Source organism: Pedobacter xixiisoli, from assembly GCF_900215335.1.
Taxonomy (GTDB): Bacteria; Bacteroidota; Bacteroidia; order Sphingobacteriales; family Sphingobacteriaceae; genus Pedobacter; species Pedobacter xixiisoli.
The window spans coordinates 922,743-980,413 of the sequence record NZ_OCMT01000001.1; the positions used below are offsets into that span (position 1 = coordinate 922,743).

The 57,671-nt window shown below is 38.9% G+C and carries 39 protein-coding genes (2 of these 39 cut by a window edge); 15 read left to right on the top strand and 24 right to left on the bottom strand.

Features of this window, described 5'->3' with window-relative positions:
* On the top strand, positions 1–222 hold the final stretch of the coding sequence (locus CRO54_RS03595) for an FAD/NAD(P)-binding protein (RefSeq protein WP_097128799.1). It extends 1,506 nt beyond the left edge of the window; 222 of the gene's 1,728 nt are visible here — the last part of the coding sequence; its start codon lies beyond the left edge, outside the window; it ends in the stop codon at positions 220–222.
* A gap of 20 nt (positions 223–242) precedes the next feature.
* Positions 243–833, top strand: a complete 591-nt coding sequence (locus CRO54_RS03600; RefSeq protein ID WP_097128801.1) for a DUF1543 domain-containing protein — start codon at positions 243–245, stop codon at positions 831–833.
* Between the two features lie 10 nt (positions 834–843).
* On the opposite strand, the gene CRO54_RS03605 is transcribed toward CRO54_RS03600, so the two are convergent.
* The 4 genes from CRO54_RS03605 to cphA all read right to left on the bottom strand — a co-directional run bounded on the left by CRO54_RS03605 (position 844) and on the right by cphA (position 10,663).
* Entirely contained in the window at positions 844–1,002 is a 159-nt protein-coding gene (locus tag CRO54_RS03605) for a hypothetical protein (RefSeq protein WP_240775009.1), read from the bottom strand.
* A 329-nt stretch (positions 1,003–1,331) separates the two neighbouring features.
* A complete protein-coding gene (locus tag CRO54_RS03610) occupies positions 1,332–6,161 on the bottom strand; it encodes a chemotaxis protein CheB (RefSeq protein WP_097128802.1) in 4,830 nt (1,609 codons plus the stop codon).
* An 11-nt stretch (positions 6,162–6,172) separates the two neighbouring features.
* The gene (locus CRO54_RS03615; protein WP_097128805.1) at positions 6,173–7,702 is read right to left on the bottom strand and encodes a GAF domain-containing protein; all 1,530 of its coding nucleotides are present in this window, start codon (positions 7,700–7,702) and stop codon (positions 6,173–6,175) included.
* Between the two features lie 339 nt (positions 7,703–8,041).
* Positions 8,042–10,663 (bottom strand): cyanophycin synthetase, encoded by a 2,622-nt coding sequence (gene cphA, locus CRO54_RS03620; RefSeq protein ID WP_097128807.1) that lies wholly within the window; start codon positions 10,661–10,663, stop codon positions 8,042–8,044.
* Between the two features lie 271 nt (positions 10,664–10,934).
* On the opposite strand from cphA, the gene CRO54_RS03625 reads away from it, so the two are divergent.
* Positions 10,935–11,807 (top strand): cyanophycinase, encoded by an 873-nt coding sequence (locus CRO54_RS03625; protein ID WP_097128809.1) that lies wholly within the window; start codon positions 10,935–10,937, stop codon positions 11,805–11,807.
* A 125-nt stretch (positions 11,808–11,932) separates the two neighbouring features.
* Positions 11,933–12,775, top strand: coding sequence for an isoaspartyl peptidase/L-asparaginase (locus CRO54_RS03630; RefSeq protein ID WP_097128811.1), 843 nt, complete (start codon positions 11,933–11,935; stop codon positions 12,773–12,775).
* A 47-nt stretch (positions 12,776–12,822) separates the two neighbouring features.
* On the opposite strand, the gene CRO54_RS21430 is transcribed toward CRO54_RS03630, so the two are convergent.
* Positions 12,823–13,458 carry an MgtC/SapB family protein gene (locus tag CRO54_RS21430; RefSeq protein ID WP_097128813.1) on the bottom strand — a complete coding sequence of 212 codons (636 nt, stop codon included), beginning with the start codon at positions 13,456–13,458 and terminating at the stop codon, positions 12,823–12,825.
* A 192-nt stretch (positions 13,459–13,650) separates the two neighbouring features.
* Complete coding sequence (locus tag CRO54_RS03640) at positions 13,651–14,478, bottom strand: hypothetical protein (RefSeq protein ID WP_138765740.1); 828 nt, start codon at positions 14,476–14,478, stop codon at positions 13,651–13,653.
* A gap of 681 nt (positions 14,479–15,159) precedes the next feature.
* On the opposite strand from CRO54_RS03640, the gene CRO54_RS03645 reads away from it, so the two are divergent.
* Positions 15,160–16,497 (top strand): OmpA family protein, encoded by a 1,338-nt coding sequence (locus CRO54_RS03645; RefSeq protein WP_097128818.1) that lies wholly within the window; start codon positions 15,160–15,162, stop codon positions 16,495–16,497.
* Between the two features lie 515 nt (positions 16,498–17,012).
* On the opposite strand, the gene CRO54_RS03650 is transcribed toward CRO54_RS03645, so the two are convergent.
* The 5 genes from CRO54_RS03650 to CRO54_RS03670 all read right to left on the bottom strand — a co-directional run bounded on the left by CRO54_RS03650 (position 17,013) and on the right by CRO54_RS03670 (position 20,536).
* Positions 17,013–17,297, bottom strand: a complete 285-nt coding sequence (locus CRO54_RS03650) for a hypothetical protein (RefSeq protein ID WP_138765741.1) — start codon at positions 17,295–17,297, stop codon at positions 17,013–17,015.
* Positions 17,298–17,452: 155 nt separating this feature from the next.
* Positions 17,453–17,671, bottom strand: coding sequence for a hypothetical protein (locus CRO54_RS21100; RefSeq protein WP_097128823.1), 219 nt, complete (start codon positions 17,669–17,671; stop codon positions 17,453–17,455).
* A 28-nt stretch (positions 17,672–17,699) separates the two neighbouring features.
* Positions 17,700–18,197: a DUF892 family protein gene (locus CRO54_RS03660; protein ID WP_097128825.1), complete on the bottom strand. Its 498-nt coding sequence runs from the start codon at positions 18,195–18,197 to the stop codon at positions 17,700–17,702.
* 109 nt (positions 18,198–18,306) lie between these two features.
* Positions 18,307–18,966 (bottom strand): competence protein CoiA family protein, encoded by a 660-nt coding sequence (locus tag CRO54_RS03665; RefSeq protein ID WP_240775011.1) that lies wholly within the window; start codon positions 18,964–18,966, stop codon positions 18,307–18,309.
* Between the two features lie 85 nt (positions 18,967–19,051).
* The gene (locus CRO54_RS03670; RefSeq protein WP_097128827.1) at positions 19,052–20,536 is read right to left on the bottom strand and encodes an alpha-amylase; all 1,485 of its coding nucleotides are present in this window, start codon (positions 20,534–20,536) and stop codon (positions 19,052–19,054) included.
* A 268-nt stretch (positions 20,537–20,804) separates the two neighbouring features.
* Between CRO54_RS03670 and CRO54_RS03675 the strand changes: the two genes are divergently transcribed.
* Positions 20,805–20,990 carry a hypothetical protein gene (locus tag CRO54_RS03675; protein WP_097128829.1) on the top strand — a complete coding sequence of 62 codons (186 nt, stop codon included), beginning with the start codon at positions 20,805–20,807 and terminating at the stop codon, positions 20,988–20,990.
* A gap of 62 nt (positions 20,991–21,052) precedes the next feature.
* On the opposite strand, the gene CRO54_RS03680 is transcribed toward CRO54_RS03675, so the two are convergent.
* Positions 21,053–21,277 (bottom strand): SemiSWEET family sugar transporter, encoded by a 225-nt coding sequence (locus CRO54_RS03680; RefSeq protein WP_218840070.1) that lies wholly within the window; start codon positions 21,275–21,277, stop codon positions 21,053–21,055.
* Between the two features lie 154 nt (positions 21,278–21,431).
* On the opposite strand from CRO54_RS03680, the gene CRO54_RS03685 reads away from it, so the two are divergent.
* A complete protein-coding gene (locus tag CRO54_RS03685) occupies positions 21,432–21,683 on the top strand; it encodes a hypothetical protein (protein ID WP_097128831.1) in 252 nt (83 codons plus the stop codon).
* A gap of 60 nt (positions 21,684–21,743) precedes the next feature.
* On the opposite strand, the gene CRO54_RS03690 is transcribed toward CRO54_RS03685, so the two are convergent.
* Positions 21,744–25,454 (bottom strand): ATP-binding protein, encoded by a 3,711-nt coding sequence (locus tag CRO54_RS03690; protein ID WP_097128833.1) that lies wholly within the window; start codon positions 25,452–25,454, stop codon positions 21,744–21,746.
* A gap of 389 nt (positions 25,455–25,843) precedes the next feature.
* Here CRO54_RS03690 and CRO54_RS03695 point away from each other — a divergent pair, with 389 nt between their 5' ends.
* Positions 25,844–28,519 (top strand): response regulator, encoded by a 2,676-nt coding sequence (locus CRO54_RS03695; RefSeq protein WP_138765742.1) that lies wholly within the window; start codon positions 25,844–25,846, stop codon positions 28,517–28,519.
* A gap of 86 nt (positions 28,520–28,605) precedes the next feature.
* On the opposite strand, the gene CRO54_RS03700 is transcribed toward CRO54_RS03695, so the two are convergent.
* The 11 genes from CRO54_RS03700 to CRO54_RS03750 form a co-directional block, all read right to left on the bottom strand.
* Entirely contained in the window at positions 28,606–28,836 is a 231-nt protein-coding gene (locus CRO54_RS03700; protein WP_097128837.1) for a hypothetical protein, read from the bottom strand.
* Positions 28,837–29,077: 241 nt separating this feature from the next.
* A complete protein-coding gene (ccsB, locus tag CRO54_RS03705; protein WP_244904280.1) occupies positions 29,078–32,338 on the bottom strand; it encodes a c-type cytochrome biogenesis protein CcsB in 3,261 nt (1,086 codons plus the stop codon).
* Positions 32,339–32,536: 198 nt separating this feature from the next.
* Positions 32,537–34,276: a sensor histidine kinase gene (locus tag CRO54_RS03710; protein ID WP_097128839.1), complete on the bottom strand. Its 1,740-nt coding sequence runs from the start codon at positions 34,274–34,276 to the stop codon at positions 32,537–32,539.
* Positions 34,277–34,286: 10 nt separating this feature from the next.
* Positions 34,287–35,405, bottom strand: coding sequence for a histidine kinase (locus CRO54_RS03715; RefSeq protein ID WP_097128841.1), 1,119 nt, complete (start codon positions 35,403–35,405; stop codon positions 34,287–34,289).
* A 1-nt stretch (position 35,406) separates the two neighbouring features.
* Entirely contained in the window at positions 35,407–36,471 is a 1,065-nt protein-coding gene (locus CRO54_RS03720; protein ID WP_097128843.1) for a porin, read from the bottom strand.
* A 383-nt stretch (positions 36,472–36,854) separates the two neighbouring features.
* Positions 36,855–37,421, bottom strand: a complete 567-nt coding sequence (locus CRO54_RS03725; RefSeq protein WP_097128845.1) for a K(+)-transporting ATPase subunit C — start codon at positions 37,419–37,421, stop codon at positions 36,855–36,857.
* A 216-nt stretch (positions 37,422–37,637) separates the two neighbouring features.
* Positions 37,638–39,671 (bottom strand): potassium-transporting ATPase subunit KdpB, encoded by a 2,034-nt coding sequence (gene kdpB / locus CRO54_RS03730; protein WP_097128847.1) that lies wholly within the window; start codon positions 39,669–39,671, stop codon positions 37,638–37,640.
* 1 nt (position 39,672) lies between these two features.
* Positions 39,673–41,391, bottom strand: coding sequence for a potassium-transporting ATPase subunit KdpA (gene kdpA, locus CRO54_RS03735; protein ID WP_097128849.1), 1,719 nt, complete (start codon positions 41,389–41,391; stop codon positions 39,673–39,675).
* Positions 41,392–41,394: 3 nt separating this feature from the next.
* The gene (locus tag CRO54_RS21685; protein ID WP_097129896.1) at positions 41,395–41,472 is read right to left on the bottom strand and encodes a potassium-transporting ATPase subunit F; all 78 of its coding nucleotides are present in this window, start codon (positions 41,470–41,472) and stop codon (positions 41,395–41,397) included.
* Between the two features lie 414 nt (positions 41,473–41,886).
* The gene (locus CRO54_RS03745; RefSeq protein WP_097128851.1) at positions 41,887–43,212 is read right to left on the bottom strand and encodes a sigma-54-dependent transcriptional regulator; all 1,326 of its coding nucleotides are present in this window, start codon (positions 43,210–43,212) and stop codon (positions 41,887–41,889) included.
* Positions 43,213–43,342: 130 nt separating this feature from the next.
* Positions 43,343–46,363, bottom strand: a complete 3,021-nt coding sequence (locus CRO54_RS03750) for an autotransporter-associated beta strand repeat-containing protein (RefSeq protein WP_097128853.1) — start codon at positions 46,361–46,363, stop codon at positions 43,343–43,345.
* A gap of 590 nt (positions 46,364–46,953) precedes the next feature.
* Between CRO54_RS03750 and CRO54_RS03755 the strand changes: the two genes are divergently transcribed.
* The 7 genes in view from CRO54_RS03755 to CRO54_RS03785 are tightly spaced (at most 41 nt apart) and all read left to right on the top strand, a layout consistent with a single transcriptional unit that may run on beyond the window.
* Positions 46,954–50,040 carry a SusC/RagA family TonB-linked outer membrane protein gene (locus CRO54_RS03755; RefSeq protein WP_097128855.1) on the top strand — a complete coding sequence of 1,029 codons (3,087 nt, stop codon included), beginning with the start codon at positions 46,954–46,956 and terminating at the stop codon, positions 50,038–50,040.
* Between the two features lie 41 nt (positions 50,041–50,081).
* On the top strand, positions 50,082–51,455 hold the full coding sequence (locus CRO54_RS03760) for a RagB/SusD family nutrient uptake outer membrane protein (RefSeq protein WP_097128857.1): 1,374 nt from the start codon (positions 50,082–50,084) through the stop codon (positions 51,453–51,455).
* Positions 51,456–51,470: 15 nt separating this feature from the next.
* Positions 51,471–52,793, top strand: a complete 1,323-nt coding sequence (locus CRO54_RS03765; RefSeq protein ID WP_097128859.1) for a DoxX family protein — start codon at positions 51,471–51,473, stop codon at positions 52,791–52,793.
* 3 nt (positions 52,794–52,796) lie between these two features.
* The gene (locus tag CRO54_RS03770; protein ID WP_097128861.1) at positions 52,797–54,227 is read left to right on the top strand and encodes a hypothetical protein; all 1,431 of its coding nucleotides are present in this window, start codon (positions 52,797–52,799) and stop codon (positions 54,225–54,227) included.
* A 12-nt stretch (positions 54,228–54,239) separates the two neighbouring features.
* Positions 54,240–55,733, top strand: coding sequence for a hypothetical protein (locus CRO54_RS03775; RefSeq protein ID WP_097128863.1), 1,494 nt, complete (start codon positions 54,240–54,242; stop codon positions 55,731–55,733).
* Entirely contained in the window at positions 55,733–57,202 is a 1,470-nt protein-coding gene (locus CRO54_RS03780; protein ID WP_097128865.1) for a phytoene desaturase family protein, read from the top strand. Before CRO54_RS03775 ends, CRO54_RS03780 begins: the two co-directional genes overlap by 1 nt.
* A protein-coding gene (locus CRO54_RS03785) for a YeiH family protein (protein WP_097128867.1) crosses the window boundary here: on the top strand, positions 57,189–57,671 show its start. The gene runs 780 nt beyond the window's last position; the window shows 483 of its 1,263 coding nt (coding positions 1–483); it begins with the start codon at positions 57,189–57,191; its stop codon lies off the right edge, out of view. The genes CRO54_RS03780 and CRO54_RS03785 overlap by 14 nt, the downstream gene beginning before the upstream one ends.

Consider the following 57,671-nt stretch of genomic DNA (forward strand, 5'->3'; position numbering starts at 1 on the left):
CAGGATATCGAGATTGGTCAAGATAGTAACTATTATCTAAAGGTGCCAGGGCTTGCCATTAACGACTATTTTCAAGTGGTAGACCGTTATCTCGCATTGAATCCACGAATCTACGTAATGGCTGTACCTTTTATAGGTGGCTATAATCCAGATTACTCGGGGTTAGATTTTTGCGAAACGGCTGCGACGAAGATTGCACAAAGCCTGATGGGAGAAAATTGAGCTTAGTTTAAAATAGGGATATGAATATGAACGAAAATACAAATGCCGTGCCTAAACTGTTTATGGTATTATTGGGTTCTAAGGCCGAAAATCGTAATGTAGAACAGCATGATTTTTTTTTCGGCGTGAGCCATTCTCTTGCAGAATTGGTTCCCGCTCTGCAAGCCTTTTGGCCAGAGGCAGGCAAAAGCCTACATATTGATGGCTGGAGGGAAGTGACTGCCGTAGATGGTTTCAGAGTAGAAGTGTATGTGAAACAGACAGATGACGTTTTAGCAGAAAACAGACTGTTTTTTATAAACTTGGGCGGCTATACGGCTGGTAGATTGGAAGAGCAGCATTATACGTTGCTGTCTGTTTGTCGTGATAAAGCCGAGGCGACTCAACTAGCCAAGAAGGTAGCTTTTTTTAAATCGGCAACCATTGCTGGGATGAAGGGTGCCAATGCACACATTGATGAGAAATATGGTATCGACGTAGACGATATTCATCGCATAGAGGATATCTGGCGTCCCTTAGCACATGAAAACTATGGTATCAGATTAGTTCCTTCAGATAATCTGGTGGCAGATGAAGTGCACTTGGGCTACTTCCGTTTGGATAGGTTGTAGATAATTTTAATTAAACCTTCGGCATGTGGCCTGCCTTCAGGTCGGGCACAATTGTTTTGGCTTTTTCAATCCATTCTGGAGCTTTATCCTTGATACCGTCCATTTTTGTTCTGCCAAAGGCATCTTTTCTAGTTAAATATCTAATTGCCCCCGTAAACCATGGCGCCAATCAATGCTGTTTTCACAATTCCCATAACTTAATTTTTGTTAGTTTAATAATTATTAAACTACAATGGTTTTGTGTAAGAAATACTCAATGAAAAGTTTTTGGAGATAGCCGGAAAGCAAGAAGACGAAATTTCAATTTTGGATGGATTTAACTGGTTTTAATACCTGCTTGTCCCATGACTTTTTGATACTTAAAACCAGTTAAATCGATCCAATGGCCATTTTTACGGCATTCCCAATCTGTTGATCAGTTTGTTTTCCTTGTTTTTGAAAATTGCCTAGCACACAGGTCTCCAACTTGATCGCCTAATCAGTCGTTGATAACAACCGCTATATATCCGAATTTAAGGGAATCTCGAACCAGAACTCAGAACCTTCTTGCTGCTTACTTTCTACCCCGATCTCGCCATGATGCCTTCTAATCACCTCTGCTGAGATATAGAGGCCCAATCCTAGTCCCGAAAAGTGGTTTGCAGCTTCTTCTACTCGATAAAATCTATCAAACAGAAATTCAATCTTGTTTTGAGGGATGCCTATGCCATAATCCTTTACAGACACTCTCAGTCGCTCTCCCTTTTTCTTGGCGCTTACAAAAATCTCCTTCCCATTGGGTGAATATTTGATTCCGTTAGATAGAAAGTTGGAAATGACCTGCTCAATCCTATTCCGGTCAGCATTTACTTCCACATCTTCGATATCGGTCAGTACAACATGTTTTGAAAGGTTATCCTGAATGCCTTCCAAAGTCTCCGCTATTAATTCGGCAATGTTAAAAGGAGAGAAGTTGAACGTCATTTTCCCAGATTGGATTTTTGTGACATCCAGCAAGTCTTCTACAAGTTCTTTTAATTTTCCAACCTGTCTGTCGGCTTTGCTGATAAGAGCCGACATGCTATCGAATTTCTCAGATGATGCCATTTTTATAGCAAACTGTAAAAATCCCCTTATACTGGTTATAGGTGTTTTAAGCTCATGGCTAGCGATACTCATGAACTCATCTTTCTTATTCATGAGATCTTTCGTAGTTTGCTGCGCAATTACAAGATCGGTTACCTCGAAACCAAAAAAAGAAATGCCGTCGATGACACCCTCTGATGAAAAAACAGGATTCATGATTAAATCAAACCAGCTATCCACAAATTCTCCAGTTTCTTCATTACTTTTCCTCAGTTTATACGCATTTGCTATGTAAGCCTCACCATTTTCGATAACTTTTTGTTCAATCTGCCTCAGGGTGTCGGTAGCAAATTGCGAATTTTTAGACACGGGTTTGCCGATATAGCTTTCTAGGCCATCAAATAATTGGAAAGCTTCGTTTACGAATTCATAGACCAGTTGCGGGCCCCTTCTAATGGTGATGAGTGCTGGAGCCTTTTGAAATATGCTGTAGAATTCATCCTGTTGCTTTTTAACGAGCTTTTGGAGGTCGTTACGTCTCAGTTCATTCTTCTTCTGCTTGCTGATATCGATAATGTAGGTTACCGCCTCTCTTCCATTTTCTTCATCGAGAATGGCAGATCCTACCAAAACATCAATAGTTCCGCCGTTTTTAGTAAGATACTGTTTTTCAAATGGGGGGCAAAAGCCCTTATCTTTCAGTAATTGTGATGAAATATTGCTGATTGGCATAAATTCTTGAGGGGTAAGCTCTTGCCAATTGATTGAATTTTTCTCAAAATCTTCCCAGCTGTATCCCAACATATCAAGAAATATCTGGTTGGCATTTTCGATTTTGCCAGATTCAAGATTGGTGAAAATCATCCCAATAACATTGGAATCAAAAATTTTCCTAAACTTACGTTCCGTAGAATTGAGCTTGGTCTCTGTATCCGCAAGTACGGAAATGTCCAATATAGAGCCAACCATTCTATACGGGATTTTGTTTTCGTCCAAAATGATGCTTCCTCGATCTAAGATAGTTGCATATGTTCCGTCGGCTCTTTTTAGACGATATTGCGCCGTCCATTGAGGTTTGCTATTGTTGATTGATTCGTAAACACTTTTTCTTACACGGTCTCGGTCATCATCGTGTATAATGCCGAAATAGAAACTGATGTTTTCGTTTTTAAGTTCGTCTTCGTAACCAAACATTCGGGTAAAGTTATCATTGCGCCACATGGTGTTCGATGCGAGATTCCAGTCCCAAACGGTATCATTTGTTGCTTTAGAAACGAGGCTAAACCTTTCTTCGCTCTGCGAAAGCATTTTGGTTCTTTCTGTTACTTTAAGCTCCAGTTCGGCATTTAGCTTTTTCAGGTTTTCTCTGGTGCCTAAAAGTTCATTGTAGTTTCTCTTGATTTTTTCCTCCGCCTGTTTTTTGCTCGTGATATCTGTTAATGTAGCGGCAAAACCATCCGACATTTTTACTGCTACCAACTGCAACCAAATGCTGTCGCTAAACTTGAATTCATATTGGAGCGGCGTACCTTTTTCGACTACGTTAATGTATCTTTCTGCCAAGTTGCCGTTAGTAAGTTCTGGAAGCTGTTCCAACAATCTTCCGCCCATCAACTCTTTTCGGTCACGCTTAAGGATTTTGGTGGTAGGGTCGTTTAGTGCAATACATTCGAAATCAATAATCGAATGTTGTTTGTTTCTGATAGACTTAAAAGCCAATACACCATTACGACTGGCATTAAATACTCCCGAAATGATATTATTGAGTTCGGTCAGTTTAGATATATCCACAAAAGTGATTACCACACCATCCGTTTTTTTATCCTTTCTAACATATGGCATGATTCGCATTAAACAGCTGTCTCCGTTTTTTAGTTGGATTTCTTTTTCTATCAGCCTGTTGGTAGACAGTACCTGTTGGATATCTCCATTCAGGTTTTCGGTCTTCACATTATTTGAAATATGTTCGATAGAACGACCAACATCGGCTTCAATTAAATTAACCATTCCTATGGCAGCTGCATTAAACTTGCGGATATACATCCCCGCGTCAACGAAAATCTGACCAATATCCGCACTTCTGAAATAGTTATCTAAGTCATCGTTCAGGTCTATTAATTCCTTGATCTTTAACTGATGTTCTGTATTGAGTGTATGCAATTCTTCATTTAAAGACTGCAGTTCTTCATTACTGGATTGGAGTTCTTCATTTGCAGAAAGCAGCTCTTCATTGGTCGATTGGAGCTCTTCATTCGTGGTTTCCATTTCCTCCACAGCCATCTGAAGGTTGCCACGTGTCTCATTCAGTTCTGCCTCAAGTTCAAAGATGTATTCATTTTGATTACCATCGTGAAAATCGAACATTCCAGGGTAGACCTTTTCTGTGGCGGCTTCTACCGTATGCTCTGAGAAGATGATCATAGTAGCCGAACCGATTTGCGAAGGGTCTGGTGGCTGAACAGATATATTCAGGTACCGTTCGCTATTACCTTCATCAAACCTTACACCACGAAGATGTATCGTGTCATTTTCCTTCCAAGCTTTTCTAAGTCCTGTATTCAATATAATGGCAGCCTGTTTTGGTACCATTTTAAGGATATTTAGCTCGATCTTTCCTTCTGGCAGGGACAGGTATTTACGGTAATCTCCTATGGCATCCTGCATGATATAGGAACTATCAATGTAGATGGCTACATAACCTAGTTTACCTGTGATGAAATTGTTGAAGTTTTGCTCGATAGGGCTGAGGCCAATAGTCCCTTTTTGAACCTTTTTTCCATCAGATAAGGTAGGTTTGATGTTGGTTCCATAAGTGTTGTAGTTGGCATAGTTAACAGCTCCAGTCTTTTGGTAGATCTTGTGTTTGGAAGAAATTTCACCTAAACCATTTTTAAGCGAGGAGGCAGTTTCACTTGATCCTAAGAAAAGATATCCACCCTGTACCAGAGAAAAATGGAAAACGGATAGGATTTTTTCCTGAAGCAAGCTGTTCATATAGATCAGCATATTCCTGCAGGTGACAATGTCATTCTTTATAAATGGTGGAGATTTCGATACGTCGTGTTTGGCGAATACAATCTGTTTCCTTACTTCGGGAATCACGCCATAAAACTTGCCGTCCTGTTGAAAATATTTTTTGAATAAGCGGGCAGGAATTTCCTTTTTAACGATATGGGGATATTGATTTTTAGCAGCAATTTCGATGCTCTTTTCATCAATGTCAGAAGCAAATATCTTTATTTCAATCTTTTTCCCTGATTTTTCTACGCATTCGTTAGCCAACAGCGCAATGGTATAGGCTTCCTGTCCAGTGCTACAAGCACATACCCATATCTTTAGTGTTTCACCATCGTTTTTTCGTTCAACTACTTTGATGATTTGGTCGTTGAAAGCCTTGAAAGCCTCAGTATCACGAAAGAACTTCGTTACGCCAATCAGAAAATCCTGACCTAAAATAGCGACTTCGTTTGGACTTTTTCTTAACAGCTTGAGATAGTCATCCAGGTTACGTATTTCATGTTCGTTCATCCTCCTGCCAATTCTACGGATGATGGTAGGGGTTTTATAAAGGTTGAAGTCATTTCCACTTTGCTGGTAAACTAGGGCAAAAATCTCATCTAGTAGCTTTTCATTAATCTTACCTTTCTCTAATACTTTAATGGGTTCTTCGTTGATGTGGTTGAACAGCTCCTTATTGATTTCGCTAGGCAAAAGTACAAAGTCGGCATTTCCGGAAGCTATCGCACTATTAGGCATACCATCAAATTTGGCAGAAGAAGGCTCTTGCACAATTACCATCCCACCATGCTCTTTGATAGCTTGGATACCCTTTGTGCCATCTGTTCCCGTGCCAGAAAGAATCACAGCTATGGCCTTTTCGCCTTTATCCTTAGCCAAGGTAAAAAGAAAGTGGTCTATGGCGGTATTTGGCGCTTTAACCGCAGACTTATTGGCAAGCTTTAACCTACCTTTATCTACCGTCATCAGCTTATCATTTGGGATGATATAGACGCAGTCCTGTTGTACAGCCATATCATTGGCCGCCTCAAATACTTTCATGTGGGTATGCTTGCCCACCAGTTCTACCAGTAGACTTTTGTAATCAGAAGAAAGATGTTGGATGACTACAAAGGAAAAACTGTTGTTGGAGGCCATATTGTCAAAGAATTCATGGATGGCCTCCAAACCACCGGCAGAAGCGCCAATAGCAACAATATAATTATCGTATCGTTTTGTTGTCCTGATAGTTGTATTTTTTGTCATTAATTCTTTTTCTAGTTGGAAGGTTGGCTGGAGCTAAATTCTACCATAAACCTTCTTAGCGATTCGGCAGCTTCAATTTCCGAGTTCAACCAAGGCAGGGATTGTCCATGTACGGTTTCCAGCCAAAGCTTGAATGAATTTCGAGGATGATAGCTCAATCCATCTTTTTCCATACTGAAAGCTTCATTTGGATTTCCTCCCCATTTAATACTTTTAATTACCTCGGGCCTAAAGCAGATAATGAAATCTTCACTCTCGGCACTGATGGGTATAATCATGATTCCGCTACCCACTTCTTTAAATGACTTTGCTTCTTCAAAAGAATCACTAAGTTCATTCGTATGGAAGACATTTCCAAATGCCTTACCTGCAGTCCAGAGAAATAAATCTTCCAATTCCCTCATTGGTGGTACTTCCCCCGAAGTCGAAATTTTTCCATTCAAAATGATGGCAAACCCAGTTGCATTTAACAGACGAAGTAGGCTTTTGTTTGTATCATTTATTAGTCCATCTTTAATATTTCCTTTAGCAAATATCTGTTCTGTAATAGTGCCTTTGATTTCCAACATTGCGCCAGACTTATGTAGCTCTTCATTTTTAATTACTGCAGAAATTCTGTAGGATATTTCCATGCTCAGCCATTCGAATATCGATCTAAGTTCAACATTGAGATATTTTTCTGTAATGTGGTGGCAGGATATGAGTCCCCAAAGTACACCATCCACCATTACCCTGATAGACATTGATGCCGTAACGTTCATATTGGACATATATTCCAGATGAACTGCTGCGATGCTGCGTAGATTGCAATCCGAGAGGTCCAAAAAACCATTAGTAATAGGATTGATTACTGGAAACAGTTTTGATGGGACGTAGTTTCTGTTAGGTATCAGTCGATAGGGATTCTTAATGTAGAGCGCCCTTGCTTGCTTGGGAACGTCTGAAGCAGGGAAAGTCTGCCCTAGATAAGATTCCAACGCACCTTCAATTTCTTCGGCTATCACCGTACCGTTCCAGTTTTCGTCGAAGCGGTACATTCTAATTCCGTCGAAACCCGACAATCTTCTGATTTCCAGAATGCTGAGCTGGCATATTTCTTCGAGGTTGTTGCTGTGTTCAAGTATCGAGATGAAAGATCTCACTTCTTGAAACACTTCAGAAAAACTGCGCTCAGGCATTTGTTGAGTTTCCTCTATTTCCAAGATCGTCTGATCTGCCTGGATGTGCATCAGTATCTCTAACATAGTTTCCTTGCCTTGGCTAACCAAAGTGCATCTGAACGGGATTCTTGTTCTATAATCTGTATTCAGTTCCTTCTTCAGTCTCTCCGCATCATCTTCGCTAAGAAATTCGGAAAAATTAAGGCCAATAATGTCCCGAATGCTTTTTCCTGTAATATCTATAATGTTCTCACTACCTTGGATGATCTCCATGGAGTTGGTACTGATTACTAATAGGTAACCATAGTCCTGTATAGAGTTTGTCTGGTGTATAGCCAGGTTACCACAGAACTGCGAATCATAGTTTTTATTTTCAGCCATTTTAAATCTTTAGCAAGTTTACCGTCTAATGTTACTTAGCCAAAAACATGATAGCTCTGGATAGGTAGTTTGTGGAAACTTGCGTTAACACCATAGCTGTAAAAATATATAAATAATGTATTACTTTAAGGCAAACTAAGGTTAAAAACAAGCAACCTGTTAGTATATATGGAATTAGGATGAAGATATATGCGCTATAGAAAGGCTTTTCTCTTAGCTTTAAAAGTGTATCTGATGATTATGGAAGTGTACAATGAAATACAAAAGCTATTTGAAATGCCGACAGAGATACTGTCGGCATTAATTGATATTGGTATAGCCTATACGTTTTACCAAAGACTAAGATTTTGACTCTAATTCTTTATCTAGATAGTGTGTAACTTTATGTATCGCATTATCAATAGTGTCACTAAGGATGGTGATAAATGAACCTTTTTGGGCACTCGATATTAAATCTCTCAAGCAATCTTCTCCATTGTTATTAATGGTAACAGCGATATTTGGCTTTACAGCTTTTAATCCTACCATCAATAAATCGATGATTTCTTCTTTAGTTCTGCCACGTAGGTATTTTTCTTGGCAAATGACTACTCTGTCGAACATTTGTGCAGCAATACGGGCTGTTTCGATAATGTCTTCGTCTCTTCTATCGCCAGTACCAGATATTACACCCACATGCTCGCTTGCTTCTATGGTACTCAAATAATCTTTCACACCATTAAATCCGTCAGGGTTGTGGGCAAAATCAACCAACACCTTAAATTCTTTAAATTTAAAAATATTCATTCTTCCTGGCGTATGCGCTGCCGATGGAATAAAAGTTTCCAATGAAGTTCTGATATCTTCGGTTTTATACCCCCAAATAAAGGTAGTTAATGTGGCGGCCAGCACATTCTGTATCATAAACGAAACTGTGCCATTGAAGGTTAACGGAATGTGGGTTGCTTTCTCTACCCGAATTTTCCAATCTCCTTTTTTGATAGTGATATAACCATTTTCATAAATTGCGGCAATACCTCCAGTTTTACAATGGGCTTGGATAATTGGATTTTTTTCATCCATACTAAAGTAAGCGACATTGCAATTCGCTTTCTCACCAATTTTAAGGCAATGAGAATTATCTGCATTTAAAACTGCCCAGCCCGATGGTTTTACAGCTCCGATCACTACCGATTTTACCCGAGCCAAATCATCAAGGCTATTGATGTCCGAAATACCTAAATGATCTTCCTGAATATTGGTTACTACACCAATATCGCATTTATTGAAACCTAGACCAGCACGTAAAATACCGCCCCTGGCAGTTTCTAAAACGGCAATTTCTACCGTAGGGTCTTTCAATATAAACTCTGCACTAAAAGGACCAGTGGTGTCGCCCTTCATCAGCAAAGTGTTCTGAACATAGATTCCATCTGAGGTAGTGAAACCAACCCTGCTGCCATTATTTTTGATAATATGGGCGATAAGACGGGTGGTGGTGGTTTTTCCGTTAGTTCCTGTTACGGCTATAATGGGAACTCTGCCATCTTTTCCAGGAGGATACAACATGTCGATCACTGGGGCAGCTACGTTGCGTGGTAAGCCTTCGCTTGGAGCCAAATGCATTCTAAAGCCTGGCGCAGCATTCACTTCCAGTATCACACCACCATTTTCGGTCAAGGGCTCGGTTAAATTTTGAGCCATAATATCAATACCACAAATATCTAAGCCAATGATACGGGAAATGCGTTCGCAATTGAAGATATTTTGAGGATGTACCTGGTCTGTAACGTCAATGGAGGTGCCGCCTGTGCTTAGATTTGCAGTAGACTTAACATAAACAATCTCATCTTTTGGAACGATAGTCTGAAGCGTGTAGTTCTTTTTTTCCAGAAGATCTAAGGTATCACGGTCTATTGTAATTTCTGTCAGCACGTTTTCATGTCCGTAACCTCTACGGGGATCAGTATTTTCCTGGTCAATTAGCTCTTGTATGGTGCTTGTTCCATTGCCTACTATATGAGCTGGAACCCTTAGCGCAGCGGCTACCATCTTATGGTCGATAACTAACACCCGAAAATCGTAGCCAGTAATAAAGCGCTCTACAATAATCCTTCGGGAATATTCTTTGGCATAGTGGAAAGCATCGATAGCTTCCTGTTCATTTTTTACGTTAATGGTAGCTCCCTTTCCATGGTTTCCATCTAAAGGTTTGAAAACCAAAGGAAACCCAACGGTTTTAATGGCGTTGTGAACGTCTTCTAGCGTAGTGGCGGTTACGCCCTTGGCCACTGGAATAGCGGCATCGTTCAACAGACGTTTAGTTTCATCCTTGTTGCCAGCAATATCTACCGCAATACTGCTGGTTTTTTCGGTCATGGTAGCTCTAAAGCGCACTTGGTTTTTGCCATAGCCCAATTGTACCAGCGAACTTTTGTTCAGCCTTATCCAAGGGATGTCCCTAGCAATGGCTTCGTCAACAATAGAACCTGTGCTTGGTCCCAAACGCTCCGATTCTCTAAGTTCACGCATTTGCTGGATGTCATGCTCTAAATCGTACTCTTTATTATCAATCAACGCTTCCGCTATGCGAACAGCTGCTTCTGCAGCGTACACACCGGCTTTTTCTTCTAAGTAGCTAAACACAACATTGTAAATGCCGTCTGTTTTGGTTTGTCTTGTTCTGCCAAAACCTGTATCCATTCCCGCTAAGGTCTGTATCTCTAGCGCAATGTGCTCAATTACGTGCCCCATCCAAGTGCCTTCTTCCACACGTAATAAAAAGCCTCCAGCAGTAGCTTTACTGCAACGGTGAGTTTGTAAAGTTGGGATCAATTGCTCGATGCGTTCTCTAAAACCGTCAATCAGATTTGTTGGACGCTGCTCCATATCTTCCAGATCCAACCGCATTTGGATTAATTTTTTCCTGTTTATCGACCAAATATTCGGTCCCCTTAGTACCTGTATGCCTAGTATTCTCATTTATTGTTTTGTTGTAGTTGATCGTAAATGCTTGTGTAGCTCATTTCAGAAAATGTGCTGAAAGAAGGACTTAAATTATCATTTTTTTTCGGGATTTTATATGCTTGTAGTATTAAAAATAAAATAGTTGGTTTTATTTCAAATTTATCCATCGAAATAAGTAGATATCTCTTTGAATGTTAATTAAAAGTCTGATATTGATAAAAATAATGTTAATTATTAGGCAAAGGACTATATATTTGGCATTTTAGCAATTATCAACACTATTGAAATGACTCCAAAAGGGAAATTAATCATTATTGGCGGCGCAATAAATACAGGAAGTTTTGCAGAAACACAATTTGGTCTGCCACAAAATATGAACTTTTTTGAGCGTGGAATTTTAAAAAGAATTACTACGGAATCTATTAAAGGAAACGAATCTAGGTTCGAAATTATGACCACAGCTTCCCTAATTCCCGAAAAAGTTGGAGAAGAATATATCAAGGCTTTTGTCCAATTAGATGTGCACAATGTTGGCGTTTTAAATATTGGAAGTAGGGAAGAAGCAAATAATCCAGCCTATGTAGAAAGAATTAGGTTGGCCGATGTGATTATTTTTACTGGTGGGGATCAGTTAAGGCTATCTTCCATTTTTGGTGGTACAGAAATTCATCGTATTTTATTGGATAAGTACATGAACAGCGAGTTTGTCATCGCCGGAACATCTGCTGGTGCGGCAGCAAGCTCTAAGAATATGATTTATCAAGGCAGCAGTAGGGAAGCTTTGTTAAAAGGAGAGGTGAAAATTACCGGAGGCTTGGGATTTATTGATGACGTAATTATAGACACCCATTTTGTGGAACGGGGCAGAATTGGCAGGTTATTGTATGCTGCAGCGAGTAACCCAGGTATTTTGGGTATCGGCTTGGGCGAGGATACTGGACTATACATCAGTAACAATAAAATGGAAACCATCGGCTCTGGTATGGTGATTTTGGTAGACGGAAGGCGAATGGCTGATACTAATCTTACAGACGTAGAAATGGGACAGCCTGTATCTATTAAAAATATGGTGGTACATGTAATGTGCGATGGCGATATCTATAATCTAACCAATCATGAATTAGTGATCCAACATCCACATGCGGTGGTAGTACATTAACCAGTTAAACTTGCTTGCTTAAGATTTAAGCTCAAGAGTTATTTGAAGCAAGTTCAGCTACTTATTTCATCAAATTGTGTAAGCTACGATGGGTAGCAGCATAATTGTTATCGAACCTAATTAAAATGAAAATCATTATACATGGTGGATTTTTTAGTGAATCTGCCACCAATTTAGCAACCAAGAAAGCAAAGCAAGATGCCTTGGCGCAAATCGTGCAACAAGCTTATCAATTTTTGCAACATAATACCGCATTGGCAACGGTGGTATATGCTGTAGGCTTGCTAGAAAATAACGAACTTTTTAATGCAGGTTATGGTTCGCAGATACAGAGTGATGGGAAGGTAAGATTGAGTGCTTCAGTAATGGATGGTAAAAGCCAAAAATTTAGTGGAGTAATTAATTTAGAGGATGTCAAAAATCCAATTGAAGTGGCAAAGATATTATTGGATGAAGAAGACAGGGTACTGAGTGGAGAAGGGGGATTGGCTTTTGCCCGTAAAAATGGGTTTGATTATTTTAATCCAATCACAGTACAAAGGCAAGCTGAATACAACGAAAAATTAAATCAGCAAAATAATATTGGAACTGTTGGCTGTGTAGCCTTAGATGCGGAAGGTAACATCGCAGCAGCGACTTCAACGGGAGGTAAAGGGTTTGAAATTCCATGTAGAGTGAGCGATTCTGCTACTGTTGCTGGTAATTTCGCCAATGAGTTTGCGGGTATTTCATGTACGGGAGTTGGTGAGGATATTGTGAGCGGTGCGCTGGCTGCCAAAATTGTGACCCGTGTTACCGATGGATTTTCCATAAAAGAAGCATGCGATAAATCTTTTACCGAGTTAAAATTTTTTGATGGTTTTGCCGGTGTTATCGGCATAGCTGCCAACGGTGAAATTTATCATTGCGATTCGCATCCATATATGGTTTGGGCAGCTTATAATGATGGTTTGCAGGTTTTTGGATAGGGAAGTAGCTATCCGAACTAGAATTGTAAATAGGAGAGATTTTTAATCTAAGTAAACGATACAATCTCAGGCATTGCAGCCAGTGTTTCGTTCATTGCGATGAGCTTATCTTTTTTTCCAGAAACACGGAATACGGCGGTGAGTTGGTCTTGCTCTTTACCCACATCTAATCTTTCTATAAGCAGGCCGATTTGCTGAAGCGTGGATTGTAGTAGCTTGATCTGATCAAATTCCCCACTCCTGAATTTGATGCTCAAAAGCTTTTCTTTCTGGAGACCCGCAATAAGTTTTTCAATTCGGGTGACCAATAATAGCATGGCTAGTGTAATCAGAGTCAATGCTAGCGCCAATGCGTGATAACCGATCCCTGTAGTCATCCCAATCGCTGCAGAGGTCCAGATGACGGCCGCGGTGGTCAGGCCCCTTACAGAGATTTTATCCTTAAAGATAACGCCAGCCCCGATAAAACCAATTCCGGTGATAATATTGGCAGAAATCCTGTCGTCGGCTCCTACACCATGGCGTGAAACGATGGTAAAAATGGTAGAACCAAGGGAAATGAGTATAATCGTCCTAAAGCCCGCAGATTTGCTTCTGTACTCTCTTTCAAATCCGATAATGCCGCCGCAGATCATCGATACGAGCATGGCTACCATGTCCTGCAGTTCTATTGTAAAATCCATCAAATTTTTCTTTCCTGTTCAACGGTGGATCAGGTAGTTTTGTTTGGCTTCCTTTCTTATTTATTTATCGGCGCCTTGGGTAGGCAACCTCATGTAGGCAGAATAGCGTGACCTGATGGAAAAACTGGAGTCAGTTTCAACCTGCTCAATTAATAAAGCGTATGCAGTGTAATAGGCTGTGGGTAGCGTGATTTAGGGCCGAACGAGTACTAGTTTTTTACCAAAGCTGCCTATGGTCTCCTCTAATGAACCGTTAAGTTGGGCAAGTCGCTGTGCTAGCGCTAAATTAGTGTGCAACAGGTTCTGGTACTCTTCGGTAGTTTGCTGGCAAATATCGCACATTTTCATTATTTCCTTTAGGTATGCCGAATCTGGTCTAAGTAGCCCGCTGAGCATGAGGTGGATAGAGCCCACAAATTCGTCGTCCAATTTGATGATGTCTCCCTCGGCGATGGCTTGGAACATCTTATCGGTGTCGATGTTATATAGTGTCCTGGTCAATTCCTCCTTGTCTTGATTTTCTGCTATATCTTCCTCCAGTTGGATTAGTAGTTCGGTCAGCTCGGTCAATAATGTTCTTGCCTTTTGGAGATAGCTTTCCCTATAATTATCTAGAATTTCAGCACTGCTTTTGGGATAGCTATGGAGCTCGGCCAGTCTAGTCTGTAAACGGTCAAGATCCATAGAGAAGTCGTTGTAAATTTTCATACGTTGCTGCTGATTGATATGCGCATAGCTGTAGTTATAGGCCGTGAAATAACTGTCGTTAGCTAGAGCGGAAGAAAGCCTTGTTAAGTAGCCGGTGGGCAGGAAATCTAAAGGGGCTGCTTCTGTAGGCTTTTTACGAATCTGTGCAATAGTCTTGGAATTGATCGCATACTGCTGCTCTACATTCAGGTAGGCATCTTCCAGTAAATTCAGAAGATGGATGTTTCTTTGGCTATTTTCTTTCTGTTCTTTTCTTTTTTCTCTATCGTAGTCTTTCCAAATGGAAAACAAAAAAAATATAATGGCGACCATACCTGTAATGAGGACTGGCCAGAGTGTGCTATGTGGCTCCATGAGGGATCAAATGACTATTTATAAGGCTAATTTAGTTATTACAGTTTACCGCACAAAGCATAAAAATTTAAATGGAAGATGTTGAGCGGCTTAAGATTTTACAGCTCATGTTTGGAAAAGCTTCTAAAGCTAGTAATAAGTATTTGGTTGGAAGACGGTGATTAATCCAGAAACGAATAGGTTAGTATAAGTTTGTAATTATTGTATAGATGATGATTTGCAAGTGGAGCTTAGTGACGAAAAATCTTACAGAACTTAATTGCGATCATAGAACTGTATTTACAACTGCTTTTTATTTCAATAGAGTGTTTAATAATAAATTTAGGGTGAATCCCAAGAATTAATTAAAGAACTAATATCAAATGTGCAATATGTTGTATTCATTCAGAAATCTTACTAACCAAATCCATAATAACAACTCTTTTTTAATAAAATTTTTACTCCTTTTTTGACTACCAAAAACACTAAGTGTATATTTTCAAGGACGGTTTTAGGACTGGCACAAGTCACTGAAATTTTAGTTAAAGTGTGTTAAATACTTGATATTCTGAATATTTATTTTATCTAAAGTGGATTTGGCATTGTTTTTCTTCAATGTCTGTCGATTGGGAATTTCCAATTCTATGAAAATATAAAGATATGAATATTAAATTTACAAAATCTGCACTTCTAATAGCCTTGGTAGGCGTTTCAGGTTCAGTGATGGCGCAAGAAACGCCTTCTACAGATGGATCACGTTTTTCTACTCAACAATTTCGTACTTGGTCAATAGGTGTACATGCTGGTGTAACTAGTCCAAGAACAATGTTTGATGGAAAGTTTAGAGATTTCGAAACTGCAAAAGAAAATCTTGGTTACGGTGGTTATGTGAAAAAACAAATCTTACCATCTTTAGGTATCCAGGCTGAATTTTTAGCTGGTAAGGTTGAAGGTTTGAGAGCACGTAACGGCCTAGATGCTTCTGGTAATGCAACTTATTTAAACGGTTCTGGCTTTGCAACCAGAATGGAATGGGCAGGTGCTGTAACTGCGGTTTACAACATCGCCAATATCAACATCAACAGCGAGAATGGTATTTTAACACCTTACGTAAAAGCTGGTGCTGGTTACATGTCTTCTAACGCAACTACCTACGCAGGTTCGGCGAGCGCTTATCAAAGCTATGATGAAAGATGGTACATTCCAACAGGTATAGGATTTAAACTTGGTTTAACCAAAGGAATTAACTTAGACTTAGGTTATGATGTTAATTTCGTGAAATCATCTACATTTGATGGTGTAAATGGAGCTACCAATGACAAGTTTACCTATGCACACGCTGGTTTAGAATTTGCTTTGGGAAGTAAGGCAAAACCTCAACTGCAAAACTACAGTTCATTAGCTGCATTACGTATCCAATCTAAAGAAGAAAGTGAAGCTTTGAGAAGAGCGTTATCTACTGCTGAACAAAATGCACAAAGAGACAGAGATCAATATGCTAAAGACATGGGCGATGATGACAATGATGGTGTAGCTAACAAGTTTGATAAATGTCCGGGAACTGCTGCCAATACAGTTGTAGATGGTTCTGGATGTCCAATCAAAGTACAAAGAGAAATTGTAAAAGAAACAAAAGTTGTGGTAACTGAGGCTGACCGTAAAGTAGTGGATGAAGCTATCAAAAACTTGGAATTCGACTTGGGTAAAGCAACCATCAGATCTAAATCTTATGCTACCTTAAATACTGTTGCAGCTTTATTAGTTGAAAAGAACTTCAGTTTAAAATTAGCAGGACACACAGATATTACTGGTTCAAGAGAATTAAACTTACGTTTATCTAAAGAGAGAGCAGAATCTGTAAAAGCTTATTTGGTATCTCAAGGTGCAAATGCATCTAGAATCGAAGCAACAGGTTACGGTCCAGATCAACCAATTGCAACTAACAAAACTGCTGCAGGTCGTCAACAAAATCGTCGTGTAGAGTTTTCTTTATTCTAATTTAAGCTTCTGTTAAGCAAAATTAGTGAGAAGGCCATCGAGAAATCGGTGGCCTTTGTGCGTTAAAAAAACGTTTATCTATTCGTTAATAAGATTAGCTTATTGAAATCAAGAGGTTTTTCCTTCCTTTTATTTCATATTTATCGCTGTGTCTATTTTTTAGATTGTATTGTTCTGTGGTATATCCCTATATCTTTATCGTATAATCTATTGAAAACTAACTTGAAAAGAGTCTAATTCATAGACGTCTTTTAAACTCAATTTTAAAGCTGTTAATGTTAGGAAGATAAGTGCCTGTAATTTTTATATAGGAAAAAATTGAATCAATTTTGGTAGAGGAAATGGCAAAGCAAGTTCAGAAAGCTTATTTTATGCTGAGCACAATTATGGAAGTAAGATTCAGTTATTATCCTTACTTAATTGAAACTTTAGTATTAAATGATTTTGCAAATAGCTTATGAGTAGCTATTAATTTCTGATTGGATAGTAGCTTGTAAAAAGATTTACAACGTGCTTTACCAAGCGTGTGCTACTTTGAGATAACATTCTAAATCTTCAACAAAATCTCTAATCTTTTTGCATTCAGTTTGTACAATGCCAGTTTTAAAAGTTGAATTGAGCTGCAGCTCTTTTCTGAAATCGATAGCTATCGAAAATTTAGTATTTAAATGTGATACTTCTAATATCAGCTGATGCTCTTGTTGTAGCAATTGCCCAGGTGTGTAACCTAAGGCGTCATCTAAAATTTCAATAAGGTAACCAGCAGCTTCCATCGCTTTCTGATGATCGAAGGTTTTCATTTTCGTAGATATATTTGAATTTTTAGAAAAAATATTAGAAATTGAGTACATGTTTTAGGATAATTTCCATTGCTTAACAAGTCCCTAGGTAAATAGTTTTAAAGTATAACACATTTTTATTGTGTGCAAGAGATACCTCTTGGTAATCTCCAAAATTACTCGTCTTCATCTTGATTGTCTTGTTTACTTTCATTGCTATTTTCGATTTTAAAAGCCTCAGCTAAGTTGCTGCCCTTACCATCGGCGAATTCGTTTTCCTGTTGGGTATACTTACTGTCATCTTCTTCATTTTCAGATTTGTTTGATCTTCTAGCTTGAAATTGTTCAGGATTATTAATGTCTTCTTCTTCTATATATTTCTTTTTGTTTTCCATTTTTTCTACTATTTGATTTTTATACTATTTATATTTTTGATTCAGGTATGATAATTTCGCCACTAAGAATTCGTTGAATGATCCTATCTAACCAAGTAGAGGTTGCTTCATTTTCTCTAGTAGTTTGTTCTAATAGAATAGGAGCGTGAACTAACACTTGGTTTAAAGAAATGCAATGAGCTATTTTGTAAAGGGCAATTTTTCGATGAATGAGCTGTTGTACTTTAGAAATCATCCATAAATCTCTTTCGGCACCTTTTTTCTTATTGCTTCCCATCGAAATATTTTCAGCAGATGATGCCGTAGATTTTTCACTTTTTATTTTCAATTCTATGCCGATTAGTTTTAATCGATTGATATGGTCTAAGACACCAGTTTGGTCGCTATGCATCGCTTTCGCCAATTCAGGTGCATGCGCTAGCTCACGAATTCGCAGATAATTCTTTTTGCTTAATTTTTCCAGCATTTCTAATTCATGAAGAATTTGCTGCAGTACATTATCAAAAGATGGTTCTAATGTTTTCATATTTGCTTTCCATCTATCACAACCAAAATACTCATATGATGGTTGTGGGTAAAATACCTAATGTAAAGGGGATAAATACCTGATTGTAGACGGCGAAAAATAAAGTGCGTTATAGGTTTCCTATTGTACGAAAACTGTTAATGAAATCTTTTCTTGAAATCATCTCTAAATAAGCATATGCTCCTGAGGCTTGCTCTCTTTGCTTGAGTTGATAGAGGAAATAACCTCCAAAATCGAAGATCATCGGACACTTAGCTTCGTACCATACCCGATGCGGATGCTTCCATACAAAAGAAAAATAGTTTGTGGTAAGTTTTAAGCCAAATAACTCTGGATGCGAAAGTGTTAATAGCTTAGGCTTGGGCATATCCAATTCGCAACTTCGATAGAGGGTAAGATTTTGAGTATGTGAAAATTCGTAAGCATTCAATCTAGGGTCGTCTACATCCGGTAAATGCTTAAGAATTTTAAAACCTTTGAACTTTTTTCCATCTACTACCCATACCAAGTTAGGGTAAAATGCTTCTCTACTTTGTAATTCTGCCAATGAGATTGGAGAATGTTGAAATTCTATTGTAGTACCGCAGAAGGTGTGTACATCTGCCCGATGAAAGCAGTTTTCATTTTCACTATAAAAGCTTCTTTCCCGACATTGTATAGGAAATACCAATTTCCAATTGCGATGCCAAGGGCTTTCCGAAAGGTATGCAGCAAGATTTTTTGAAGGTACTTCCTCCATTTTTTTCTCAGCTGCTCCTTTCTTACTCATACCGCAAAGTTAGTGATATATTCTTTTAAGGAGTAGAATATTTCTATGTCCTAATAGGATAATCTGATGATTTAGGCTTTGCTAATTATCCAAAAATCCATACAGAAACCGATCCAGCTTCGCATACAAATTCTGCCCATCCATCTTCTTCTATAAAGATTTCATGTTGAACATGGCCTAAAGCATCAATCATTTTTCTGCCAACAAATTCAGTTCCCATTTCCATTCTCTTATATCCTTGTTCTCCGTTAGAAAGAATAACCGCTAATCCAGAATTTTCTCTATCAGTGCTTCCAGACCTTGTCCAGCCTATGCAATTTGGATGATCTAGATAATCTATTTGAAAACCATAAGCTTGGTGTTTGCGGAGTTGGAGCATGATTTCTAATTGCGGCAAATTACCAATAGTAACTTGATGGTCTTGCCCATCTTGACCCTTGTCTGTATATTCCGAGCCGTAAACATCTGCATAAAATACACAAGGGTAACCAGCTTCTCTCAAAAGAATCATTGCGTAAGCATGTGCCCTAAACCAAGGTTCTACAACTTGTTCCAAAGATTGTAAAGGCTGGGTATCATGATTTTCAACAAAGGTAACTGCCAATTCTGGCCTAGTGCTTACCAGAGTATCGTCAAATATGCCTGCCAAGTTGTAGTTGTTACCAGATTGAGAAGCTTGAGAAAAATTTGCCTGCAGGCAAGCATCAAATAACGACATTCTGTCGCCAGTAACTTCTGCATAAGCCAAAAGTGAATTTAAATCGTTAGGTGCCCAATATTCGCCCACGGTAAAAAGCTCCTTTTTTAAATTGTTTCGAAGGAAATCTAACCACTCATTGTAAAAGTTTGCAGGCATATGTTTAATGGCATCCAAACGAAATCCATCAAAACCCAAGGTTTCATGAAACCACTTCCCCCAATTTTTTAGCTCTTCTCTCACGGCTGGGTTACGGAAATCAATATCTGATAGCATTAAATAATCGTAGTTGCCATTTTCCTTGTCCAGTACATCTTCCCAACCATCTCCATATTGATTTTGTATACTGTAGAGTGCTGTTTCGCCAGTACGATGGTCATAATCTACACCACTAAAACACTGGAAGTCCCACTTAAATTGCGAATATTTTCCGGCTCTCGCTGGATAGGTGAATTTGGTAAAGGCATCAATTTCGAACGGTTCGGAAATAAATTCATTTCTGTTTTGTGGGTCTACCTTACGTACCGTTACGGTCTCGGCCTCGTCACCGCCACCTAAATGGTTCAATACAATATCCATATAAACTTTCAACCCCGCTTTTTGCGCACTTTTAACTGCTTCAATTAGCTCTACTTTTGTTCCGTATTTAGTGCGTATGCTACCTTTTTGGTCAAATTCTCCCAAGTCATAAAGGTCGTAAGAGTCATATCCGATAGATTCACTTCCCGCCATACCTTTGTGAGCTGGTGGCAGCCAAAGTGTATCGAAACCTTTGTCTTTTAAAGTTTGTGCATCAGCTGTTAGTTTTTTCCATAAACTTCCATCTGCTGGATAATACCATTCAAAGTATTGCAGCATCGTAAAATTTTCCATAGGTATATTTTTTAGCGTTTCCGATTTTTAGCTCATGCTATAAAAGCTAGAAGTATTTTAAATGTAATTGTAAGCGCATTTCGACGGAACTAACAAAAAGTAAACAAGAAAGTTTTAGTGAAAAATTGAAAGAGAATTACGTCTGTAAAATAAATTATTGTTTTGTGCAAACAAAGTTTACTTGGGAATGTTCTATGGGCGGAAGACTAATAGTTTGATGTCATTAAACCGTTTATCGTCTCCGAAAATCCAATTTAATTTTTAGCAGATGTCAACAAATTCAGCGGACAGAGAAATGTCCAGATTACAACAAGATGCTCCAGTAGCTACTTTACCAAAACTTTCTAATTCTGAAATTTCAGAGCATATCATCTCTGAGAAAGTGAAATTAATTAACGACACTACCCAACCATTTTTCTTATATCCAAAAGATGGTCTTTATGGATTGCTTTAGGCTATTAAAATCCAATATTTTTTCGCCTAATTGTTTACGACCATTGTAGGTTATTTTCAATACTAGCATAGCGATGTCCATGATGAAAAAAATGCATTTGAGATAATGATAGACAAGTCTTGAAGTATGGTGCCGTACCATATCCAAGTAGCATTGCCAAACGCTAGTATGACGAACATAAACGGAGATACATGGTCTACCTTTTTAGTTTTAAGTACTTTGAAGATTTGAGGTACAGCAGATATTGCTGTGAGTGTTCCGGCAGCAATACCAATAATGATTTTCATTTCCATAATTAGTTTTCTTTAATGTAGCCTGGGTTAACTCTAACGGATTAACCGATTACTTATAGGAAATGTTTGAAACGAAATTTATGTAATCAATATAATTATTCGAAACTTTTTGAGCTGTTTAGTTATTAGTAAAATAAAATTAAGTTTTATGGATAATCAAGAAAACAAACCATTAGATAGGGAAGGGTTCAATAAGGATTTGCCAAATACTAAGCAAATTGATTACACTCGTGACGAAGGAGTTAAAGAAAAACCTCAAGAAGAGGATACCAGTAAAGAAATTATCTCTACTCATGCTCACACTAGCCAAAGTGAAGGTGTAGATGAACAGTATGGAGGCGATGCCGCTGATAATCGTGATGATGAGCAAGTAGGAGAGAATCCTATTGATAGAAAATAAACCTGAAATTATAAGAACCCCCTTAGTTTTAATTTTATAAGGGGGGCAATTAATTCTTATTTATATTACCATTACTTCTTGCGGTAAGCTAATATAAAAGGTAGAACCAACACCTATTTCGCTTTCTGCCCATATTTTTCCACCGTGACGTTTGATGATTTCTGCGGAAAGATAAAGACCAATTCCGAAACCAGAAATATGCTTGTTTTCAACGTTATCAATCCTAAAATATCTTTCGAATAATCTTTCCAAGTCATCTGATTTGATACCTTCTCCTTGGTCTTTTACACTCAGAAATATTCCTTCTTCACGTTGCTCGCAATTTACCTTAATTGCAGTGCCAGCTGGCGAGTACTTAATTGCATTGCTCAATAAGTTGGTAATAACGGTGCCGATTTTATCTCTATCACCAGTGATGATGATTTCGCCCTGTGCTTCGAAATAAAGCTCGTGGCTTTGTTGTCCATAAGGTCTAATATCGGCAATCATCTCTTTAATTAACTCATTAGCTTCAAAACTACTTTGTTGCAAATGTATTTTTCCTGAATCTAATCTGGAAACATTAAGGAAGCCGTTAATTAATGCGGTCATTTTGTTCACTTGGTTCAAAATTTTACCTGAGGTATCTTCAATAAACGCATCCGAATTTCTTTTGGCTTTTATTTTCATCAGCTGGGCATAGCCATTCATGGATGTTAACGGAGTTTTAAGCTCGTGGCTTACCATACCAATAAAATCGTTCTTGCGTTGCTCGTCTTCTTTCTGTTCCGAGATGTCTAGCACAGTACCTATGGTTCCAATTACCTCGCCATTTGCATCTAGTTCTACCTTTCCGCTGGTATTGAGCCATTTAAGCTGATGACTGCCCCAAAGTTGTATCTGATAGTCCTCATTAAAGGAGCCTTTGGTATTAATTGCAAGTGTTATAGCATCCAATACTCGAGTACGATGCTGCTTAACAATCATCTCTGCAGCTTGGTCGAAAGTCATTTCTTGGTCTTTTGGAATACCGTGTATCCTCTTGGCATTCTCCGAAATTTGCATATCTCCATTTGGTACGGTAGAACGCCAAATGCCCATTCCTGCAGCGTCAACAGCCAACCGTAAGGTTCCAGTTGCTTTTTCTAGTTCTTTATGTGCATTAACTTGCGGTGTAACATCTGCTGCTACAGCCATTAAGCCAGTCACTCTTTCTTCTTCCCTAAGTGGTTCTAAGGTTAAGTTAATATAAATTGTTTCCAAGCCACCGCGACGTAAAAATTGTACAGGAAGTTCTCCAGATACGAAACGTTCTCCAGTTTGATAAACTCGGTCCATCAATTCTCTAAAACCTTGTTGTTCTAGCTCTGGCAATGCCTTGAATATACCTTTGTTGGCAATTTGGTCTTCATTTCGTCCCCAATATTCTAGCATTTTTTGGTTTGCTAGTTCAATAATATGTTCAGGACCACGATAAATAGCAATAGCTACAGGGGCTTCAATAAATAAATTTCTTAGGTGATTTTCTGTTTTACTTCTAGCGTTGGCTATTTTAATTTGTGCTCTAATTTTAGTTAAAAGCTCTGCCGCTGAAAAAGGTTTAACCAAGTAATCGTCGGCTCCAGCTTCCAGACCATCAATTTTAGATTCTTCTCCAGCACGTGCTGATAACAAAATAACTGGAGTGCGAAAAATATCATCTTTGGAGCGAAGTTCTTGCAAAAACTGCTTTCCGTCCATCACTGGCATCATCACATCGCTGATTACCAAGTTGGGTCTTAGCTCATTTACTTTTTCAAGTGCTTCTTTACCATTTATGGCTGTAAATACCGAGAAATGCGGTGCTAATAATCTTACCAGATATTCTCTCATGTCACTGTTGTCATCAACAACTAAGAGTTTAATATCTTGGTTTGCTAATTGTTCTTCTTCTGTTAGAGCATGCTCTTTTTCGTTGATGTTCTGAGGTGCAGAACTGTTTAGTAAACTTTCTGCTTCATTAAGAAAAGCGCCTCTAAGATCAGCAGAACTGGCAATATCTGTAGTTTCTAGCACCTGTTCTTTAGGTAAGTGTATTTTTCCTACTGGAATCTCTACAGTGAAAGTACTACCGACATCTTTCACACTATCTACCCTAATTTCTCCACCATGAAGCTGCACTAGTTCATGAACAAGAGAAAGACCTATACCAGTTCCTTCGTGAGTACGACCAGCGGAATGTTGTACACGGTGAAAACGTTCGAACATATGTGGAAGCTCCTTTTCAGGAATACCAACGCCTGTATCTGCTACTTGTAGCACAATGTGATTTTCCTGCTGAAGAAGTTTCACACTTATTTTACCCTTGAGCGTATATTTAAAGGCATTAGATAGAAGGTTAAGTACAATCTTTTCCCACATCTGGCGGTCTACGTATACTTTTGCTGATATGGGATCGCAGCTTACAATCAATTCCATCTCCGCTTTTTCTATAATCGAACGGAAACTACTAGCCAAATCAGCAGTTAATTCTGTAAGGTCTAATGGTTGGTAGCTGGCTTGGATACGACCTGCTTCTACGCGGCTATAATCTAATAAATTGTTTACCAATTTAAGTAAACGTATGGCATTACGGTGTGCCGAATCTACCGACCCCATCATTTCTTCAGTAAGACCATTTTGATTTTGCAAATCTTCTAACGGCCCTAACATGAGCGTTAAAGGGGTACGAAACTCATGGCTAACGTTACTAAAAAATGCGGTTTTGGAACGGTCAATTGCTGCTAAAGCTTCTGAACGTTTCTGTTCCTGTTCATAAGCGTAAATGTTAGAAACTGCGGTATTGTAGGTATTGCCCAGCAAATCGTAAAAACCCAAATAGGCTTGGTCTAGTGCTCTTCTGGAGCTAACACCTGCCACTAAGAAACCAAATGGTGTTTCTTGTCCTGAGATATGTAAGGGCAATAACACTGCTGTATGAGGTGTTTCTGGATAAGGTTCGCAAGTAAAATCTCCAAAACGTTCGGTAAGTTGCGTAACCACTATTGGGTTTTTGCTATCTAATAATTGATGGAAAGGCCAATAATTATCGTTAGGTTGATTGATATCGATTTCCGCTACGTTTAGCTGTGGTGCTTGCGCTGTTCCTGCACTACTAATAAGTTTGGCTTGACCACTGGTAGCGTCATATTGATAGATTAATACAAATGGAAGGTCATAGAGAAACTCTGGATGTTTGCTTTCCGTTTCTGTTGCTACTTCTTCTAAGCTTTTAGCTTTTCCTATGGCTGCACCTAAATCACGAAGCACTTGAGTTCTTCTGGCACTCAACATTTTATCTGTAGTTTCTGTAATAGGATGGAAAATACCACCCACACCACCACTTTCATCTCTGATTGGAGCGAAGGAGAATGTCATAAATGCTTCTTCAAGATATCCGTAACGTTGTAAAAACATTTGTTGATCGTGGATATAGGTGCCTTCACCTTGCTGCCCGCGGGTAAATTTGTCACCAACTACTTCTAAAGCAGATTCCCAACAAACACGAAAGTTCATACCCATAGATTGTGGGTGCATTGCTCCACAAATAGGACGGTAGCTATCGTTATAAATCTGAATAGTCTCTGGACCCCAGGCGATTAGAATAGGGAAGGTAGAGGATAGACACAAACTTACCGAAGTTCTTAAGCTTTGTGGCCATGATTCTACAGGTCCCAAAGGCGTGGTAGACCAGTCCATAGAACGAATAAGTTTTCCCATTTCTCCGCCACCTGAAAGGAATTGCTCGGTAGATTCTGTAGCTAATATTTCCATTTTTTCTTCTAAGAAGGTAAATATAAATCTAATTTTTGGATGAGCCTAAACTCGTTGAAGTCCCAATTCTTTTAAAGAAAATCCCTATATCAAGATGTTTCGGTTTTTTTGTTTTCATTAAGATTAACTTATTCTCAGCATCAGAATGTTATGCCTTAAATTAGCGTGTAGTCAAACAGCGCTTTTATTCAGCTTTGATTTTTTTTGCTGAAAATCCAGTATTCCGTTAGTTCAACTGCAAGTTTTTGGTAATTCAGTTTACCTAGATTTAACACTGTCTTAGTATTGGCTAGTTACTTTTGGCAGTGCATTTTACTCATCTACTAAAGTCCTTTCGGGCTAGACTTTTGTTAAGCTTTTTCTCCTTCATTTTGGTTATTTTGGGCTGGGTGGCTATCTATTTTATTATGGATGCTGAGCAACGCCGAATCAAGACATTTTCTCAAAAACTATCCCAAATACAGGTGAGCTATTTGGAAAGTGCTAGCTATCTACAGCAATTTATGATAAAGGGTTTTCATGAACCCAGTTTTTATGATACTGGTAGCCAAAAAGATATAGATAGCTTTCTAAATATTCAGTTGAGGATAAGTGTAGGCATCAAGAGAATTGAGAATGAAGCTGATGGCATAGGACTTGGAATGTCAAAACTATTAGACAGCTTGTATTTGGCCAATCGGGAGACTGTTTACTTAGGAAAAGAGTTGAAGTCACTTTATCTAAAAAGAGGCTTCCAAGATAAGGGATTGGAAGGCAGGATGCGAGATTTTGCGCACAAGGTAGAAAGTTCAAACGCAGTTCCAAAGATTGATTTGCTACAACTTCGGAGGCATGAAAAGGACTACATGCTACGCGGACACCCGGAATTGGTACAATCATTTTCGGTTCAATTGCAGCGCACCTTGGCCAATTTACCCAAAAATACCGATGTGTTCTATATCCTAACCGAGTATGGTAAATGTTTTATTCAGTTGGTGGGCTATTCAGAAGAACTAGGTGTGCAAAGAGAGAAAGGTTTGATGCCCGAAACTTTGGCAAAAATGAAAGATTTTGGTGTTTTATACACGCATACCGATAATTTGGCCAAAGGGGAAATCGAAAGGCTTAAAGCACGTTTCAATACACTTATTATTTTGCTATCGGTAGTTTCAATTATTGTAGTTGTATTTTTAAGTTGGATGCTTTCAAAATATCTTACCAGAGATATCAAGGTACTAAACAAACGCTTATCTGATTTTATTTATTCCGATTTTAAGGAGGTACGAGAACCTGATACCGAACGTAATTTTATTCCAAGAAGTATAGAGCTTGAATATCTTTTCAGGGATTTTTCACTATTAAAGGAAACCATCAGAAATTATATTTATCGCTTACAGCAACGTGGCGAAGAGCTGGAAATTCAGTCGATTAAACTTCAGGAACTTAACGAAGAACTGCAGGTACAGTCGGAAGAGCTGATTGCCCAATCTGAAGAATTGAGATTAAAACAGGCAGAAGAACTAACTTTAAGGGAGGAAGCAGAACGAGCCAATCAGGCGAAGAGTGTTTTTTTAGCTACCATGAGCCATGAAATAAGAACTCCCTTGAATGGTGTGTTGGGTATGGCGGCACTTTTGCACGAAACCGTTCTGAACACTGAACAGGCCGAGTATGTAGAGACGATTCGTAGTAGTGGAGAAACTTTGCTTAACGTGATCAATGATATCCTTGATTTTTCTAAAATTGAATCGGGAAAAATGGAACTAGACCCTCACGAATTTGATTTGAGGCACAACGTGGAAGAGGTGATGGATTTGTTTGCTGGTAAGGCTGCCCTTAATGGTATCGATTTGGTGTATCAATTGGCAAGTGAAATTCCACCGCAATTGTTGGCAGACAGCCTTCGGTTAAAGCAAATATTAATCAACCTTTTAGGTAATGCACTTAAATTTACGCATAGGGGCGAGGTTTTCTTGGATGTGAAACTCCATAATTTTGAGCTTGGTAAACCTATGGAGCTACTATTTGAAGTGCGAGATACAGGCATAGGCATTGCTGCGCATCAATTAAAAGGCTTGTTCGGCGCATTTAGCCAAGTAGATTCTTCTACTACACGTAAATATGGTGGCACCGGACTTGGACTTGCTATAAGTGCTAGGTTGGTAGCCTTAATGGGAGGGAACATTTGGGTAGAAAGTAAGCTCGGTGAGGGAACATCTTTCTTTTTTACGATAAATGCAATGTCTGGACATCAGCAGCTTCGACACCATGCCCGATGTATGATGACTGGGCAGGAAGGCAAGCATGTTTTGGTAGTTGATGATCATCAAACTAACCGCAGGATATTGCAGTTGCAATTGGAAAACTGGCAACTGGTGCCAATAATGGCTTCTTCTGGAATGGAAGCTTTAACACTTTTAGATGAAAAAGGCTTTGACTTGATAATAACCGATATGCAAATGCCTGAAATGGATGGAGTGGGCTTTTCTACCTTGGCAAAACAGAAAAACGCCATACTTCCTATTGTTTTGTTAAGCTCCGTTGGCGACGAATCTAGAAGCAAATTTCCGCATCTTTTTTCTGCTGTGCTTACCAAACCCGTTAAACAAGAGCAGCTTTGTAGGGCAATACAGATGAGTTTACAGCAAGTTGAAGAAGTATTACAGATTGAACCCGCTAAAAATGCGCTCATGGATGAGAATTTCTCTATATCTTATCCAATGGAGATACTTATTGCAGAAGATAATCTCATTAACCAAAAACTGATTGTGAAGATTTTGGTGAAATTGGGTTACAGACCACAAATCGCACAAAATGGCGTTGAAGTGATTTCTCTGATGGAAACCACTAGGTTCGACCTCATTCTTATGGATGTACAAATGCCAGAAATGGATGGTTTGGAAGCAACAACAGTCATCAGAACATCTGCTGCTTACCAGCCTGCTATTGTAGCTATGACTGCCAATGCGATGGCCGAGGATAGGGAAAAATGTATTTCTGCAGGAATGGACGATTATCTTTCTAAGCCTTTACAAATACCTCTTTTAATAGATGTTTTGAAGAACATTACAATGAAAACTGTCTAATTCTTTTTACAGGATTTAGCGAAAAGTTGTTTAAAAGGCAAGTTGTTTCCTTTGATTATCAGTCTAAGCCTATTAGGTGTCAACCTCTAGGACATTCTGAAATTTTTGGCCAAAATGGCGATTTCTACTTCATTAATGAGATTGGGGTCTTGAAATTGCATCTCCAAAAAATGCTCCGGAATAATTACGCTACCTTTTTCGGTTAATAAAATAAAAGCTTCGTTTTGGGATGTGTGTGAACGGTAGCGGCCAATTTGTGGATTAGCTTGGTCAAGTCTAATGATTAATTCGTGGAAGATGAAGATAGGAAATTTCATGCCGCAAAAATAAGTTATCATAAATATAAGGTTAAATTATTGTTATGTTAACACTTTTTGTGCTGTTGATGTAAACTTAACATAGCCAGAAACCCCTGTAAAACTAACTTAGTGTATTTTTTGATAGAATAGAAACTGCTCAGTTTGATGAGTTTGACCTCAGATTTAGATACAAAAAAGCCATACTTTGTTCAACGTAATTGTTGCGCAAAAGCATGGCTTAAATTTTTTGTTAATAGTTTTATTTTACGGCCTTTTTATATTTTCCGTAAGATACTACAGCTAGAAGTAATACCATAGAAATGGTTAAATAAACCCAATCAGGTATAGGTACGGGATCGCCTTGAGCGTAAGAATGTAGCCCTGTAAGATAGTAGTTTACACCAAAATAGGTCATAATTACAGATGCAAAACTAATCAACGATAGTAAGTTGAATAAATATTGTCCTCTCATTTTTGGAATGAGCCTTACGTGCAGTACAAAGGCGTATACAATAACCGAAATAAATGCCCAGGTTTCTTTAGGATCCCAGCTCCAATATCTTCCCCAGCTTTCGTTGGCCCAAATACCGCCTAAGAAAGTACCAACTGTAAGTAAGAATAAGCCAATGGTAAGCGACATTTCGTTCACAGTTGTTAATTCAAATACAGACGATTTTACTTTTTCAGAAATTCGTTTATTGTTGATGGTGTATAAAAGCAATACCACGGTGCCTAGCAGCGCACTTAATCCGAAAAAGCCATAACTAGCGGTAATGATAGCCACATGAATCATCAGCCAATAAGATTTTAATACCGGTACCAAAGGAGTGATTTGAGGATTCATTTGTGAGCCACCGTGTGCAAATCCCATCAATATTACAGCCACTAAACAGCCCGCCGCTGGAATGAAAGCATTGCTATTTCTGTACATCAATAATCCAGAAAGTACACCAATCCAACTGATGAATAGTACAGCTTCGTAACCGTTACTCCAAGGTTCGTGACCAGAAATATACCATCTGATACCAAGTCCGAAGCATTGCAATGCCGCTGTAATGCCTATAAGTACCAAAACAAATGTTATTGCTCGGCTAAGTAATTTGCTTTGTTTAAAGAGTTTTAAAAAAGCTAAAGCTAGAATTAATGTACCTAACAACGCATAAACAATCATTAGTTTAAGGAAGATGTTCCAAGAGTTGTACCTAATTTCCCAATCAATTTTAGCAGCAGAAGGAACAATGTTTTGACCGTGCTTCAACTGCAATTTACTGATGTGATTTAGTTTGCTATCTACACCAGACCAATCGTTAGATTGTAGTGCCGCCAACACGCTAGAAAAGTACATCGCTACAGGATTGGTAAGTGCCGCTTGATTCTCCATTGGATTAAAGGGCATAGCTACCCAACGACTATTGTCATCTCCAGCTAACGGCAATACACGAAGATATTGACCATCCAACAGTTGTTGCATGGCATAAAGCTTATCGTTTAGTTCTAATACAAACTTGTCATAAGTGCCTTGGTCTGCTGGTTTTTTTGAAAATGCTCTTTGATAATCTTCGGCAAGTACAAATTCTGCTGAACCATCAGCTCCTAACGCCAAAAGGTTAACCATAGAAGTATAGCCATTTTCATCAGCACCCAGTTTTTGAGCAACTGCCTTTCCGCCCTTGCTGCCTATATTCACGATAGGTACATTAACCCATTGAAACGGATTGGTTGAAACCGAAAGTAAGAACTGATTGGCATCCAGATTATAAAAACGCTCTTTCCCGTGTACCTTTCTTAATATTTCTAAAGCCAAAGTATTGATGGGTTCTATTCTGCCATCTATGTTTTGCACCAATAACCTACCAAATAATTCAGCATGCTTTTTATCAATATTGATAGCAGCAGCAAAGTCTTTCGCATTTACAGATGCTGTGCTGAGCATTTTTCTGGTCTGTTCGGTATGATTATGGTCTGTCTGCGGAAGCACTGGACTAGGACCATGGTCATGTCCGTCATGATTGTGTCCGTCTTCATGATTATGACCATCACCTTGTGAATGCTCATGGTTATGCTGACCATCATTGCCATGCATATCTATTTTTTGAGCGTAACTAGCACTGCTGATAGATAATAATGCCAGACCGATAATTAGCACTTTTCCATGCTTCGAAATTTCTTTCAACTGTTTGTTCAATTTGTCGAAACGTGTGCCTTTCCAGAAAAGGGTAACAAACATCCCCAGAAAAAGTAAAGTATAACCCAAATAAGTAACATTGGTACCCCAATAATCGTGATTAACTGAAAGCACAGTGCCTTTTTCATCAGGATGGAAGCTTGCTTGGAAAAAACGATAACCAGAATGGTCTAGTACATGATTCATATAGATTTTGAATGGCGTTTCTTTCCCATTATCTTGGATTAGAACTTCAGAAGAGTAAGAAGATGGGCTACTGCTTCCTGGATACTTCTCCATTTTAAAGTCGGTTAGTTTAAGAGTAAACGGCGATTTATAAATTTTAGAGCCATAAGCCAAAGAAATCCTTAACCCTCCTAATTCTACTTGATGTTGAAAATTCGTCATGCCTCTGCCACCATAAAAACTAACCGTGTCTGTAACGTTATTAGTTGTGATAGCCATTTGAATTAAATCTGGATCGTTTTCATGCTTTTTCTTGTCTCCTTCAAAATGAAGAATTTTGCCATTTACTGGTGCTTCTGGAACAACAAAAGCCAAACCACCGTAGGTATACAAGCTCCTCAACTTAAAATCTTGCACTTCGTTATGGCCTTTTACTTCTTTACGCTCTTGCGTAGCCATAATCATGTAATTGCCTTCAAAAGGAGATGAGATTTTCAGATTGCCATCTACCTGTGAAATATTTAATGCTCCAGAAGTTTCTTTGTTGAAACTAATGAGCATGTTTTGTATCAATTGTAATTTACCAGATTGGATGTACTTGTTTACTCTTTGGCCGTTTTCTTGTACCACCAAATGAAGGGTAGGTGGGCCAGTTGGGTCTTGTACTAACGAATCCTGAGCACGAGAATAGAAGCCTACCAGGTCTAATTTTACCCGTTGCCCTTGGAAATCATATTGCTCGTGAAAACTTTTTTTGAAGGGCTTAAGGTAAAAAGGTGTTTTTTCAGGCAACAAAGTTACAGGCAAATCTTGGTAGGCTAAAGATTCATTTTCGTTACCAATCTGAATTTTAAAAAAAGTCTTATCCGAAATGATTTCATCGGTAGCTTCTCCTTCACGTATCGACATAGAACCTTCGAAACTGATATAGCGTGTAATGGCTCCGCCAATAAAAATAATGATAAAAGCTAAGTGAAATACTAATAAAGGAAGCTTTTTTCTATCGTATAGACGATACCTTTTGATGTTTCCTATAAAGTTTAGGACCAAGATAATCATCACTAATTCAAACCACCACGAATCGTAGATTAAGGCTTTAGCTACAGGTGTGCCATAGTCATTTTCCACAAAAGTGGCTACACCCATCGCCGTAGCAAAAAGGATTAACATCAACCCCATAGTTCGGGTAGAGAAGAGAATTGAAAATAGTTTATTGATCATATTTTATAAGTGGGCTGCCAATTCGGGCATTTGGTCCAAAAATATAATCAGACTTTTGATCAATTGCCATTTAAATCTAACTATGTGTTTTATGCCATAATTATGACATTAATAGAGCGCAATCGAATATTAATTTTAACAAGATATTTAAGGTTGTACAATAGATTTTGGCAAAGAAAAACTAAATGTACTTCCAGCGCCTAACTCGCTTTCTACCCATATTTCACCTTGTTGTGCTGCTATGAAATCCTTGGATATACTTAATCCTAAGCCAGAACCAGACTTATGCTGACCATCAGTAGGTACCTGGAAATAGCGTTTAAAAAGGTTGTTTTTGTACTCATCGGCAATGCCTTTGCCATAATCTCGAACACTAAAATTTAGCATTTTTTGCTGTTCGGTAATAGTGATATCAATTTTAGAGTGATTGCTACTATATCTTATCGCATTGCTTAAAAAATTGACCAATACCCAAGCAGTTTTCTCCTGATCTGCTAATAATGGAGGTAGATTTGCAGGCATAGTTAACTTGAGCTCAATTTCCTTTTGTTGTGTTTGCAGTTTCACGGCGTTCACGGCATAATCCAATATCTCTTTAGCGTCACTCTGTTGTACATTCAGCTTAATATTTCCAGTTTCAACTTGTGCCAAATCCAACAATTCTCCAGTAATTTTAAGCAACCTACTGGTGTCATCTTGGATGTGGTTAACCATATTTTGCTGTTCGGTGTTCAATTCGCCTATTCTGCTATCTTCCAATAATTTTAAACTCATTTTAATGGAAGCAATGGGTGTTTTTAGCTCATGCGAAATGGTTGCCATGAAATTGGTTTTTGCTTGATCTAATTCTTTAAAATCGGTTACGTTTTTAAGAATGAATACTCTTCCTGCCGTTTTATAAGTAAAACTGATTACCGTTTCATCGTCAGGGATTTGTGGAATAGCAATATCGTTGCTTTCTACACTGAAATAATTTGGTTTATCGTTCAGCACAATTTGCAACAGTTCTGAATTGGTTTTAGTAATAATAGTTTTTAATAAATGATTGCTATTGGTTACCTCTTCTATAGTTTTTCCAACCACATCGCTGGTATCAAGATGAAGTACGTTGCTGGCAGGTTGATTTAAGAAAATAATGCGCTCTCGTTCGTCTATACCAATTACAGCATCTTGCATTTGCTCAATAATGGTTTCTATACGCAGTTTTTCCGATTTTAATTCTGCAACATTACTGCTTTCCCAACTATCCAGTTTTCTGGCCATGTCATTAAAAGCGCTAGCCAATTGGGTAAACTCTTCAGTGCCTTTAAAGTGTAATCGTTGTTTATAGTTTTTCTTTCCAATTTCTTGAATACCATCTAGCAACAAAGCCAATGGATTGGCAATAAAACCAGGGAAACTTAATATAAAAGTGAACAGGATAACGAAAAATATAAAGGCTGCCAAGCCAAGATACAGGGTAGACTGTGCTACTGTCTTTTCCGAAAGCTGACTTTTATTAACAATAGCCTGCATATTCAAATCTTCTATTTGGTAAATAGCCGATTTAATATGCGAGATTTCTATACTATTCTTCGTCGCTAAAAACCGTTCTAATGCTTGCGAAAGCTCATTCACAGCTTTTCCTTCGCCAGATTCTGTGATGTTTTGCTGTTCTTTCTTCAAGAGAGCCTTAAAGGCAATTAGCGATGTGGTTTGTTGTAGACTATCGCGGTCTATTAACACCCGCATTTCTTTTGCATATTGCAACGAATGGTTGTTGTCTTTTAGGATAAGGGCTGTACTTTCCGAAATCCGATTGATTTGATACAAAGAGATTGCGCCAAAAGAAAGCAAGATGATAAATAGAAAACCTATGCCTAATCGGAGTTTTGTTTTAAGCTTCATAGCTATTGAATTAGGATAAAATTACCAAATCGATACTTCGGTTGGCTATGTTTTTTAATAATTTATTTAAGAGTTGATTTCCCAACAAGCTGTTAAGCCAATTCGATCGAGGTTTTCCAATGCATAAGGTGGTGATATTTTTATCCCTAACGGTCTCCAATATAGCTGCAGATATATCGTTGTTCTTTATTTTTATGACTTCGGCGCCTAATTGTGTGGCCAACTTAAAATTGTTAATGAGGTGTCTTTGTTTATCTAAACGAATTTTATTCGGCTGTTCGCTTTCTGTCTGCACATAAAGTACAATCCAGGGCGAACGGTAATAACTAGCCAATCTAGATGTTTTGCGGATAATCATTTGAGCAATTTTCTCATTGGATGAAATGCAGGCCAGAAATTGCTCATGCTTAAGGTTGCTTAATTTGCTGTCACTGATTTTTTGGTCGAGGTAATTGGCAACGGTACTTAAGGCCTGTTCTCGGAGTTGGATAATGGTTTCCTTTTTAAAAAAGTGCTGCAATGCCTGTGTAATCTTATCTTGCTCGTAGATTTTTCCCGCTTTAAGACGGTCAATCAGTTCATCTACACTAAGGTCGATATTTACCACTTCGTCTGCCAATTTAAATAACTGGTCTGGAATTTTTTCAGTAATCTGGATACCCGTTATTTGTTGCATTATCGCATTTAAGCCTTCTAAATGTTGGATATTCACGGCTGTAATTACCGAAATTCCTGCGTCTAAAATATCCACTACATCTTGCCAACGCTTTTCGTTTTTGCTACCTGCAATATTATGATGTGCCAATTCATCCACAATGACTACCTCTGGATGCCGTATTAAAACAGCTTGTACATCTAATTCTTCTAACTCTTTACCCTTGTGAAATGTTTTTGTGCGAGGTATAAGCGGCAAACCTTTGGTTAAAGCTACAGTTTCACTACGGTTGTGTGTTTCTACGTAGGCCAACTGTACATCGATATGATGTTGCAGCAAACTATGTGCTTCCTGCAACATCCGATAGGTTTTTCCTACGCCAGCACTCATGCCCAAGTAAATCTTTAAGCGACCACGTTTCGACTGTTGTAAAAGCCCGAGGAAATGAGTGCTGGATGAGGAATTGTTTTTCATATTAAAATGAGATTGCTAAACTGGTGGTAATACTTGCATTATAGTTTACTGGATTTTCTTTGCGAAGAAATTGTTGGTCTCCTTGGTAAACTTTGCCTTCTAATCTTAATAAAGTCTGTTTAAAAGGGCTGTAGTCTACATTTAAGGAGTAACCATTCACCTTAAATCCACTCGGGTTCTCGTTAGTGACAATCATTGCTTGCTTATCTTTATAAAATTCATATCGCCCTGCCAAAGCCCAGTTAGGAGAAAGGGTATATCTCGCAATAAGTACGGGAGATAGAACTTCTTTCTTTTCGCTATTTCCTCTAGCTATTTGTTGTGTACCATAATCGAAACCTGCAGTAAGTCCGAAGCTTTCGCTGAGTTGTAGGATACCGTAAAAGTTGTGGTAAAAGCGTTGGGTACGTAAAGCATCTTCGCCCTCAAAACCCAAATAATTACTGTAATTAAATGTGAATTTATCACTCGGCTTAAATACCAGCTGCAAACCACCAGCGGGTTTAGTATTTCCATCTAAACGTTTAATACGCTGCCATCCGTTGAGATAGAGTAGGGTAGCGGTAAGTTTCTGGTCCGGAGTACTGTAAGTAAGTTTGGCTCCTGTTTCATAGTAAGGCGTATTTTCAGAAGAGATGTTTCTTGTTAGCACCCAACAATCTTTGCTGATGGCACTTTCGAATCCAATATGGGAACCGAAGACACCTGCATCTAACCATATATTGGCATTTTTGGAAAGTTTTACCCCTGCATTGGCTTCAAAAGCATTTTTCATTACATCAGGCTCTGCCGCATAATTGGCACTCATGTAAGTACCTAATGCCATTGCTAAATTCACTCGTAATCGTTCGGTTTGGTAATTGGCTTTGATGAAGGCTAAGTTTACATTTACTTCATTGTTTCGGTTATGGCTGTAGATGAAACTAGGGCGTGTATTGTTAGCTGGTTTGTTTAAATCGTGACTGTAGTAAGTTTCTATGTAGCCCGAAATTTTTAAGGTGCTATCTTGAGCGAAGGTAGTTTGTAGAGAAAGGAAGCAGATTGCTGCTGAAATGTATTTTTTCATGATGTTTATTTTGAAATGGTGGTAATGTGATTTAATTGGATTTCTTTAAATCTATTGTCAATTATGTTGCACTTTACTTTTGCTCTATGCGTCATACCCGCGTAGACCTATCGTGTGGACACATCTCGTTCCTCCCCCTTGAATCCCCTCCAAAGGGGGACACGTGGCGCTTAAGCATTTTGCATATCCCCCTCTTCGAGGGGGCAGGGGGAGGAAATTGACATTTGCTAATATTTGTGTCCAAACCATAGCACGTAGGCGGGTATCGTAATGCAAGAAATAGGAACTACCGCTTTAAGATCCCCGTCTTCACGGGGATGACGACCGACCGAAAGCATGTGCAAATAGGAGCTCGACTTACAATGACGGCTTGACCCAAAGGTTTATTTACTAATCTGGTCTAGCGCAACATTCAGTGCCAATACATTCACTTTCTTTGGGCCAAATAAGCCTAGCAAAGGTTTCTCTGTATGAGTTTCTATCAGTTTTAAAACCTTAGATAAGGGTAAATGACGGTAAGTAGCAATGCGTTTGGCCTGTATTTCTGCACCTTTTACGGAAATATTTGGATCTAAGCCACTTCCCGAAGCAGTAACCATTTCTGCTGGTATTTCACTTTTTTGTAAGGTCGGGTGGTATTTCAACAAAGTGTCAATCCTGTTGCTTACTTCTTTGAGATAATCGGTATTTGTTGGTCCTTTGTTAGAACCAGCCGAACCTGCGGCATTGTAGCCAACAGCAGATGGTCGACCCCAGAAGTATTGTGGCGCTGTAAAAGATTGCCCAATCAGTTTGTAACCAACTGCTTTGCCATTGAGCATTACTTTCTCGCCACTACCTTCGCCTTTGCTTAATTTTGCCGCAAAGCTGATGAATAGCGGATAAAGTATACATAAGATGACGGTAAACACAGCCGTTAATTTGATAGATGGAAGAATATATTTTTTCATGATTAAATTTTTAATTCGATATGTTTAAATGTTCGGTGGGTGGGGACACCCACCGATAGTATAAAAGCTGTTTAAATTTTAATGTTTGTAGATGTTTTCCTCCCCCTGCCCCCTCGGAGAGGGGGATATACATAATGCTTAAGCGATAAGTGTCCCCCGCTCCGAGGGGGATTAAAGGGGGAGGAAAGAAATGTGGATGGTTTCAAGATAATTGGATTAAAAAAATAAACCAATGCACAAATCGATGAGTTTGATGCCGATAAAAGGAGCAATAACGCCACCTATGCCGTAAATCAATAGATTTCTGCGTAACAATGCACTAGCGCCAATAGGCTTATAGGCAACACCTTTTAGCGCCAATGGAATTAGCAGAGGGATGATGATGGCGTTGAAAACTACTGCTGAAAGTATAGCACTTTCTGGACTTTTTAAACCCATGATATTTAAACCTTGTAATGCTGGTATGGCGGCGATAAATAGTGCAGGAACAATGGCAAAATACTTCGCTACATCGTTGGCGATGGAAAAAGTAGTCAAGGTGCCTCTGGTAATGAGCAATTGCTTGCCTATCTCCACAATCTCAATCAATTTGGTGGGGTCATTATCCAAATCAACCATATTACCAGCTTCTTTTGCTGCTTGTGTGCCGCTGTTCATGGCTACGCCCACATCTGCCTGAGCTAGGGCAGGCGCATCATTAGTGCCGTCGCCCATCATCGCTACCAGTTTACCCGCCTGTTGCTCGGCTTTAATGTAGTTCATTTTATCTTCTGGTTTGGCCTCCGCAATAAAATCATCTACACCTGCTTTTTCGGCAATGTATTTAGCTGTTAAAGGATTGTCACCAGTTACCATCACCGTTTTTACACCCATTTTACGTAAGCGTTCAAAACGTTCACTAATGCCGGGTTTAATAATGTCCTGTAACTCAATTACGCCAATTGGCTGATGATTTTTATTGACTACTAAAGGTGTGCCGCCGTTTTCTGCAATCTTTTTAACTTGGACAATCAAGTTGGAAGAAAGTTCGTGACCATGCTGCTGGGCAAAAAACTTCATCGCATCGAAAGAACCTTTTCTAATACTCAAACCATCACCTGTATCAATTCCACTAGACCTTGTTTCGGCAGTAAACGCAATAAATACTGCATTTTCGGGTTGTGCTACTATTAAATTTGGATATTCCTGATGTGCTAATTCTAAGATGGATTTCCCTTCTGGGGTTTGATCGGCCAAGGATGCCAAATAAGACAATTTTACAAATTCCGATTTATCCACACCATCATTAGGATAGAAAGCAGTAGCCTTTCTGTTTCCTATGGTAATGGTTCCTGTTTTATCCAATAATAGCACATCGATATCGCCAGCGGTTTCTACAGCTTTTCCAGATTTAGTAATTACGTTGGCTCTTAGTGCTCTATCCATGCCGGCAATGCCGATGGCAGATAATAGACCGCCAATGGTGGTAGGAATTAAACAGACGAACAAAGCAATTAACGAAGCGATAGTAATTGGCGTTTGTGCGTAAGTAGCAAATGGTTTTAATGTTACGCAAACGATGATGAAAATTAAAGTAAAGCTAGCCAGCAAAATAGTTAAGGCTATTTCGTTAGGTGTTTTTTGCCTCGAAGCACCTTCTACCAAAGCAATCATTTTGTCCAAGAAACTTTCGCCAGGTTGGGCAGTTACTTTCACTTTAATTTCATCTGAAAGCACTTTTGTACCACCAGTTACCGAAGATTTATCGCCACCAGCTTCTCTAATTACTGGAGCAGATTCTCCCGTAATGGCACTTTCATCAATGGTAGCAATACCCTCAATAATTTCGCCATCGGTAGGAATTAAATCTCCGGCTTTGCAAACAAATACATCGTCTTTTTGCAAATCATTGCTAGAAATAGTTTTGGTAGTGCCATCAGCTAACAGTAGTAAGGCTGGTGTTTCTTCTCTGGTTTTTCTCAGGCTATCGGCTTGTGCTTTTCCTCTGGCTTCGGCAATGGCTTCGGCGAAGTTAGCAAACAATAAAGTAAGCAAGAGCACTAAGAATACACTGAAATTATAAGCAAAACTTCCTTCCGAAGAATTATTGATACTGTATACACTCACGCCTGCCATGATCAAAGTGCCTATTTCCACAGTAAACATTACTGGGTTTTTAAGCATAGTAAGCGGGTTGAGCTTAACGAAAGATTGTTTAATGGCGATGCTTACCATGGCCGAGTTCAACAATTTTGTGGATGATTTTTCCATGTTATTTAATCATTGTAAAGTATTCTGCAATTGGACCAAGTGCCAAGGCAGGGAAATAGGAAAGTGCATTGAGTACGAGGATAATGGCGAATGTCATTAAGGCAAAGGTTTTGGTGTCTATTTTAAGTGTGCCTGCACTTTCTGGAATATATTTTTTCTTCGCTAACAGACCCGCAATAGCCAAAGGACCAATAATGGGAATGAAACGTCCGAACAACAGAATGATAGCCGTTAGTATATTCCAGAACATATTGTTATCTCCCAAACCTTCGAAACCAGAGCCGTTGTTGGCATTCGAGGAAGTGACCTCGTATAGCATTTCTGAAAAGCCGTGGAAGTTAGGATTGTTGAGCCAAGCAGAAGGAGTGGTGTCCCATGCTGCATTGCCATGTTGGGTAAAAGTGTAGCTGGCTAGCGCCGTTCCGCACATAATCAAAAACGGACTAATAAGCGTAACCAATGCCGCAATTTTCACTTCCCTAGCTTCGAGCTTGTGCCCTAAAAACTCTGGAGTTCTGCCCACCATCAGCCCTGCTATAAAAACGGCGATAATGAGGTAAACGAAATAATTGAGCAGACCAACTCCACAACCACCGTAAAAGGCATTAATCATCATGGCTAGTAATTGATATAGCCCTGTGAGTGGCATGGTGCTATCGTGCATCCCATTAACTGAACCGGTACTGACCACCGTAGTAATGGTACTCCAATAAGCGGTGGCGGTAGGGCCGAAACGAACTTCTTTTCCTTCCATAGCTCCGGAGACTTGTGTGATGCCCAGCTGTGCAATCTTAGGGTTACCGCCCAATTCACTTTGTAAAGTTGGGACTAGGAGCAACAGAAATCCTATGGTCATTACTCCGAAAATAGTCCAAGCTAACTTTCTACGACCAATAAAAATCCCGAAGGCAATGACCATGGCAATGGGAATAATCATCTGCGAAATGGCTTCTACCATGTTGGTGAAGTAACTAGGGTTTTCTAACGGATGGGCTGAGTTCGCACCAAACCAACCTCCTCCGTTAGTTCCCAAGTGTTTAATAGCTACCATCGCAGCGGCCGGACCTCTACTCACCGAAATGCTATCGCCCTGCAAAGAGGTCAACTGGTCTTTGCCTTCGTAAGATGCGGGTACACCGTTAAAAGCTAGAACCAACGCTATTACAATTGATAGTGGCAATAGAACTCTAGTGATGGCCAATGTAAAATGTTGCCAAAAATTACCAAGTTTATTGGTTGTTTTTTCTTTGAAAGCTTTAAAGAAGGAGATCGCAATGGCGATACCAGTGGCTGCAGAAACAAACTGCAAGAACATGACAATAAACTGCTGTGTAAGATAGCTCACGCCACTTTCGCCACTGTAATGCTGTAAGTTACAATTGACCACAAAGCTGATGATGGTGTTTAAGGCTAAATGGGGAGACATACCTGCGTTGCCATCTGGATTGAGTGGCAAACGGTCTTGGTACATCAATACAAAGAAACCATAGATGAGCCAAAGTGTGTTGATGGTGAGCATGGCTTTAAGGTGTTGTTTCCAATCCATTTGTTCATTTGGATTGACACCAGCTATTTTGTAGATTAGATTTTCTAAAGGAGAAAAAATGTTTGTCCATACACGTTTGCCAGCAAAAACTTTTGCTAAATAATTTCCCAACGGGATAGCAATAACTAATGTGAGGGCAAACGTGGCAATAATGCCTAAAAGTTCGGTTTGCATGATTTAGAATTTTTCGGGATGAAGCAGTACGTATAACATGTATGCGAAAACTGCAATGGAAATAATGAATAGAATGAGCATGGGTTAAATTTTTTCGAACCAATCAATAGATTTAAATAGTAGCCAAATGCTGACCAGCAAGGCGAGGAAAAGGAATAGTGTTATCATCATTTTATCTTTTGATTGGCCTATTTGCTATTGCTGTGCCACCAAATGTTTTGATAGTTCAATGAATTGATAAAAAGCTATTTATCTTGTTTTATGGGCTTTTGCATATAAAAAAAGCCTCTCATTTTGAGAAGCTTCTTTATCATTTTGATAAGTTTTATAAACTGATTTGGTTGTTGTCGGCAAATGATGTATTTCTGCAAATACTGCCTTAGTCGGGTCGTCATGCTGAATTTATTTCAGCATCTGTTTTGGATAAAAAACCTTTGGATAACTAGAGGTGATGCTTATTAGTCTTTCGATTTTTGGCTAGATGTAAAACTCAGTTTAATATTTCAAAATGCCGTATTGCTCCATCTTTCTGTAAAGTGTAGCTAAGCCAATGCCCAATAATCTGGCGGTTTCCGTCTTGTTGCCAGAGGTATATTGCAATACTTTTTTGATGTGAATTTCTTCTACGCTAGCCATATTTAAGCTGTTGGTTATGGTTTCTGTAGATGAATTGAAATTGGTAGTTAATAGATCAGCGTGTAAGATTTCGGCTTCATTTAAGATTAGCGTTCGTTCTATCGTGTTTTTTAATTCTCTGATATTGCCTTTCCAGTTGTGTTTTAAAAGTGCATCTTTAAAATCTTCACTCATTTGAATAACTGAAGAACTAAATAACTTGATGAAATGTTCAGCCAAAAGAAGAATGTCTTTCTTTCTATCGTTCAGTTTAGGCAGTTGAAGCGTAAAAACTGAAAGACGGTAATACAAATCTTCCCTAAAATTCCCTTTTTCTACTTCTGCTAGTAGATTTTTATGCGTAGCTGCAATCACTCTAACGCTTACTTTTTTGGTCTGTAAGTCTCCCAGCTTAATGAAAGTGCCATCTTCCAATACCCTCAATATTTTTGCTTGCATGTGCAATGGCATATCGCCAATTTCGTCCAGAAATAAAGTTCCGCCATCGGCTTGTTCCAACAGACCTTTTTTATCTGCCAATGCTCCGGTAAAGGCTCCTTTTTTATAACCAAAGAGTTCGCTCTCTAATAAATCGGCACTAATGGCACTGCAATTGATGGCCATTAAAGTATTTTCGGTATGCTTGCTTGCTTGGTGAATGGCTTTTGCAAAGACTTCTTTTCCTGTACCAGTTTCTCCTAATAAAAGCACATTTGCTTCGCTAGGGGCTACTTTTCTAGCCATGTTAATTGCTTCTGCTAGGATAGGAGATTGTCCGATGATAGCTTCAAAACCTTTGCTATCTGTCTGCTTTTGAATTTGCTGCAATTTGTTTTTTGCGGCAGCTTCGAACGCATTGGCAACCAATGGGATAATTTTATCATTGTCATCGCCTTTGGTGATGTAATCGTACGCACCGTTTTTCATCGCTTTTACACTATCAGCAATAGTACCGTAAGCCGTAAGGTTAATAATTTGTACAAATGGTTTTTGTTGTTTAATCAGTGCTACTAAGTCGATACCACTATAATCGGGTAACTTCACATCGCATAAAACCACACTGATTTCGTGCTGTTGCAGTGACGCTAAACCTTCCTTTCCCGTATAAGCTTTATGAACAGTATATCCTTCCAGTTCAAGTATGCGGGCCAAAAGGTCACATAGCTTTTTTTCATCATCAATAACGAGAAGAGTTTTACTATTCATAAAGCGAAGATAATGGCTTTTAATTACACATCTGAATTATTATGCAATAACAAAATTTGATTAAAAATATAACTGCACAAAAAATCCTCGCCAATATTATTTGACAAGGATTAGATTTAATCAGTTTTTGTTAGTCTATTTTGATAAGCTTAGCATTTGCCAAACCATAATTTCCAAAACATTTTATGAGGTAAGTTCCTTGTGGAAGTCCATCTAAGCTGACTTTTTGTTGTGTTGAGATAGTTTGCACTTTTATCTTTTTTATAATTCTCCCGTTAACATCTGATAGTTCGATACGGTTGGTGCCATTAGGAAAGTTTACTATCGTATGGTTTTTCGCAGGATTAGGCGCAACGCTCAATAGTTGTTTTACATTCAATGAGAAATTAACAAACTTGGTATCTAAGTCGGTTGTCGTTCCATTTAGATCAGTTTGTGTAAGCTTATAGTAACTAGCGCCGGTCATCGGCGAACGGTCGTAAGCTATGTAGCTGTTATTTATGTCACTGTCTCCTTTTCCTGTAATTTTAATAATTGGATTGAAGTCTTTACCTTCTTTCGAACGTAGGATAGTGAAATAGCTATTGTTTTTTTCTGATGCCGTTTTCCAATCTAACTTTACTGCAGAGTTCTCAGCCTTTGCGCTAAATGAAATGAATTCAACAGGCAAAGTATTGTCTGGAGTACTAAGCGTAAAATGGTTCCCTGTACCTCCTTGATAACTCGCCGTGAGTACCGTACTATTTCCAGCCGCTGTTATCGATCCACCATGTGTTAATCCATTAAACAAACCGTTAATGGCTCCCGAAGTAGTTTTTTCTATCAGTGTGTAAGTATGTGTGCTATTAGTAGTATAATTGTGAGAAACAGACAGGGTAGGATTATCTAAGGTTACATTTCCAGATACAGAAGCATTGCCGTAGCCGCTACCAACAGTATTTCCATTAATTAATGTTTGGAATGTACTTCCTCCGTTGAGGTTTAGATGCCCATTAATAATAAGATTACCTGTTGGAGAAAGTGTTCCACCATTTGCAATGCTAACAGTATTGGATGAGTTGTTGGCGAAAATGCTGCCCGAACCTCTTAGTATAGCACCAGAACTAACAGTGACTGTGCTGGTTGAAGTTAAGTTACCATCGATTTCCAACGTACCAGCATCTACAACCGTAGGTCCGTTATATTCGTTTGTACCACTTAAGGATAGCGTCCCATTACCAGTTTTGATTAGTCCTGCGCCAGTATTTGTCAAACCAATTCCTTTAGTCAATCTCACAATTGCTCCAGTATTGATTGTTGCCGGATGACCTACTAATACAATATCGTTTTCGACTATTGTACTACCTGTAATTGAAAGTATGCCGCCACTATTGATAGCTACTGAGCCCGAAGGAAGGTTGTACTGTCCCGCAACTACCACCGTACCAGTGAATGATAAAGATCCAAAATTATTAATTCCACTCATGGTTAAAATGCCAGTTCCTATTTTATTCAAATTAGCGTTACCGTTAATACTGCCACTCAAGGTCAAATTTTCTCCAATATTAAAGATTGTAGGCGCACTAACATTAATTGCTTGGAATAGAGTTGCAGCTCCGGTAGTAATAAATGTAGAATTGGCAAAATTTAAGGCTCCACTTGGCAAGTTATTGGCACTTGCAATTGATAAAGCACCACCATTTACGTTAAGCGCACCTGAACTGTTATTATTGCCAGCAAAAGTTAAGGTTCCAGTACCTAGTTTGGTTAGTGTACTGGTGCCATTAATTTGTCCGCTTAGTGTAGCATTCGCATCCTCATCAACTATTACCCAACTATTGCTGGTAATTGCAATTGGATGAGTTAAAGTAGTCGTTTCTGTAACTTGTAGTCTACCACCACTAAGTGTGATATTTCCTTTAATCATATTTGCTGCAGAACTTATAGATACCGTGCCACCATTGATGTTCAGAACTCCAGAATAAGTATTATTTGCGGTAAGAATAGCTGTCCCATTACCTCGTTTGTGCAACGTGCCACTTCCACTAATTATCCCATTTAAAGTTGCAGTAGCATCGGTACTAATTACAGAAATTCCATTGACCTGAACAGCTCTATTTATAGACGCCTGAGTAGATGTTGAACCTGCAATACTTAATGTGGCCGTATTAAGTGTAACTGCGTTTGGCAGGTTATTATTGTTACTGATGTCTAATGTGCCATTGTTAATGGTTATGCTTCCTGTACCACCATTTGATCCACGAAGTGAAAGTATAGCCGTTGGAGAACTTACAAAAGAACCATTAGATACTAATGCACTATTGATGGTGAGTTTTGTACCTATTTGATCTAAAGTAACCGTTACACCAGCAACAATAGTCATGATAAAACTGCCACTAACGGTAATATTCGTTCCAGATTTTAAAGTCGTATTTTTTCCAATGGACAAGCTAGAACCAAGATTAATAGTGCTACCAGTAGCAGTTGCCAAGTGTATGATGTTAGTGCCTGCTTGTGCTGCCGAAATTGCAAAGGCTTCCGCAAGGCTTACCCCGTCAGCAGGGTTTATGTTGGCTGCATGAACTGTATTGGTAACGTAAATGTTGTTTGATGTTACTGTTACGCCTGCTGTAACTGTAGTACTTGGGTCGCTAAAACTAAAATCTATAATAGCATCGCCAGCAGGTGTATCATTGCGGTAATTAATGGCTCTAATCAGATCTATTACAACTTGTCTAGTCGGTAATATTTCCGAAGAAGCGAAATCGAAAGTTAATACTCCATCTACATTGCTATAAGTTCCAAAGCTTCGGTTATTATATTTTATGCGGCTAAGTTCAAACTTAAAAGGAGATGTAGGATCAACTCCGAAAATATCAGTCTTAACTGCTGTTCCACGTCTTTTGATTACTAATTTTGAGCCTGAGTAGTTACCATTTCCACCATTCTGTCCATCATAATCGGCATCAGCTATTGTTGCATCACTTCCCAAATCTAACTTTATCGTATTTCCCACGCCAGGCCAAGCCACTTTATCGCCATTTAATTTGCTAAAGGAGGGAGCTGCAAATCTAAAAGTATTGGTAGAGATAGGAGAGTTAACTGTTTTTTTTGCCTGAATAGATAGAGTAGTGGCATGCAAAAGCAGCAACGAAAGTAGTAAGCTTTTCATTTTGAAATAGTTGTTTTTTGTTTGTAAGAAAGTGAGATATACTGAACTGTTCAGGATTACCGGCCATTAGTTAATAAATCTTAATAGAATGTAACTTGGAATGCCATAGGAGAACGTTCCGAAGCCCAAAACTAATTAAATTAGCGAAAAACAAAAACTAAAATGGTAGAATTTTGAGGATTTTAAAGCAAAATTTGGCTAATAAACAACCAAACATTTTAGGAGTAACTATTTAGCGAGCCTAACCTATAAGAACTATCACTATATGAAATGGTTTTAATAGCTTAAATTAAATCTACTATTTCTATAGATTTAATTGGTTAATTAAAATTATTATAATACTTTTGGTTAATCATTATAAAATTCATAATCATGGGAAAACCTTTACGTTTCAGCTCTCCGCACTTAAAACCTTTTGGATACCTAGCAGAGATGAGATGTTGTTGTTGTCGTTTTTCTAAGTAGCCAATAAATAAAAAAGACAGGCAAAAACCTGTCTTTCCTTGGAGCTGGTATGCAAGACCAATCACTTACCAGCTAACCAATCAGTCCTAATCAATCATTATTTAATTAAAACCGTTTTTAAAATTATGCAAAATTTTAAAAGGGCGAAGCATTTTTATGATGTTTTTGCTAACATGAAGTATGCAGGCAAAATTAAGCTTGTGCTTTATCTGCTTGCTGCTCTTCCTTTTCAGCTTTCAGCCCAAAACAAACCTTTAATCAATTCTACGCTAAAAGGCAAGGTAGTAGATGCCGCAACTAAAGGACCTTTGCCTGGAGCATTGGTACAAATAGAAGGCGTTACCAACCAAACTCAAACCAGTAATAATGGAGAGTTCACCTTGGTAACAGGGCAAAGTTTTCCTTACAACATCATTGTTAGCTACATAGGTTATGAGAAAACCACAGTTCGGGTTGATGGTAGTCCGCTAACGATTTCGCTTAAAGAATCTGTAAACCAACTCAACGACTTGGTGATCGTTGGCTATGGAACGCAGAGCAGAAAAAATCTAATTGGCTCAGTTTCGAAGATCGATCCTACAGATACCAAGACTATTCCAACGGCAAGTTTTGATGTTCAGTTGCAAGGTAAAGCGGCAGGTGTGCAAATCAATGCCAACTCTGGCGTACCAGGTGCCGATGTTTTTATTAGAGTAAGGGGTGCAACTTCAATTAATGCTTCTAACGACCCATTGTATATCATTGACGGTGTTTTCGTAAATAACTCGAGTTTGCAAAACATAGCGCAGGATAGGGGTATTTCGCCTTTGGCAGATATTAATCCGGCAGATATTGAAAGTATTGAGATTTTGAAAGATGCTTCGGCAGTGGCAATTTACGGATCTAGAGGGGCCAATGGAGTGGTTTTAGTGACTACCAAGAGAGGTAATTACGGACAAAAAACGAAAATTGAATTCAATGCTTCTGAAGGAGTGGCTTGGGCGCCTGGAGATAGGATTTGGCAAGCAACTACGGGAGAACAACATGCAACTTTAGTAAATGAGTATAACCGAAACATGGGTAATCCTGAGCCTTTTAGAGATAGAAGTGTAGTGATTAACGGTGTAGCTGGAAGAGGATTGCCTTCAGAACAGCCAACTTACGACAGATTAAGTTATTTGTTCCGGAATGCAAGCCTTAGGAATTATGATATCTCCCTGCAAGGTGGTAGCGAAAAAACTAAGTTTTACATTGGCGGAGGATATACAGGGCAGGAGGCGATTTGGCGCCCAATGGGATTAGAACGTGGTGCGATCAAAATTAACTTAGACCATAAAATTTCTGATAAAATAAGCATCGGAACCAGTAACAGCATTAGCAAAACCCACCGCGACCAAGCAAGACCAGCCAACGGTGCAAATGGGACATTACTACAGGCATCATTAAATATTCCTACTTATCTGCCCATATTCGATGCTGCGGGTACACCGCTTAAATGGGTGAATTTCGATAACATCTCGGTGTTAACCAGTACGCAAAATTTGTGGTCTAACAGTTATCACTATGTGGGTAATGTCAATTTAGATTACAAAATCACCCCTAAACTAACTTTCAGGTCAACATTTGGGGTAGATTATAACAACTACGAAGAAAATGAGTATTGGGATAGCAGGACTATTTTAGGTAATAATGGCGGCCGTGGTACACAAAGCATTACCCAATCATCTACAGCTATTAATGAGCAAACTTTAAACTATAACGAAAAAATTGGGAAGCACAGTTTTGGCATTTTAGTAGGTAACACGTTACAAAGTTCAGAGGTGAAAAACGTGTCGGCTACAGGAACTAATTTCCCTAATAACTCGTACACGCAAATCTCATCTGCTGCAACACAAACAGCATCTCAATTTAAGAACAACAGTACTTTAGCATCCTTCTTTTCTCGTGCTGATTATAATTTCAATTCGAAATACTATGCCGAATTTATTCTCAGAGCCGATGGTTCATCGAAATTTGGAGCAAACAATAGGTGGGGTTATTTCCCCGCTGTAGGTGCGGCTTGGCGTATCAGTGAAGAAAATTTCATTAAGAAAATCCCTCAGATTTCTAACTTGAAATTAAGGTTGAGCTACGGGATTACGGGTAACCAAGGCGGTGTAAGTGATTTTGCTTCGAGAGGATTATGGACTGGTGGTTTTGGTTATGCAGATGTAGCTGGCGGTGCTGAATTACCTGGTACAGGACCATTGCAAATTGCCAACCCTGATTTGAAATGGGAAAGCACCGCACAGTTCAGCTCTGGGTTAGATATCGGTTTATTTAAAGATCGTTTAAATATCGAAGTTAACTATTATCGTAAGTACACTAGCGATGCCTTGCTGCAAGTAGCCACGCCAGGTATCACGGGTTTCACATCGTATCTAACTAATTACGGCGAGATCAGCAATAATGGTTACGAAATCTCTATCAACTCTGTCAATATTCGCAATGAATCGTTCACTTGGAAGACAGATTTTAACGTAGCTGGCAATAAAAATACCATTGAAAGAATTCCAGCTGATATTCCTTTTGCGGGAAGGGACGTTATTCGTTTGAAACAAGGTAATTCATTATATGCTTATTGGTTGTATAAACAATTAGGTGTAGACCCTAACACTGGTGATGCCATTTTTGAAGATTACAATAAAGACGGTAAAATCACAGCAGATGATAGACAGATTGTGGGAAGTACTTGGCCAAAATTCTTTGGAGGTTTAACCAACAGTTTTTCTTACAAAAGCTTTGATCTTTCTGCATTCTTCGTTTTCTCTTACGGAAATTCTATTTGGAACCATAACCGTATGCTAGGCGAAACGGGTGGTACATTAGATGCTGGACGTGTATTGTTGGCAAGTCAGTTAGATAGATGGACCACGCCAGGGCAAATTACGGAGACGCCAAGATTAACAGCCGCAAACTATTCGAGACAAGAGAACAGTCGCTTTTTTGAAGATGCTTCTTACTTGCGTTTGCGCTCACTGACTTTGGGCTATACCTTACCAAAATCGTTCACACAAAGAGCCAAAATTAGCAAGGTGCGCTTTTATGTGGCGGGCAGTAATTTGCTGTTGTTCACCAAGTATACTGGAGCAGACCCAGAGTCTAATTTAGGTACACAGAATATCCAAGGTTATGATTACGATACACCGCCACAACCTCGTACCATACAATTTGGTCTAAATGTTTCATTATAAAATCAGTGAGCAATTCTTGATATCACTAAAAAATTAAACAGATGAACACTTTAAAATATTTATTCTTCTCTGCCATTTTGTTTGCCTTTACCGGCTGTGAGAAGTTTTTAACTACAGAACCTGTAAATGCAGTTTCAGACGAAACTACCATTGTAGATAAGGTCTCTACAGAAACAGCCTTAAGAGCAGTTTATCGCCAGTTTGGTAACATCGGGTATTATGGCGAAAACTACGTTACGTTCGGATATTTTCCTAGCGGAGACATCAAAAACCTAACTACGGGAGGTTCTGCCAACTTTGTAAACGTCAACTTCCGTTCGGACGATGTGCTTTTTAACACCACTTGGGTGGCTATTTATAGTGCTATCAATCGTGCCAACCACGTCATTACCAAAGTGCCTGCTGTTAACGACCCTTTGCTAACTACAGCTTTGAGAAATCAATACATCGGCGAAGCTAAATTTCTGAGAGCGCTTGCTTATTTTGATTTGGCGAGAGCTTGGGGCGGGGTACAGTTAATTTTAGAACCTACCTCGTCTTTACAGAATACACCACAAGTTAAACGAAGTACGTTGGAGCAAACCTACGCTCAAGTTTTGAAGGACTTGGAAGATGCAGAAACACTTTTGCCAGATGCCGTAAATCGTATCAGAGCAACCAAAAGAACCGTTTGGGCATTAAGAGCAAGGCTGCATTTATACAAAAAGGAATGGGGCTTAGCCGAAACTTACGCGACCAAGCTTATCGAAAAAACGGCAGATTATTCCTTATTGAAACCTTACAGTACTTGGTTCGCAAATAGTGTATCGGCTACCAGAGAATCAATTTTCGAATTACAATTTAGTGCCATTAACCAAAATGCAACACGTATTCAAATGGCACATTCTACTAACGGTGGTCAATATCGTTATGCGCCAAATGATAGGTTTGTGCAGTTGCTCAACAATCCGGATATTGGTGGAGGAAGAAGTGCACTGATTGCAAGCGTAACCCAAAGCGGTATCGTGAACTGGTATGGAAACTTGTACTACAGAAAAGATGCTTCGGACCCTGCCTATATTTTCAGGATAGCAGAAATGTACCTGATTAGAGCAGAAGCCAGAGCACAGCAAGACAATCTTTCGGCAACAACGGGCGCTTTGTATGACCTTGACCAAGTTAGAGATAGAGCTGGACTGACACCTTCAACAGCTGTGGGAAAACCAAATGTACTATTAGCGATAGAAGAAGAGAGAAGGTACGAATTTGCATTTGAGGCTCATCGATGGTTTGATTTGGCCAGAACGGGTAGGGCCAAGGCAGTTTTGGAAGCTTTAGATCCAAATACCAAAGTGGCAGATCATGAGTTGGTGTTCCCTATACCAGTTACGCAGCTGCTGCTAGATAAAAATTTAGACCCAAATCCATTTTATTAAGATTGATAGCTAGTTATGAGTTTGTTAAATCAAAATGCTTCATTAGAATGGAGCGATAAAAATAAGTTCCTGCTAAGATTTTTGTTGATCTATTTCTTCCTGCAAATCATCCCTTTGGATTATAAGTTTTATCAAGAATTGATAACAAAAGATACTGGCAGAGGTTTCTATCTTTTATTTAAAGCAGCGAATTATAGCCCGCAGTTTTTTGGCTTATTGGGATACCAGAATTGGTTGGTTATTGCTGCCATAGCCCTTATCGGTGCTATAGTTGGTGGCAAAGTATGCAAGGGTAAGGAAGATTTCAATAAGCTGTATTACTGGTTGCGAGCAATTGTTCGCTATCGTTTGGCTTTGGTCGCTATTGCATACGGGCTAATCAAAGTGTTCCCATTGCAATTTCCTTATCCTAGCTTAGGTAATCTGCATACCAATTATGGAGATTTCTTGCCTTGGAAAATATATTTCCACACCACTGGGATAGCACCTACATTCGAAATTTTCTTAGGTGGCGTTGAGGTGTTAGCTGGTCTTTTGCTATTAAACCGTAGAACAACCACTTTTGGAGCTGGTATTTTAGCTGGTTACTATGGAAACGTATTTGCATCTAACATGGCTTATAGCATGGGCTATGAGGCTTACAGCTTCCAACTTGCCATTTTTGCCGTGTTGCTGTTCATTTACGATGCACCACGTTTGTACAGTTTGTTGGTAGCTCAAAAGTTTACAGTAGCCAATACGTATCATCCTATATTTAACAGTAGAGAAAAATTATTACGAAATGTGCTTAGACCTTTAATGGTGGTTTTTATCATCGCTTTAGCTTTTACTACTTATCAGAATTACAGCACAGCACCTTATAAATATCCTAAAACGGCTGGCATCAAAGGAAGTTACGGCTATTATAATGTTAAGGTTTTTAAGCTCAATAACATCGAGATTCCTTATTCAGTTAGCGATAGCAACAGGTGGCAAAATGTAGTTTTCGAAAAGTGGGCAACCTTAAGCGTAAAAATCGCTAAACCAATTGTAATAGACAATGGTTTGGGCGATCAGTTTACAGACAGCGATTACGAAAGAAATTACGAATCTGCTGGTGTGGGTGGCAGAAGGTATTTTGCTTACCAAGCAGATACTGTTGCAAAAACTTTAAAACTGGTTAACAAAAACAAAAATCATAAAGAGGAAACGTTTAACCTCAATTATCAATTCGTAAACGATAGTACCCTCATCTTAAATGGGGTAAACGAAAAGAAAGATTCGATTTATGTAGAATTGAACAGAATCCATAAAAAGTACCTCTTGTTCGAAGGTCGTAGAAAACCAGTCAAATTATAAGTTATGGCAGAAAATTCAAGTATAGCCGTTTGGACTGGTTTTCAGAAAATCGCTTTCCGAACATTTTTTGTCTTCTTTTTGGTGATGATTATTCCTACCGATGGGAAGTATTATCAAAGGTGGTTTACCACCGATTGGAAAAACCTACACATTAGAGATATTGGCTCCTTAAGTGGCTCTAGTTTTAAAATTGTGGAGGTTGCTACTAAAAGAGCAGGCGGTAATGATACTGGCGGAGCTCCCGAAAAAAAGGAATTTAAGTACGTAATTTATCCCGAATCGGGAGAATATGGCGCTTGGAGCTATATCAATTGGGTCATCGCCTTTGGCATTGGTATCGTAGGGGCATTGATTTGGACGCTAATTGACAAGAAATCCAAAAACTACAATACACTTTATTACTTTTTGTGTGCTTTGGTCAGCTATTCGATGTTAATTAGGTTGCAAGGCTTAACCTTTTCGAAAGTGTTTCCTTCGCAAATGCCAGATTTAGCGGTCACCCAATTAAACACACCGTATGGAGATTTCGTGGCGCAGAAACTCTATTGGATTCAATTTAGTTTTGTACACAATTTTGAGCGATACGCAGGTTGGGCAGAATTGCTAATTATGCTGTTGTTATTTTTCAGAAAGACTAGGGCAATAGGTGCGGCATTGGGTATTGCGATGATCGGTTTAATCGCCTTGGCCAATCACACTTACGATGGTGGAATACACTTATTGGCTGCATTTTACATCCTTGGTGGTGTGTTTGTTTTATGGCGATATATCCCAGCCATCTGGAATTTAGTAGTCAAAGAAAAAGATGCATCGCTAAATATCGTTTATTATCCTTTTAGTAAGCCTTGGGAAAAATGGTTGAGGATTGCTTTTAAAAGCTTCGTTTTCTTCTTTTTCTTTATCGTTAGCGCTTATTTGCATTGGCATAACTACAAATATGATTCTTACAAAGTTCCCCAAAATGCTGGATTGGCAAATGCTAGAGGATTGTACGATGTGCAAGAGTTCAAAATTGATGGTAAAGAAATTCCTTTTTCGCCGCTGGATTCATTGAGATGGCAGGAAGTAAGCTTTGAGAAATGGTCTACCTTATCTTTCAACGTCTTCAACACTTTCGAGATACATGGCGAAGCAGGTAGGGGAAAGCAGTTTAAGGATATTGACAGAACCTACGAATCTGCTGGAACTGGCGGCGGTCGTCGTCATTTTTACTACGAAATAGACAGTGCAAAGCAAACTTTGACTTTGAAAAATAAGAACAAGGCTTATAAAGAACAATTGTTAACGCTGCTTTATCAACGACCTAATCACGAAGAAATACGGTTAAAAGGTAATAATGAATATGGACAAGATATTGAGTTGCTGTTGAAGAGAAAGGAAAAATCTTACGTCCTGTTCCAAAATCGTAATCAGCAAAATATTTGGACACCCTAAACCCGCATCATCATGAAACAAATTATTGATTTGCATTGGCGGTCTGGAGAAAGCAATGCCGATGTACACACTAACCAAAACTGGAGTAAGAAGGAAAAAATAGCGTTTAGGATAGCGTTCATCTTTTTTACCATTATGAGTGTGCCTACAGATTATGGCTATTACGTCATGCTGGGGCATTTCGACTGGCTTAATCTTAACTACAGGCAGTTGACGGAAATGGCGGCGTTTTTTAATCCGCAGTTCTTAAATGTGTATTCTGAAAGTGGTTTTTTTGGTATCGCTAGTTACATCAACTGGCCGTTTGTATTGCTAATTTCAATCATAGCTGCACTAATTTGGGGATATTTCGATAAGCACAGACCATCATATAATGATTTGTATTATTTGGTGCGTGTATTTGCCCGTTACCGTGTGGGTTACGCAGGTATAAGTTGGGGTTACAAAAAGATATTTGTAATGCAAATGCCTACCCAGTTTGAAGCGATATGGAATACAGACCTCATTAATTTCTTTGCTAAACGATTGTATTGGGAAGTGCTTAGTGTGGCACCTACTTATGAAGTTTACCTAGGTTTTGCAGAATTTTTTGCAGGTTTCTTGTTGCTATTTAGAAAAACCACATCGCTCGGCGCAGCTCTGGCATTTGTCGTGTTCGGAAACATTGCCCTATCAAATCATGCCTACGATATTGGTGAACAAGTGCCTAGTGCTTTAATGGCGCTGTTGGCTTTGTTCTTATTGTGGAAAGATATTCCGGCCATTTATCAGGTGATTGTGAAGGAAAAAGATGCTTGGTTGAAACATTATTATCCTACTTTAGATAAAGCTTGGCAACGTTGGCTACGAACTGGCTTAAAAGTAGTTTTCAATTTTCTTTTGGTGGTTTTGTTTGCTTATTATGAAGTAAGGGCAGTCATACAAAACGATTATTATAAGTTGCCAAATACTGCGGGATTAGCAAATACGGCTGGTATTTATGAGGTTGAAACCTTCAAACGTAATGGTGTTGAACTGCCACAAAACCCACTAAACAACAACAGATGGCAAGATGTAATTTTCGAAAAATGGTCATCTATCGGAGTGAAATATGTAGACAAACCACAGCAGATAGCTTCGTTTGCGGCAGGGAGTTATCCGAGAGTTGGAGAACCTTATGATGGTAAATTGTATTTCGATTGGCGTGGAGATTTTAGAAGATATCATTTAGATGCCTCAGGAAAACATCAACCAAAAGCTAAATCTCCAAGAGACCTTAGAATCGATTGGGAATATGCCGGTATACAAGGTAGAGTGTTTTATTATTACGAGGCCGATACCGTTAAAAGAGTTCTTAAATTAGTGAACAAAAACAAGAACCACAGAGAGGAAAAAATGACATTGAACTATTCACGTCCAGATGCGCAAACCATAATTTTGAAAGGTACGGATGACCATAATGATTCGCTATATGTAGAATTAAAGAAATCGGCGTATCGACATCCTTTGTTAAGTTTAAATAAATAATGAGTAGTAAAAATCAATACGATGCGATAGTGGTTGGCTCTGGGCCGAACGGGCTTGCTGCGGCGATTACGATGCAACAACAGGGCTTGTCGGTACTTTTGATAGAAGGAAAGGATACCATTGGCGGTGGTATGCGTACGCAGGAATTGACCTTGCCAAACTATCTGCACGACGTATGTTCTGCTATTCATCCAATGGCCTTGGGTTCTCCATTCTTTTCTACCTTGCCTTTAGCGCAATATGGTTTGGAATTTATTGATGCGCCAATTCAAGCCGCACATCCTTTTGATGATGGTAGTGTTGCTTTTTTATCTCGGTCCATCGATGAAACAGTCAATTCTTTAGGCCTAGATGGTAAACGCTATCGAAAGTTAATCAGTCCTATTGTAGAAAATTGGGAAGAACTGGCGCAAGATACGATGGGACCTTTGCGTTTTCCTCAACATCCATTTCTATTGGCGAAGTTTGGGCTAAATGCTATTCAGCCAGCTAGTTTACTAGTGAAGGGATTCAAAACTAAAGCGGCGAGAGGTTTGTGGGCGGGAATGTCGGCACATGCCATACAACCGTTGAGTAATTGGGCTTCATCTGCTATTGGCCTAATTTTATCTGCTGTTGGACATAAACATGGATGGCCAATTCCAAAAGGTGGTTCCCAAGCTATCGCTAATGCTTTGGCTGCTTATTTTGTTGCTTTGGGAGGCGAAATACAGACAGGCAATTTTGTAAAAAAACTAGACGATTTGCCTTCACATAAAGCACTGCTTTTAGACCTTACGCCAAAACAAATCTTGAAAATTGCCAGCGAAAAATTGACATCAAGTTATCAAAAGCAGTTGGAGAAATATAGGCATGGAATGGGAGTTTTTAAAGTAGATTGGGCTTTAGATGGATCAGTTCCCTTTACAAACGAACTGTGCGGTAAAGCAGCCACGGTACATTTGGGGAATACTTTTGAGGAAATAGCACAGAACGAAAAAATCACTTCTAAAGGGCAGCATCCCGAAAAACCTTTTGTGTTATTGTCTCAACAAAGTGTTTTCGATCAAACCAGAGCACCCGAAGGAAAACATACGGTGTGGGCTTATTGCCACGTACCCAATGGCTCAAACAAAGATATGACCACTGCGATAGAAAATCAGGTAGAACGTTTTGCACCAGGTTTTAAAGATAGAATTATCGCAAAATCTACTTTAAACACGCAGCAGTTAGCAGCCTACAATCCAAATTATATTGGTGGCGATATCAATGGTGGGATTATAGACTTGCAACAATTGTACACCAGACCCACATTGAGTATTACTCCTTATCGAACTTCTCATCCATCAATTTATATCTGTTCTTCCTCTACGCCGCCAGGTGGCGGTGTGCATGGAATGTGTGGTTATCATGCCGCTAAAACTGCACTCAAAGATATTTTTAAGATCAAGTTACCACATACAATTACCCCACATAATGACTCAAACTAAAACAAAATTCACATTTACCGAAGACTGGACCGTAGTTGCGCTTGGCTTTTTAATCATCATTCTTTCCCTATTAGGATTAATTATTCAAGTGCCAGCTGTGAAATGGACAGATGCTTCAGAACTAACCGAAAAAGTATTGGCATTAGGGAACCTGCTGAAATTTATTTATCAGTTTTTGCTCATTTTTGCCATTGCAATTTTAGGCGCATTGCTGATGCGCAAATCCGTTAAAAATCTGTTGATAGTTGTACCAGCAGTGTACGTATTAACTATTGTGGCTTTGGTGATTGCTGGTAGTTCAGCCATGAGAGCCCTAAATTTAGAAGGTGTAATTTTCAGTTTGGGCATCGGTTTGGCCATCAGTAACTTCTTTAAATTGCCAAAATGGTTTGTGGAGAGTCTTTCTACCGAGCTTTTTGTAAAGATAGGTCTAGTGCTCTTGGGCACCACAGTCATCTTTGCCGATATT

What these genes read in the sequence shown, in the direction of transcription:
- CRO54_RS03600 (WP_097128801.1), top strand. Translation starts at nt 243, where the DNA reads ATGAATATGAACGAAAATACAAATGCCGTGCCTAAACTGTTTATGGTA.
- CRO54_RS03610 (WP_097128802.1), bottom strand. Translation starts at nt 6,161, where the DNA reads ATGACAAAAAATACAACTATCAGGACAACAAAACGATACGATAATTAT.
- CRO54_RS03615 (WP_097128805.1), bottom strand. Translation starts at nt 7,702, where the DNA reads ATGGCTGAAAATAAAAACTATGATTCGCAGTTCTGTGGTAACCTGGCT.
- cphA (WP_097128807.1), bottom strand. Translation starts at nt 10,663, where the DNA reads ATGAGAATACTAGGCATACAGGTACTAAGGGGACCGAATATTTGGTCG.
- CRO54_RS03625 (WP_097128809.1), top strand. Translation starts at nt 10,935, where the DNA reads ATGACTCCAAAAGGGAAATTAATCATTATTGGCGGCGCAATAAATACA.
- CRO54_RS03630 (WP_097128811.1), top strand. Translation starts at nt 11,933, where the DNA reads ATGAAAATCATTATACATGGTGGATTTTTTAGTGAATCTGCCACCAAT.
- CRO54_RS21430 (WP_097128813.1), bottom strand. Translation starts at nt 13,458, where the DNA reads ATGGATTTTACAATAGAACTGCAGGACATGGTAGCCATGCTCGTATCG.
- CRO54_RS03640 (WP_138765740.1), bottom strand. Translation starts at nt 14,478, where the DNA reads ATGGTCGCCATTATATTTTTTTTGTTTTCCATTTGGAAAGACTACGAT.
- CRO54_RS03645 (WP_097128818.1), top strand. Translation starts at nt 15,160, where the DNA reads ATGAATATTAAATTTACAAAATCTGCACTTCTAATAGCCTTGGTAGGC.
- CRO54_RS03650 (WP_138765741.1), bottom strand. Translation starts at nt 17,297, where the DNA reads ATGAAAACCTTCGATCATCAGAAAGCGATGGAAGCTGCTGGTTACCTT.
- CRO54_RS21100 (WP_097128823.1), bottom strand. Translation starts at nt 17,671, where the DNA reads ATGGAAAACAAAAAGAAATATATAGAAGAAGAAGACATTAATAATCCT.
- CRO54_RS03660 (WP_097128825.1), bottom strand. Translation starts at nt 18,197, where the DNA reads ATGAAAACATTAGAACCATCTTTTGATAATGTACTGCAGCAAATTCTT.
- CRO54_RS03665 (WP_240775011.1), bottom strand. Translation starts at nt 18,966, where the DNA reads ATGAGTAAGAAAGGAGCAGCTGAGAAAAAAATGGAGGAAGTACCTTCA.
- CRO54_RS03670 (WP_097128827.1), bottom strand. Translation starts at nt 20,536, where the DNA reads ATGGAAAATTTTACGATGCTGCAATACTTTGAATGGTATTATCCAGCA.
- CRO54_RS03675 (WP_097128829.1), top strand. Translation starts at nt 20,805, where the DNA reads ATGTCAACAAATTCAGCGGACAGAGAAATGTCCAGATTACAACAAGAT.
- CRO54_RS03680 (WP_218840070.1), bottom strand. Translation starts at nt 21,277, where the DNA reads ATGAAAATCATTATTGGTATTGCTGCCGGAACACTCACAGCAATATCT.
- CRO54_RS03685 (WP_097128831.1), top strand. Translation starts at nt 21,432, where the DNA reads ATGGATAATCAAGAAAACAAACCATTAGATAGGGAAGGGTTCAATAAG.
- CRO54_RS03690 (WP_097128833.1), bottom strand. Translation starts at nt 25,454, where the DNA reads ATGGAAATATTAGCTACAGAATCTACCGAGCAATTCCTTTCAGGTGGC.
- CRO54_RS03700 (WP_097128837.1), bottom strand. Translation starts at nt 28,836, where the DNA reads ATGAAATTTCCTATCTTCATCTTCCACGAATTAATCATTAGACTTGAC.
- ccsB (WP_244904280.1), bottom strand. Translation starts at nt 32,338, where the DNA reads ATGTTAATCCTTTTTGCTACGGCGATGGGTGTAGCCACTTTTGTGGAA.
- CRO54_RS03710 (WP_097128839.1), bottom strand. Translation starts at nt 34,276, where the DNA reads ATGAAGCTTAAAACAAAACTCCGATTAGGCATAGGTTTTCTATTTATC.
- CRO54_RS03715 (WP_097128841.1), bottom strand. Translation starts at nt 35,405, where the DNA reads ATGAAAAACAATTCCTCATCCAGCACTCATTTCCTCGGGCTTTTACAA.
- CRO54_RS03720 (WP_097128843.1), bottom strand. Translation starts at nt 36,471, where the DNA reads ATGAAAAAATACATTTCAGCAGCAATCTGCTTCCTTTCTCTACAAACT.
- CRO54_RS03725 (WP_097128845.1), bottom strand. Translation starts at nt 37,421, where the DNA reads ATGAAAAAATATATTCTTCCATCTATCAAATTAACGGCTGTGTTTACC.
- kdpB (WP_097128847.1), bottom strand. Translation starts at nt 39,671, where the DNA reads ATGGAAAAATCATCCACAAAATTGTTGAACTCGGCCATGGTAAGCATC.
- kdpA (WP_097128849.1), bottom strand. Translation starts at nt 41,391, where the DNA reads ATGCAAACCGAACTTTTAGGCATTATTGCCACGTTTGCCCTCACATTA.
- CRO54_RS21685 (WP_097129896.1), bottom strand. Translation starts at nt 41,472, where the DNA reads ATGCTCATTCTATTCATTATTTCCATTGCAGTTTTCGCATACATGTTA.
- CRO54_RS03745 (WP_097128851.1), bottom strand. Translation starts at nt 43,212, where the DNA reads ATGAATAGTAAAACTCTTCTCGTTATTGATGATGAAAAAAAGCTATGT.
- CRO54_RS03750 (WP_097128853.1), bottom strand. Translation starts at nt 46,363, where the DNA reads ATGAAAAGCTTACTACTTTCGTTGCTGCTTTTGCATGCCACTACTCTA.
- CRO54_RS03755 (WP_097128855.1), top strand. Translation starts at nt 46,954, where the DNA reads ATGCAAAATTTTAAAAGGGCGAAGCATTTTTATGATGTTTTTGCTAAC.
- CRO54_RS03760 (WP_097128857.1), top strand. Translation starts at nt 50,082, where the DNA reads ATGAACACTTTAAAATATTTATTCTTCTCTGCCATTTTGTTTGCCTTT.
- CRO54_RS03765 (WP_097128859.1), top strand. Translation starts at nt 51,471, where the DNA reads ATGAGTTTGTTAAATCAAAATGCTTCATTAGAATGGAGCGATAAAAAT.
- CRO54_RS03770 (WP_097128861.1), top strand. Translation starts at nt 52,797, where the DNA reads ATGGCAGAAAATTCAAGTATAGCCGTTTGGACTGGTTTTCAGAAAATC.
- CRO54_RS03775 (WP_097128863.1), top strand. Translation starts at nt 54,240, where the DNA reads ATGAAACAAATTATTGATTTGCATTGGCGGTCTGGAGAAAGCAATGCC.
- CRO54_RS03780 (WP_097128865.1), top strand. Translation starts at nt 55,733, where the DNA reads ATGAGTAGTAAAAATCAATACGATGCGATAGTGGTTGGCTCTGGGCCG.